We start from the raw sequence: 57,671 nt of genomic DNA on the forward strand, positions 1-57,671 counted from the left end.
ACTTACCTGATCGAAGGTCGCCCATGAGTAATTCCGCCGAACAGGGGACACTCCCCATTCAGTAGACGGAATCGGTTCAAGCCGTTATCTTGATTGAGTGAGCATGACACCCATGCGTCCCGTTTTTTTTGATTTTGGGCGTGTCAGGTTGGTCGTGCTAACAAAGGTGGTACCGCGAAGCTAACTCCTATTCGTCCTTTGAGAGGAATAGGGGTTTTTTTATTTTCACCCACCCATCCATACATAACCATTACAAGGAGGATGTATAGGTATGTCTGCTGACAACACCATCAACATCGACGAGCAGTTGCCGAAGAATTTTGATCCAAGCCAAGCGGAAGCCAAATGGTACCGCTACTGGATTGACAACCAATTTTTCAAAGCGGAGCGCGACCCACAGAAAACTCCGTTCACCATCGTGATCCCGCCACCGAACGTAACCGGTAAGCTCCACCTGGGCCACGCACTCGACACCACCCTGCAGGATATCATCACCCGTACCAAGCGGATGCAAGGCTACAGCACCTTGTTCCTGCCGGGGATGGACCACGCGGGGATCGCGACACAGGCCCGTGTAGAAGCGACACTGCGCGAAGAAGGCATCACCCGCCACGATCTCGGACGCGAGAAGTTCTTGGAAAAAGTCTGGGAATGGAAGCACATCTATGCCCAGCACATCCGTGAACAATGGGAAAAGCTCGGTCTTGCGCTGGATTACTCCCGTGAGCGTTTCACCATGGATGAGGGGCTTTCTGCAGCGGTACGCGAAGTATTCGTCCGCTGGTATGAAAAAGGCTTGATCTACCGCGGCAAGCGCATCATCAACTGGGACCCGGCTGCCCGCACAGCACTCTCCGACATCGAGGTTATCTACAAAGAGGTAAAAGGCGGCATGCACCACATGCGCTACCAGCTCGCAGACGGTACCGGTTCTATCGAAGTGGCGACCACCCGTCCAGAGACCATGCTCGGCGATACGGCGGTAGCGGTGCATCCAGAAGATGAACGCTACAAGCACCTGATCGGCAAAACCGTCATCGTCCCAATCGTCAACCGTGAGATCCCAATCGTCGGCGATGACTATGTAGACCCAGAATTCGGTTCCGGTGCGGTCAAAATCACGCCTGCACACGACCCGAACGACTTCGAAGTAGGTCTTCGTCACAACCTCGAACAGATCGTGGTCATGGACGAATCCGGTACAATGAACAAAAATGCAGGCCCTTACGCTGGTCTTGACCGTTTTGCCTGCCGCAAACAAATCATCGCTGACCTGCAAGAGCAGGGCGTGATGTTCAAAATCGAAGAGCATATCCACCAAGTAGGTCACTCCGAGCGTTCTGACGCAGTGGTTGAGCCATACCTCTCCACCCAATGGTTCGTGAACATGCAGCCGCTCGCAGACGCAGCGATTGCCAATGCACAGAGCGATGAGAGCGTACGCTTCGTTCCAGAGCGCTTCAAAAACACCTACCTGCGTTGGATTGAAAATATCCGCGACTGGTGCATCTCCCGCCAACTCTGGTGGGGTCACCGCATCCCGGCTTGGTACTGCCAAGACTGTGGTCATGTCAATGTAGCCCGCCACGATGTAACCGAGTGCTCCGAGTGCCACAGCCACAATCTGACGCAAGACAACGACGTACTCGACACCTGGTTCTCTTCCGGACTCTGGCCGTTCTCCACACTCAACTGGCCGAATGAAGAAGACCCAGACTTCAAATATTTCTACCCGACCAATGTACTGGTAACCGGCTATGACATCATCTTCTTCTGGGTGGCGCGCATGATCTTCAGCGGTCTGGATTTCACCGGTCAAAAGCCGTTCAACGACGTGCTGATCCACGGTATCATCCGCGACTCCGAAGGCCGTAAGATGTCCAAATCCCTCGGCAACGGGGTAGACCCGATGGAAGTGATCGAGAAGTACGGCGCTGACGCCCTCCGCTTCACGCTCGCGACTGGTAACTCTCCGGGGAATGACCAACGCTTCTATTGGGAAAAGGTGGAGAGCAACCGCAACTTCTCCAACAAGATCTGGAATGCTTCCCGTTTTGCCCTGATGAACCTCACCACTTATGAGGCACAAGGCGAAAATGCGCTCCGTGAACAAGTGGCGAACGGTTCGATCCAGCTCTCCACTCCGGACAAATGGATTCTGACCCGCCTGCAGGCTGCCATCACGGACGCGACCCGTCTGATGGATGCGTACGAATTCGGTGAAGCAGGACGTGTGCTCAACAACTTCTTCTGGGATGACCTGTGTGACTGGTACATCGAGATGGCGAAGCTTCCGCTCTACGGCAATGATGCTGATGCGAAGCATGCGACACAGACGGTTCTCGTACACGTACTCGATCAGGCTCTGCGCCTGTTGCACCCATTCATGCCGTTCATGACCGAAGAGATCTGGCACGCACTGCCAATCGCAGACAAAGGCCTATCCCTCACCATCGCAGCATGGCCAAAGGCAGACGAAGCCCTGAGCTTCCCAGAAGCAGACGCCGAAATGACGCTCTACATGGAAATCATCCGCAGCGTCCGCAACATTCGCGCCGAAGTAAACGTCCCTATGTCGAAGAAAATTGAGCTTTTGATCAAGCCGGGCAACGAAACCGCCCTCGAACAGCTCAATCGCGGCAAGGAATTCCTTGAGCGCTTCACCAACCCTGAGACACTCGTGATCGATACCAACCTCGCTACTCCAGAAAAAGCAATGTCCGCTGTCGTCACAGGTGCAGAGCTGTTCCTCCCGCTCGCAGGTCTGATCGACTTAGAGCAAGAGCGCAAACGTCTGGAAAAAGAGATCGACACGCTCGACAAAGAGGTAGAGCGCATCGAGAAGAAGCTGAACAACCCAGGCTTCATGGCAAAAGCGCCAGAGGCAGTTATCGCCGAAGAGAAAGCGAAGCTGGATGACTATGCGAGCAAACGCGAAAAAGTAAAAGCCCGCCTCGCAGACCTCTAAGGTTAATTCGGGCATGACGACGGATTCCCCGTCATAACTATGAGAAAGAATGGAGTCAAACGGGAATATGGCAGAGACAACGGTAACCTATGAAGAAGCATTGGATTGGTTGCACGGACTGTTGCGCTTCGGGCAAAATCCGGGACTTGAGCGTATGCAGTGGATGCTGGGTGAATTGGGGCATCCCGAGCGAACCCTTACTTTTATTCACGTGGCCGGGACGAATGGCAAAGGCTCGACCTGCGCCTATCTGACCACCACACTGATGGAGGCAGGCTATAGCGTCGGGACATTCACATCCCCCTATATCACCGATTTCCGTGAACGGATTCGCTACAATGACCAGATGATCCCACGGGAGGATTTGAGTCAGCTTGTCAGTGAAATCAGACCGTTGGTGGAGCGCTGCGCGGAAGAGTCAGGCGTAGGCTCCCCGACTGAGTTTGAAGTGATTACACTCTTGGCGATTTTGTATTTTGTCCGCACACGCCCGTCTGTGGTGGTGTGGGAGACTGGGCTTGGAGGACGGCTGGATTCGACCAATGTCGTCTTCCCGCTCGTCTCGGTCATCACGAATGTGGGGCTGGATCATACCGATGTGCTGGGCGACACCATCGCCCAGATCGCAGCGGAAAAAGCGGGCATCATCAAGTCTGGTACCCCTGTTGTCATCGGTGAGATGACAGAAGAGGCACGCAGTGTAATCGAACAGGCGGCCAAAGCCACCCGCAGTACCATCTATCAATATGGACGTGACTTTACCGCAACACCGCAGGGATCAGCCGGACCAGAAGGACAGAGCTTCACGTACCGCAGTGTGTTCAGACGTCATGATGCCGCATATGATGTAGGCATGTTGGGCGCACACCAGATTGTGAATGCGTCTGTTGCCATGATGGTGCTGGATGTCTTGCGTGAGTTCTACGCCTATTTTTATGAGGAAGAAGAGCTGGCGCGCGGGATGCGTAAGACCCGCTGGCTCGGACGTCTGGAGGTCGTGAACCAGAAGCCTTTGGTGATTCTTGATGGAGCACACAACACCGAGGGCATGGAGGCACTTGTCAAAAGCTTGCCGTCGCTCGTCGCAGGCCACTCCCGCGTTCACCTGTTTGTTGCGGCACTGGGTGACAAACCACTTTCCCGCATGGCATCGGTTTGGCAAAAGGCAGAAATAGATATACCGAACATCTATCTGACTAGCTTTGATTTTCCACGGGCTGCTTCGGCCGATACGCTATTTGATGCGTTTTGCGCGAGCGGTGTAGACTCCAATCGGCTTACCAAAGTAGAAGATTGGAGCTCGTTTGTGCGTGAATGGATCAGCAAAGAAGAGAACCAGGATGATGTGCTCATCATCTGCGGTTCGCTCTACTTTATTGCCCAGGTGCGCGCAGTATTTCCTATCCACTTACATGAGGCAGGTGAATAATGGTGGAACAGCTTCAGCACGTCCACTTTGTCGGGATTGGCGGATATGGCATGAGCGCCATCGCCCGTGTGCTCGTTGACCTGGGATATCGGGTTACGGGTTCCGACGTCGCCATGAATGATCTGGCAAAAAAACTGATTGAACGCGGCGCCACCGTCATGATCGGCCACGAAGCGAGTCAAATCGCAGGGGCCGATATCGTGGTGTACTCCACCAGCATTTCCAAGGAGAATCCGGAGATTGCAGCAGCAGAAGCCCAAGGGATTCCACTTTTGCATCGCTCCCAGATGCTGGCCAAAATTTTGAATGAACGCACAGGGGTGGCCGTCGCCGGCGCACACGGCAAGACGACCACCACCTCCATGCTTGCCCATATCTTAGAAGAATCCGGTGTAGACCCGACTTACATCATCGGCGGCGAGCTGGTGAATGCCGGGACCAATGCCAAGGCAGGTCAAGGTGATTTCGTCGTGGCGGAAGCAGACGAGTCCGACGGCTCCTTCCTGGAGTACTATCCGTCGTATGCGATTGTGACCAACATCGAGCCGGATCATCTGGAGCACTTCGACGGCGATTTTGAAAATCTCAAAAAAGCATATGTCGAGTTCCTCAGCCACCTCAAGCAAGACGGCAAGGCTGTTGTCTGCATCGATGACAGCGTGGTGCGCGAGCTTCTGCCGAAGATCGACCGCAGCCTCGTGACCTACGCGATCGACCCGGCTTATCAGGGAGAGGCTGACTTCAAAGCGACCGATATCGTCGAAGGCGACCGTGTCACCACCTACAAAGTGTGGCACAAGGATCAACCGCTGGGCGAAGTGAAGCTCCATGTCCCTGGTAAACACAATGTAGCGAACTCGCTGGCTGCCTTGATCGTCGGTCTGGAGGCAGGAGTCTCGTTTGACCGTTTGGCAGATGCACTTGGCACCTTCCGTGGGGCGAAGCGCCGTTTCCAAGTGATTGGCGAAGAGCGCGATGTCTTGGTTGTCGATGACTATGCACATCATCCGACCGAGATCATGGCGACGCTCAACGGTGCCCGTGCCTGCGGCCGCCGCGTCATTGCGATCTTCCAGCCACAGCGCTACACACGCACGTTCTTCCTGATGGATGAATTCAGCCGTGCGTTCGCCGAGGCAGATGAAGTGATCATCACCGACATCTATTCTCCAGCCGGGGAACAAAGAATCGAAGGTGTTAACTCCCAAGTCCTGGTGGAAAAAATCCGCCAGAACAGCCATGCCAAAGCCAGATACATCCCGACCAAAGAAGAGGTGCAGGAGACCGTCCTCACCGAGCTGAAGCCGGGTGACCTGGTGCTGACCATGGGTGCTGGTGACATCTGGAAATCTGCGTATTGGATTGTGGAAAAACTGGCGAAATCGTGCTAGTTTCGTCCCTATGAATAGGAAGAAACCCGCCTGAACGAATGGGCGGGTTTTTTTGTTTGGCTTTTAATTGCCAGCGGGAATATAATTGATATAACTACTAGAATCAACAACCTAGGCTGGGAAATGGAGTTGGTCAAATTTGCGGACACTTCGCAAATGGATAAGTTCGTTGCTGATGATACAACTGGTTTTGATGACCGTTTTACAAGGAAGCGGCTTTCGGCTGGGACAAGCCTTTGCAGACGGCGATGGAAGTACAGCAGTGGGGGGCGTCTTGGGTGATGAACCGCTGGCATTGACCCGTACCCTGTCCAAGAATTCGATCAAGCTGGGTCAAGAGACGACCACGATCACGTACACACTGACCCCGGTCGCACAGAAGGCGACTGCCGCACAACCGATAACAGGAATCCGTCCGATCTGGATGCCCAATGAGACGTATGTGGTTGGAGCGGTGTACCCTTTTACCGAGGATCGCAAAGACCATGGCAACCGTGGTGGGCTTACCCTCGAAGGCAACGGCGGCAACCGGGATTTTCACAGTGTAATTATGAACGGCTACCAACAGCCTGTAACAATAGGGGACATGCTCCTGACCAAACCGGGGAATGTCACCAAAGAAGTCAACGAGAGCCTGCTTGCGCTCTACCGCGCAGGGACCCGTGAGATCACGCTCCCGCTGGCTGACCCTGATGAAGTGGATAAAGGGCGGGACTACATCACCGCACTTGGGTTTGCCACATTTACCTTAACCTACGACAATGCCACAGCAACCGTGGTGGGAGTGTTCAAAGAGTACGCAAAAGGGCTGAACCTCAAGCTTACCGACTTCACCTTCACGGAGACGATTTCAGCAGACTTGGAGATCGTCAGCACGGATGCGATGAATTCCAACGCTCAGATTCGTCTCAATCAAGGCAAGATTACCGCAACTCTGCCACCGATCAGCTATACCCGCATCGGCGATACGTATCAGGCGAGTCCAGTCAGCTTCAGCGTGACGGTCAAGGCGAAGACCAAGGGCGAGCACAAGCTGCAGAATGCCACGCTACAATACCGTGACATCTACGGACAGGCTCAGACTGGCACTTTCAACAATTTGACCCTGAACGTTCAAATCCCATTGACAGGCGTGCAACTGGATCAAACCCAGCTGATCCTCTATCTGGATCATCCGGACCGCAGCCAAGGCAGGCTGCAAGCCACTGTATCTCCCGGAGATACGGACAACCCAGCTGTACGTTGGTCATCCCTTGACCCATCCATCGCACAGGTGGATCAAAACGGTATGGTCAAAGCGGTGAAACCAGGTGTCACCACGGTAAAAGTCGAAACGGCAGAAACCGATACGAACGGAAAACCATACACCGACACCTGTCAGGTAATCGTCACATCCCAACCACAAGTAAGCCTTGGAGCCCACAACGGCTGGAACGCGATGTATCCCGAACAGGCGACAATCACCATCGTCATGTCGTACCATGCATTCGAACCACCGTCTACTCTGTTGGTAAAAGTAAACGGTCAGCCCGTCCATGTAACAGACATCCGATTGACCTCCACCACCCCGTTGGACAACGGCAAGGTGGCACGGGCGTATCAATTCATCGTGGATGTCAATGCGGATACGTACGGCGGCCCATTCACCGGCAAGGTACCGCTCGAAGCACAGATCACCAACAAATACGGATACCCATCCGACGTGGTTAGAGAGCAGCTGATCGTCAATCCATTGTCCACGTTCCAAGCCACAGGCCGGCTCACCCAATCAGGCGAGAAGCCACTTGGCGCAATCACGGTTACACCACCTGCCGACCGATCCCGTCTCATACCAGACGTCCAATACGGTTGGATCTATCAGCCAGCAGATGGAAAGGTGAGTGATTCAACCCGATGGAACGTGTTCACTCCACCAAGTACAGGTGATATCCCCCTGAACCCATCAGGTGCAACAGTCATCTGGGTGGCGATGCTGCAGGATTTTAACGGGGACAGCAGATATACAGGTCAGAACGAGACCGTCGTCTATCGTGTCACGATCGGACAGACACTGCCGGACTTCAGATTGATCCAGCAAGAGACCTATGTCGATGAGGCGATCGTGCAGATTACCACGAACCCATCTACTGTCTCAACCCAAACCCAGTGGTCGTACTACTCCCCAGCGGAGCAAAAATGGATACCGATTACCCTGGGTGGGGCGGATAATCCGGGGAATTTTTCACAGGAGATTTTTGTGGTGCCGTTCCGAAAAGATGAAAACGGCAGATTGGTGCCAACCGAGGTGCAAGTCAAGGCGGTCACACCGGGGAGTGACTCATCTGGGACAACTGGTTCGGGCTCTGCTGGCGGTTCCGGCTCGACTGGAGCGGGTTCACCAGATGTCACCACAGTCAAAACCATCGTGATCCAACCGCCGACGACGGGTACAGGGAATGGAAATGGTTCTGGGAGCGCCAATCCGGGCACAGGTACTGCCAACACACCAGGCCCAGATGGTGACCTGCTGGATGATCCATACCTGTATGCCCGCCCGATCGGCAGCAGTCAGGAGAACCGCGCAAGCCAAGTCGTGATCGGCTTTGGTAACTTTAACACCGAGCGTGTCCGTGTCATCGCATCTGCTTATACGATCAGCAAGGTCGGTGCCGCGTCAGGTACCAGCAAACCGCTGACTCAAGCCATTTCACTGTCAACTGGTAAGTCCAACGTGCTGCTCAAATCCAGCACAGGTCAGTCTACCAACTACCGCATCAGCGTTTCCGCGACGATTGAGATTTACAATGTGAAGGGAGAAAAGCTGAGAACGAAGACATTGGTGGATGATACGATTGTGAGGGTGCAGGCGAAGAATACAATGGAATAGCGCAATAAGAAAAAACTGTAGGGATGATCAACCCCTACAGTTTTTTTGTTTCACGTACAGCAAGCCCCCCACCTAAAGTGAATACTGGCTTAACCTGTTTCATCATGCATAAATACCCATTATCTACCCAAATTAAGTAAAGAAGGAACCGTAGGACTGGGGGGATCATGATCATGCGCTTTTTCGATAAAAAATCGGCTGCCACTGACCAACCGCACAATCAGGCTGAGGAAGACCGTCCGATTCATCAGGCTTTGGCTCAAAATATCGAGGAAGTCAAACGATCATTTCCTGCTGCACCAGACTTGACCATTTTCCAGTTTGACACAGCTCCACATGGGACACCGGGTGCTCTCGTGTTCTTGGACGGTTTATCGGATAAGAACTCACTGAACAGCCACATTCTGCGCCCACTGATGTACGGCACCCAGGAAGTGCAGAAAGATATCTCGCTCCCCACGATCAGTGGGTGTCGAATCCTAACGACGTGGAGCGATGTGGAAAACGCTATTTTGCAGGGAGAAAGCCTATTGTTCCTTGACGGGCAGCAGGAGGTAACGGCCTACGATACAAAAGGCTGGCCTCAACGCGGCATCGAGGACCCACAACTGGAAAGCTCGCTAAAAGGCGGGCATCAAGGCTTTGTGGAAACCGGGATGCAAAATATTTCACTCATTCGCCGGTACATTCCCAACCTCAATCTACGAATCTCGGAACAAAAAATAGGGCGGCGCGGGAAAACGAACGTGTGGATTCTGTACCTGGAAGATATCGCCCATCCCGAAGTGCTTCAGGAACTGGAGACACGATTGAGTAAAGTCGATGTGGATGCGGTGATCAACACAGGGGAATTAGCTGAGTTCATTGAAGATAACCCGTTTTCTCCGTTTCCCCAGTTCATCATGACAGAGCGTCCAGACTCAGCGGCATCCCAATTGCTGGCAGGGCGTTTCGTTGTGATCGTCGACCGTTCACCCAGTGTCATCATCGCTCCAGCCACGTTCACCTCTTTTTTGCAAAGTGTGGATGACTACAGCACACGCTGGTTAGTCACATCCTTTATTCGTCTTCTTCGGTTTATCGCATTGTTCATTGCATTACTGTTACCTGCGACCTATATCGCGTTCATTTCTTATAATTATGAAGTGATACCGATTCAATTGTTCCTGTCGGTCGCTGAATCGAGGGCGCGGGTACCGTTTCCACCACTAATAGAAGCCTTGATGATGGAAATTATGATTGAAATGATGCGGGAGGCCGGAATCCGTCTTCCTGCACCAGTCGGACAGACGATCGGGATCGTCGGCGGCATCGTCGTCGGTCAGGCAGCTGTTCAAGCGGGGATTGTCAGCAACATCATGGTAATTGTGGTCGCATCGACTGCCATTGCCTCCTTCATTTTTCCCAGCTACGACATGGGTACGGCTGTCCGATTGTTACGTTTTCCGATGATGTTGATGGCTTCGCTGTTTGGGATTGTCGGAATCGTGATCGGATGCATGACCTTGGTGGGCCATCTGGTCGCTTTGGAGTCGCTCGGAACCCCTTACGGCAGTCCATTGGCGCCGCTGCGTCTGGTTGATATGAAAGATACGTTCGTTCGGTTGCCTTTATGGACCATGTTTAGGCGCCCGACCAGCACCAGACCGATCCAAAAAATCCGAATGCGTCGAGAACGCCCAAGAGGGGATCAACGATGAGAACGTATGCGATGAACGAAATCACCTTGATGCAGTATATTCTGCTGGTCCATGGAGCCCAAGTGGGAACCGGGATTCTCTCCCTTCCGAGGCAACTTGCGGAGACGAGCGGAACAGACGGATGGATGTGCATCATTATAGCCTGGGCGATCAATTGTTTGGCGGGTACGCTCATGCTGCTGTCGGCCAGGAAGTATCCCGACTTTACGATCATAGATTTATTCAACTACTTGTTTGGAAAATGGTTTGGGAAACTGCTGATCTTTCCGTTAATATGCTATTTCGGTTTTTTTGGAATTGATATTATGACGAATACGATGCTCTATATCAAAGCATGGTTTTTGCCGAAAACGCCGGAATATGTGATCATCCTGCTCTTTGCCATACCGAGCTTTCTTATCGTTCGCAATGGATTACGCATACAGGCCCGATATGTTGTCCTCTCCTTTTTTATGATGCTATGGATGCCGTTTTTTTTACTATTCTCTATGGATAGTTGGAATGTGCTTCATCTGCTCCCCTTGTTCAAGGAAGGGTGGGGACCCGTCATTCAGGGGGTACCGAAGACCATTTTTGCCTATACAGGAATAGAGGTCGTCTTTTTCATTTATCCATTTTTGCAAAAGAAGCAATATGCGATACACGGTTTTTTAATCGGAAATAGCTTGACGATGCTCTATTATTTGTACGTGACCCTCGTTTCCTTTTTGTTTTTCACTCCTGATGGAATTACATCGGTGAACCAACCGGTGTTGAGCTTGCTTAAGAATATCGAGTTTCGTTTTCTGGAGCGGTTCGACATGATTTTTCTGTCTCTTTATTTATTTGTGGTCTCCAAGTGCTGGATGATCTTCATCTACTGCACGGTTTACTCCACGAGCCGCTTGCTTAATAAACAGGATCACACCTCACACGCCGCTCTCTATTTTTTACTGGCGATTGCGGTTATCTATGTGGTGAAGCCGACATGGAATATCGCTGATGAATGGCAAACAACGCTAAGCTATCTCGGAACCGTTGTCTTGTATGTCCTGCCTGTCGGGTTGTATCTCTATATCCGCGGGTTTGAAAGGTTCCACAGGGTGAAAACCAGATGAGAAAAATACTGCCTCTCCTCTTATCACTGACATTGATATCGTTTACGACAGGGTGTATGGATCGGATTATTATCGAAGAGGTCTCTTTGGCCCTGCTCGTCGGCATCGATCTGGACGAAAAGAACAACTTAGTTCTTTCGATATCCAGCCCGGTTTTTAGTGAAGAAGCAAAAGTTAAGGAAGAGGTATACATCACCAAGGCGTATACCCTGCGGGAATCGAGAGAAGAAGTGGATAAAACGTTCCTTGCCTTAACGACTGGCGGGAAAACTCAGGCGGTCTTGATCGGAAAGCGCGTGATGGAGCATCAGGGCTGGTTTAAGCTGCTGGAGCCGTTTTTGCGGGACGCCAAAAACACGGTGAATGCGAGGATCGTGATGGTTGATGGAATTGCCCATCAAATCATTACGCTGCAACCAAAGGATAAACCTCGACTGTCACTGTACCTGGCCAAATTGATTGATAAAGACAACCTCCGCAATATGAACGTGAAAATAACACTGGAGGATCTGCGGCGGGACAACTATGAAAACGGAATTACCGCAAGCGTGACGGAACTGCGCAAAGATGGGAAAATCCTCGTTACCGGAACGGCGCTGCTAGATGAATTAGGAAGATACAAGCTCTCCATTGGTCCAGACGAGAACAAGCTGCTTCACATTTTGCAGAACAATATAAAAGGGGAGTTTTCGTTCACCTTTCGAGATGCGAATCGGCCAAAGGGGGAGATTTTCCCTGACGATGCATACAGTTTTTCCGCCGGTAGCATCTCGGTCAAGACGAAGACAGGCTATCAGGATGACAAGTTCACATTCGATATTGCTGTAGACATGAGAGTTGCTCTGACAGAACGATTTTTCCCACTCGATATCTTAAAAGAGGGAGACAAACTGGAGCGGGAGATGGAGCGGGAATTTGAAAAAAGGTTCAAGAAATTCATCGGCAAAATTCAAGCAGCGAAAATCGATCCAATCGGGCTTGGCATACACGCGCGTGCCTATCAATATGATCACTACAAGCCAGTTCAGAACAAATGGGGAGAAGCGTTATCAAAGGCTGATGTCAACGTGAAGGTGAAGACTGTCATTACTTCAATGGGAACGACAAAATAGAGCGAAAAAAAAAGAGACCGTCTGCCCAAAAGATTTTGGGGCAAAACGGTCTCTTACTCATACCTCACATCATACACATCCACATAAAACCGATCCCCCGCAGGCAATCCCGGTGTCTCATCCGCAAAAATCCCCCGGTCAAACTGAATCGTAAACCGTGAAACTGGATCATCCCCCGAAGCCAGCAGCTCTCGCTTCGTATCCAGCTCAAGAAAAGCTCCACCCGTGGCGATCCCCCCGGTAATCCGGTTGAATGAACGAATCGAATAAATCTCCATCGCCTGATCCGAATACAAAAACGCCTGCAAGGCGGGAATCTTCTGCCAATCGGTCCGATCCTTATTACGGCTTGTCAAGCTGATCGACCCAGATGCGATGATGGCGAGGTTTTTGTCAGACAGATTCTCAATCTCGCGGATCACTACATCGCCGTCCACATAGATTGTCCCGTTGATATGGATATCCCCGACGATATCGAGGTTTCCTTTGATATAAATCGTTCCGTTAAATGTGAATGGATCGCCCGAATCTGCATCTCCACCCGTCTGATCCTGATCAAACGAACCTTGGCGACCCATCTCTACCATCGCAACTGCTTCTCCATCGGCAGAGCGGTCAGGCCCGATGTAGATCTCATGCAGGCTGGATGGCAAGGCATTTCCCGTCAGGCGAGCAGTCAGGTTCACCGTATCGGTCAGCTCGGTGTAAGCGGAGCGGATGATAAGGCGGTTGGTTCCAGTAGGGATCGTCGGTGTGGGGATGAATCCCTCATTGCGTGCAGGGTCGGCTTGAGTCTCAAACTGGACGGCTTCGGTCTGACCGACGTGGATGGAGGTAGTGCGGCCAGAGGTCGTACCCGCATCCGTCTGCGCCAACCGGCTGCGTACAAACTGCCCAACCGATTGTCCATTCCCCAGCATCAACGTCTGGGCCGCATTCACCGTCCGCTGAACCAATGGCGTCTCGTAGCCGGGAATGTACGGCGTGAGAGGATTGGCGCTCAATACAAAGGCATTTTGATCGTCGCTGTATTCAGGCTTGTCTGTCCGGGCTGTGAAGTAACGCGCCTGTTCACTAATAGACAACGCAGTCAAGTACGGCTGATCCGTGTGCGTATCTTCTGCGTGTGGAGCCTGCACCGGCTGGTCGAACTGCTGCAAGCGGTACACCTGCCCATTATATGGAAGAAACACGGTTCCCTCCACATACGGATACGCTTCCGACCCGCTTCCATCTGTGTTCCAGCTTGGCTCCCTGTCGCTTCCCTGTGTCCACTCGCTGTAGCGGTACTGATCACTTACCACGATTTTTTGGGCGCTGACATTGCCGATGATATTGCTCCCACCGAACAGCCGCAGCTCACCCGCTGTATTGATGGCATGGTGAAAAGGAGCGGGAATCGTATTGACATACACCGTCGCATCCAGCTGCACCCGGCGGTTGATCCGTTCTGATAGCTCTGACTGCTTGGCAGGAATCCCGGTCACGGTCACTACCAATGGCAAAAGATACGGCTGGCTCTGACCAGAAGCACTCGTCTCAGAAGTGTACGGAATCCGCCGCCCAATCTGTGGATCATCTGCCACCCGATAGCTGATCGCAAAACGGCCCAACAGCTCACCGTCAGCCCCGCGCACATCGGTGATACGGGGAGAAGCATGGTCACCGGCCACTTGCTCCACTATCGCTTGGATGCCATCCTGACTGACATCTGGTTCGTCAATATCGGATGGGACGGGGCTGGACGGATCAAACGGGCTTGCCAGCTGTCCTTCCAAATGCTCGCGCAGGTAGGTCAATCCCATGTCAGCCAGCATTTTTCCCTGAATCTCATCGTCTGCAAAAGCCCGCTGCTTCGCGCTCTGCATCGTCATGTAGGCGATGGAGATCGACAGCATCAAAAACAATGCAAGGATAAACAGGGTGACGACGAGTGCAGCCCCCCGCTCATTTTGCAGATAACGTCCATATTGCATGTGCAGTTTCGGTCGCATGTGTCAATCACCCCTGTTGTCCGTGTGGCGGAATATTTATTTCGGTACGGATCAGCCGGATGTGCTCCAGACGTTCACCTGATTGATAGAGACGGTCCGCTTCAGCAGCAAGTTCGTACAGGTCGGTGAACTCGGTCGGATGACCCATCCGATCCAACTGATGGACGGAGTCGTCATCCTTGTGCGCCACCAGCAGATAAAGCACGGCACGGCGAGGAGATTGCACCTCAAAAAGTCCATGCAGGATGTATCCATCCTGCCGGGGAGGCTGACCGAGTCCCTTTTCACAAGGATCACAGGAGAAGGTATAGCTCGTCCGGGTCACTTGGGAGGTGGTACGTCCGGCGGAAAAAGTAAGCGACTTGTCGTACAGCCAGAGGCGTGTGCTGTAACGGGACGGGTCGAGTGGAGATGGAGCGGATGAATCGGATGACCCAGTCGGATCTGCCGAAGTAGTGCCGGATTCGCTCTCATCCGCGGATGAACCGATCAGCCCCGCCTGCTGGAACAACCGGACAAGCTTCTCCCGTTCAACAGGGTTCTGCTCCTGTTCAAGTTCAACGTAGGAGGCCTCTTGGATATGCCGCATCATTTCCCCGATCATAAAATCGGTTTCATTCCGCAGTGTCGTCTGCATAGAGGTCTTCGCGTACTGATCCAATCCATTGACATAGACGGATGACAGAGGGAGTAATACCGCGAGAAAAATAACGCAGGCTGCAAGCAGTTCAACCATGGTGTAACCGCGCTGGTTATGCAGAAGAGTGCGGTTTTTTTCATAGAGTCGGATGATGGCTGGTAGTCGGGTGGCTATTCGTGGGATTTTATTTTGCAGCCGTAACACGGTTTCTCTGATCCTGTTGCGCATTTAGCTCCCGCCTCCGATCCGGGCGATTTCGGGATTGGCTACCGCTGTACTCAGGCGGGCCAGCTCTTGGTTGGCATCGGAGTGGATGGTGACAGTGAGGAGGATCATCGGGTTGTTCTCCGTACCTGTGTTGGCTGTGGCGAATCGCTGAATGGTTACCGTCTGGCGGTAGGTGCGCTCATTGATCGTCACATCGGCTAGGGTGATGTCGTGGGAGCTGGTTGACGAAGCGAGCTCTTTTTGCAATTGGCGGTAAGCATCTGTGTCCTGCTTCCATTGCTCTGCCGTCTGACGTGCGAGGTTCATCGCGATCTGCTGCTCATCCTGTCCACTGGATTGCTCGAACGAACGGATCAAAAAATGACTCATGATCAAGAGCGCAATCGAGAGGATCAAGAGGGCGGCGACCACTTCTAAGAGGGACAGGCCTTTTTGGTTATGGATGAGGGTTCTGTATGTCAGCCGTGTCATGATGAGACCTCCGCATGTTCTGATTGTCTTATTGTACTGTACTTTATTACTCAATAAAATATTTGGATCAATGGCAATGGTTGGGGAATAAGTACGACTGTCAAACCTATGTACAATAAGGAAAAAGTAGGGAACTATTAAATTTTAGAGGATTTTGTTTAATTTTATCGAAACATATTCCGTTAAGTATTATATAGACCGATAACCAATGAAAAGGCGGTGATCCCTGATGCTGACTGGAACGACTGGATACTACATATTCTACTTCGGCCTGACATTGGTCGTTGGGTTGGCGGGACGCCGCTTGTTACGTATAAATCGGGGCGGGATTCGTGTCGCGTTCGGCCTGCATCTATTGCTTGGGGCCAGTGTGCCTGTCATGCTGCCGATGATCGGTGACGCAGGTGTCATCGTCTTGCTGGGTATCACGGCGTTATTCTCTGCTGGAATCGTGAAGCGGTGGGTATCACGGCAGAACGAACGGGAGGCAGAAAAGCGGGAAGCGGAGAGGTACGAGGCAAGCAAACGGAAAAAGCGCGTGCGAGCGGAGGTCATGGCAGCAATGGCTGAGGCGGCGGTTACTGCGGAGGTTGCTGCAGAGCCTGATACGGCCACCAAAACGGATGCTGTCACCAAAGCTGATCCGGTTTTCGAACCATCTTTCATGGATGAATCGTCTGGCGTCAATCATGCAGAGGACGTGCCGATGCCATCTTTTGAACGGATGAATCCAGAGGAAGAGACCACAGACCCGCATGAGCTCAACAGAACAGAACCAGACCAATCACCTGCGTGGGAGCTAATCGATCTTACCTCCGCAGAGAAAGCCCGTTTTGAACAAGAGAACGTATGGGATCAACCAGATCAGAACATCGATCATCCGAGGGAAGTGAAGCTAGATGACGAACCATTCGGATTTGAGATGAGCCACGAGGACCAGCCTCGTTTTCTCCCGCAAGAAGACATCCTGCTTGAAACTCATAAAGAAGAGGAAGCCAGCGAGCCGACGATTCTCTATGATTTTTCTATGGATGAAGATTTCGACCAAGAGCTGGTTGACCAGGATTTGATTAGCAGCCAGACTCCATCTAACAGCTCATCCGGCCTGGCGGAAGCGGGATTCTTTTACCCGACCGATATCGAGACATGGGCCAACACCACACCGGATGAACTGCCTGATGCTAAGCTCGCAGGATTTACTGATCAAGCATTCCTTGTAGAAGAAGTAGGGCAACAAGGGCAGAGGGAGCAACTAGAAGAACAGGTGAATAAGCCAACCTTGCCACAACACCAACACTCCGTATCTGAGCAGTCATCGGAAGAGTTGTCCGAACACCAACCGTCTGTCCGCCCATCAGCGAAAACAACCCCAGCCCCGCTCGACCTGCAAATCCCAGACGAATGGCGCCTGGTAGACGTAGAAGAGAAGAAGTAACCAACCCAATCCATAGACGAAAGGGGGGAATGTACCGTGTACGAACAATCCCACCAACCCACCCACATCGACGAAATCGCCCAACAACGCCCACTCAGTTTCACCCGTCTCTTTTTCTGGTTCGCCCTGCAGCTGCTCGTGATTACGGCGCTATCTCTTACACTGTCTGGCAGCTGGCGCGGTCAGCAGGAGCAGCTGCTTCATCCGTCACTGACGATTGCGGGACTTCCGTTTGGCAATCTTTCGCCAGAGGAAGCAGAGAAGCGATTGAACCGTCTGCTTGAGAAGGATTCTGCCGAGACTACGATCACGTTTCACGCAGATGAACAGCAGGTTGTGATGGAAAGGGAAAAATTGCATATACAAGTTGATGCCAAAGCGACCATCCAAGCAGCTGTCGAAGCAACAGATGGGGCGGTTGGCATCGCCAAGTGGTGGAATGAGTGGATGGGCCGTACACCACCGTTGAACATTCCCCTGGTCATTCACTATGACGAATCCGTGTTAACCAATCTCGTCGAAGAGTTGGCCGAAGAGATGAAACAGCCAGCCCGATCCGCGACAGCCAGCGTCACGGGGGAATCGATCTCGGTTCAACCGCATCAGACAGGCTACCGGGTGCAGGTGATGCAGACCACAGAGCTACTCAAAGAAAAACTGATCACTTCCTATCCGAGTCAGCCGCTTGAAGTGCCGGTGTCTGTCATCCGTGAAGAGCCGGATGTGAAGACGGAGGATTTTGGCGGGATTGATACGATGCTCGCCGAACAGGTCACACAGATTGATCCGAGCATCCGCCAGCGTTTACACAATGCAGTAGAGGCTGCCAAGCGGTTGGACGGTACGTTGATTGCGGCACAGAGCGAATTTTCTTTTTACGAAAAAACGGGGCCATACACGACAGGTGAGGGCTATGCTCCAGTCCGTCTGCTCGAAGACGATGAGATCCAAGACGGTCTCTCAGGCGGCGTGACACAGGTCGCCTCCAGCCTGTACACAGCGGCATTGCAAAGCCGTGCGTCCATTCTGGAGCGGCACAACAACAAGCGTCCGGTTACGTTTTTGCCAGAGGGATGGGAGGCGTTTGTCAATGGTGACGGATTTGACTTGCGCCTCTACAATCCAAGCAGCAAGCCGATCTACATCCATGCCGCTGTGACCCATAACCAACTGCGGGTTGCGATTTTCGGTGCCAGATCCGATCAGCCGAAGCTGACCCTGACGAATGGAGAGAAGCAGGTACTGGCACCTGACATCCTGCTGCGACCGGATCGGACATTAGCCGCCTTGCAGGAAAAAATGGTACAGGTTGGCAAGCCTGGTTTGCGGGTAAAGGTCTATGCCACACATCTGGCAGGAAACGGCACATGGGTCAAAACACTCGTCTCGGACAACTACTATCCACCCGTACACCAGATTGTCGCGGTAGGATCATCCAATGGACAAAATGAACTGGGAAGCACTGGCTACGGCGATTCGACCATCCAGCCGGGTACGACCGATCCGGGGCAGACGGGTGTTGATCTGGGGACAGGAGAGTGGCCGTCGACTGGATCAGCAGAATCCAACGGCTCGACCGCCCCTGACACCCAAGGGTCAACGGGATCACCCCATACCAATGGATCAACCGGCTCCACAGGGACATCCAATTCTACCACCAGCCCAGTATCCAGACCTTCTACCAACTCTGGTAATCCATCCACACCATCTAAAGGAACCCATCCGCCCATCGGTAGCCAAGATGACAGCGGCGTGATATTTCTGAACTAAACGAATCGAACCACAAGGGGAGAGGAGGCAACAACATGGCACTCAAAAGGCTAGGCGACATCCTCGTCGAGAGCGGGATCATCTCAGAGGAGCAGCTCCAAGAAGCCCTCGTCGAACAGAAAAAATCCAAACTCAAGCTCGGTGACCACTTGCTTCAGCGCGGCTATATCACCGAGCAGCAGTTGATCGAGATTCTGGAGTTCCAGCTGGGGATTCCGCACGTCAGTCTGTTCCGCTACAAGCTGGATGCATCGCTTGTCAGCATCGTGTCGGAGGAGCTGGCCCGCCGCCATGTGCTCATCCCCCTGAAAAAAGAGGGCAATAAGCTGACCGTCGCGATGGCTGACCCGCTTGATTATTTTGCCATCGATGAATTGCGGATGAGTACAGGCTTTCTCATCCATACCGTGATCGCCACCCGTGATGAGGTACAGCGGGCGATCAACCGCATGTACAGCATGCAAGGCTCGGTCAAGGAGCTGATGGAGGGCATCGGGGAAGCAGGCGATTTGGAGGAAGTGCGGGTCGCAGACGATGATTCTCCGATTGTCCGTCTGGTCAACGAGATGTTTGATCAGGCGGTACAGCTTCGTGCCAGTGATATCCACATTGACCCGCAGGATGACGGAATCCGTGTCCGGTACCGTATCGATGGTCTGGTACGTACCGAGCGTGTACTGCCGCGTCATATGATGAACATGCTGACGACCCGGCTCAAAATCATGGCCAACCTCAACATCGCTGAACGGCGCGCTCCCCAGGACGGCCGGATACAGATGACGGTGGCGTACCGCGAGATCGATGTGCGTCTGTCTACACTCCCGACCATCTATGGGGAGAAGATCGTCATGCGTCTGCTCGACCTGTCCAATGCCAAGGTGGAGCTGGATCAGCTGGGACTGACCCGACGCAATCACAGCACCTTTACCCAGACTATCTCCCGTCCCAATGGCATCGTGCTGGTCACGGGACCGACTGGGAGCGGTAAATCGACCACGCTTTACGCTGTGCTCAATCATCTCAACGATGAGAGCGTCAATATCATTACGGTAGAAGATCCGGTCGAGTACCAGCTGGACGGGATCAACCAAGTGCAGATCAACGAGCAGATCGGGATGGGCTTCTCCACGGCGCTCCGTTCCATCCTGCGTCAAGACCCGGATATCATCATGGTCGGGGAGATTCGTGACCAAGAGACGGCCGAGATCGCCATCCGTGCTGCTTTGACAGGCCACCTGGTGCTCACCACCCTGCATACCAATGATGCGGTCAGCTCTGTCACCCGGTTGGTCGACATGGGCATCCCGCCTTTTCTCATCTCATCCTCACTCAATGGTGTATTGGCCCAGCGGCTCGTCCGCCGCATCTGCAAGGACTGCCGCCACGAGGTACCCGCCACCGAACAGGAAAAAGAGCTGTTCGCCAAGCGGGGCATCAAGATCGAGACGCTGTACCGTGGACGAGGCTGCGGCAACTGTTCCCTAACAGGCTATCGCGGACGGCTCGCTGTCCATGAGGTGCTTTCGATGGATGATACGCTGCGCACGATGATGACCCAGAATCTACCAACCTCCGAATACAAAAAACATGCGATGAAAAACGGGATGATCCTCCTCTTCGACGATGGGCTACTCAAGGCCAAACAAGGACTGACCACGCTCGAAGAAATCTACCGCATCGCGATCGCCCAATAAGGACAGGCAGAAGGGGCAGACATATGACACAAGTCGATATTAACAAGTTACTCAAATACGCTTTTGACAAGCATGCATCCGATGTACACATTTCTGTGGCTGCCGCGCCGATTTTTCGCATCGACGGTGATCTCAAGCGGCTGGATGTCCCACCATTGACCCCGGCAGATACGGAAGCGATGGCGAGACAGATCATCCCTGAGCATTTGTACGAACGTTTTGAGGAAAAAGGGGAGTTGGACTTTTCCTACGGACTCACAGGGATCTCCCGTTTTCGGATCAATGCCTACCACCAGCGCGGTTGTATCGGGATCGTCGCCCGTGTGATTCCAACCAGCATCCCGCCGCTTGCCACGCTTCAGTTGCCTGATCTGATGCGTAGCTTTTGCCACAAGCCGCAGGGGCTGCTATTGGTCACAGGGCCGACGGGCAGCGGTAAATCTACGACACTGGCCGCGATGATCGATTACATCAACTGCAATATGCGTAAGCACATCATGACGCTGGAAGACCCGATCGAGTATCTCCACAAGCACCAGCTCTCGATTGTGAATCAGCGCGAGATTGGTCTTGATACCAAGGACTTCGCAAGCGGTCTTCGCTCCTCCCTGCGCCAAGACCCAGACGTGATCCTCGTAGGAGAGATGCGCGATCTGGAGACGATCCATACCGCGATTACGGCTGCGGAGACGGGGCATCTGGTTTTCGCTACACTCCATACCTCGGATGCACCACAGACGATTGATCGGATCATTGACGTTTTCCCGGGAAATCAACAGCCACAGATCCGCATGCAGCTTAGCTCCGTATTGCTCGGCATCTGCTCCCAGCGTCTTCTTCCAAAAGTAGGCGGCGGTCGTGTCGTCGCAACGGAAATCCTCGTCAACACCCCAGCGGTCGGCAACCTGATCCGCAGCGAAAAAGTACACCAAATCCGCAGCATCATGGAGACAGGCCGCGAACAGGGGATGCACACGCTGGAGATGTCAGTCAAGGAATGGCTGCAAAAGGGAATCATCACCCAAGATTCCGCCCGCGATTATCTTTCGGAGGGGGCGTTGAGCTAGATGCCTACCTTTACTTATGAAGCACTGGAACGAAGCGGAAGCCGTACCCGTGGCAAGATCACTGCCACGAACAAGGTAGTTGCTGTCAACGAGCTGAAGCAGCAGGGCTTGCTGGTATCGGCGATCAAGGAAGAGAAGCTCACTTTTTTGCACAAAGAAATCGTGCTGGGGCGTCCGGTCAAGCATAAGCATTTCACTGTGTTTCTCCGCCAGTTCGCTACCTTGATCCGTGCAGGCATCGGGCTGGTCGACTCGATCCGCATTCTGGCTAAGCAGAGCGAAAGTAAGAATCTCGGCAAGGCACTAAGTGAGATCGAAACCGACCTGCGCCGGGGGATTCAGCTTTCGGAAGCCTGCATCAAGCATCCCAAAATCTTTGATCCACTGTTCATCAGCATGATCAAGGCGGGCGAAGCGTCAGGTAACATGGAACTGATTCTCGACCGTCTGGCAGGCTTTTATGAAAGATCGCATTTCACCAGAGAAAAGGTGAAAGCGGCGATGACCTATCCGATCACTGTTGGTCTGATCGCGGTCGCGGTGACGATGTTTTTGCTTACCTATATCGTTCCGACGTTCGTCACGATGTTTGCTTCATTCCAAGCCGAGCTGCCGCTGATTACACGGATGGTGATGGCGGTGAGCAACAGCTTGGTGGATACCTGGTATCTTTATGTGCTGGGGATCGCGGCAATCGTTATTGGCTGGCGGATTACGGCCGACACACCAAAAGGACGCTATGCTATCGACTACGCGCTCTTGAAGTTCCCGATCTTCGGCAAGCTTCTGCAAAAAAGCGCGGTCGCTCGGATGACCCGTACCCTCTCGACTCTGTTTGCCAGTACGGTGCCGATTTTGCAGGCGCTCACGATTGTGGAGGGGGTGGTTGGTAACAAGGTGATGGGACAAGCCATTCACGATGCCCAAGACAGCCTGCGCCAAGGCCGCTCGCTCTCCGAACCGCTGAAAAAAACATGGGTCTTCCCGCCGCTCGTCTCCCACATGCTCTCCGTAGGGGAGGAAACCGGTTCGCTGGATCTGATGCTGACCAAGGTGGCTGACTTTTACGAAGCAGAGGTGGAGACAGCGGTCGATCAGATCAAGGCGCTGATTGAACCGATCATGATCGTGATCTTGGCTGTTCTGGTCGGGGTGATCGTCTTGGCGATCATGGTACCGATGTTTGAGATTTTCAGCAAAGTGCAATAAAAACCAACAAGTCAACTGTGCAATTACTCAATGGAGGATGGTAACAATGAAAAAAATGCTGCGTACAATGAAACGATTGGTGAAAAACCAACGAGGTCTGACTTTGATTGAATTACTTGCGGTTATTGTGATTTTAGGGATTATCGCAGCGATTGCGATTCCATCCATTGGGGGCATTATCAATAACTCACGAAAAGATGCACATATCGCCAACGCACGTATGCTGGTAGATGCTGCGCGACTGTATATTCTTGAACATAATGAAGTAAAAGCAGAAGACAAAATCACCTTGTCCCAACTGGAAAGTGCAGGCTTCATCTCTGACGGCATGAAGGTCCCTGGTGAAAACAGAAGCTATGATAAAACCGATACGTTCGTCATGGTCAAAGGGACGAAGCCTCAGTTCAAATACTATGTGAATCTGGCCCGTGCCAATGGCAATGCCTCTGACTACTTCTATACCATAACGACGGCACAGAATTCTCTCGTCGATATGACCGCAATCACCCGTGACCAAATTCAATTGCCGTAAGTTTCACGATCCACAGGGGCTCTTGCTTCGCTCTGAACCGAGAACCACGAATCATGATCGGGATCGTTCAGATGATTGTTGATCAGGGGTCCTGCCAGACTTCCTTCCTGTCCGCAGGTGAGGGAGTTTTTGGCTTTTGGTGGGACAGGCTTTGTGCCAGGTGAGACAGCCAGCAGCCCAAGCGTACCAGAGTAAGAGAAAAAAGGAGGAGCAGTGATGACTGCCATGGCTTTGTCTGACATCATCAACCTATCTGATCAATCCAGCCTGTCATCTCTGTTAATTATGGCGGGATTATTTCTGTACGGTCTGATTTTTGGCTCCTTCTTCAACGTCGTGGGTCTGCGTATCCCACTGCGGCAATCTATCATTCACCCGCCGTCGCATTGTCCAAAGTGCCAGAGACGGCTGCCTTGGTATGATTTGCTTCCTGTTATTTCCTATTTATATAGGAAGGGACGCTGTGGTTCGTGTCAGACGGTTATCTCAGCGATCTATCCGTTGGTTGAGCTGATGACAGGTATTTTGTTCGCCTGCACCTATGCGGTGTACGGCTGGTCAGCAGAGACTGTCTTGGGTCTGTTGTTTGTGTCCCTGCTGGTTATCATTACAGTGAGTGACATCGGGTATCAGCTCATCCCAGACCGTGTATTGCTTCCCTTCTTCGTGCTGTTTCTCGTCCTGCGCTTTTGGATTCATCCGTATCCCTACTGGGTTCATCTGATTGGCATGGTGGCAGGCTTCACTCTGTTTTTGCTGCTGGCGTGGGTCTCGCGGGGCGGGATGGGCGGGGGAGATATTAAGCTGGTCGCGGTGATTGGCTTATTTTTGGCTCCACCGTTGTTGATCACAGCTATCTTTTTGTCCAGCCTGATCGGGGTCAGCGGAGGTCTGACCTACCTGCTCTTCAAAGGAAAAGGAATTCGGACAGGCATCCCCTTTGGCCCTTTTCTGGCGCTGGGTTCGCTGATCGCTTATTTCTTCGGTGAGGGGATGTTGGAATGGTATTTTGGGGTGAGCTTCCCTGCCATCTTCTCCTAGGGGGCGTTTACCAGAGGGTTTAGGAATCGGTATGTCGAAACGGGTATCAACGGGATTACAAGAAAGGACCGAGACAGATGAGACTATCCTTGCCTTTTATGAAAAAAAAGCACCGGCTTGGGGCCACGATTGAAGATACGGGCATCCGTCTGGTCGAAGCACGCAAGCAAGGCTCCCGGTATGTCTTGGAGCAGACGGTCTTTATCCCATTTCCTCAAGGGAGTGTCAGCGGCGGCAAGATCATCAACAAAGAGGCCGTAGAGCTGGCTATCGCTCTGGCCAAAAAAGATCTGAACCTCAAAAGCAGGCAGGTGAACCTCGCTGTGCCGAGTTCTTTTGTCGTGGTACGCAGGCATGCGCTTCCACCCCTGCTGGCAAAGGATGCACGGGCCCTGATCGAGATTGAGCTGGACACGACGATCCATCTGCCATTTACGCGGCCTTATTTTGATATTCACAAGTTAGAAACGGGTGCAGCCATGACCCCCGCTCAAGCTCCGACGACGGAGGGAGAAGCAGAGGCAGCTGCCACCAGTCAAGACGAATACCTGATCGTCGCCGCACCGGGTGATGTGATCGATCAGTATGTGGAGCTGTTGCGCCTGCTGGATCTGAAGGTGGTGGCGGCTGATATCGAACCACTTGCTTTGTATCGATTGTTGGATTTGACAGACAAGCCCATGGCACAGGATATCATGTTCGTCCAACTGGAGCCGGGCTTTGCCAATGTCAGCATGTTTTCGCGGGATACCCCAGAGTTTTTGCGCAACATTCCGCTTGATCTGAATACGTATGCGCCAGATATCAGTTCTAGTGCCGACCTGTATGAGGCACTGGACGACGAGTATGTATTTCAGGCGTTTACCGCTGATCTGGTTCGCGAGCTGGAGCGGGTAATCAATTTCTATCAATTTACGTATAAAAACGATGGGACACGCATCAAAGCCATCTACCTGACTGGTGATTTTCCGTTTTTGGACAACATCCTTCAGCATCTGCGTGAGAGGATCAACAACGCAGAGCTGATGTTGTTTCCGACACAATCTTTGAGACACGCCTACCTCGAATCGACCGATTTGCAGGCGTACACGGTGGCGGCCGGTCTCTCGCTGAGGGGGTAAATCTTCCATGATCGATATCAACCTACTCCCGCGCAAAAAGAGGAGCGTCGGCAGCCGTACCTTTTGGATCATCGCGCTTGGCAGTGTCTGGCTTGGCTTCGCTGGCTTCACCGGACTGAGCTATTACCAGGAGTCCGATAGCCTGACACTACTGGAGACACAGACGAAGCAAAAAGAACAGCTGCTCCAAGCCCTCTCCGAAAACCCGGTTCAAGAGGATGAAGGTACGCTGGTTGATCAATATACCGTGGTCTCCAAGGGGCTGCACGAGCTATTCTATCCGATGCCATTGCTCCTCGACGTGCTCTCTCACAATCTGCCCAAGGAAGGCAAAATCAGAGGCATCTCGTACGAACTGAACGGTCGGGTACAGGTGAGAGGGGAGTTTGAGCAGTATTCCGATGTGGCGGCTTATCTGTACAATCTGGAGAATTCGCCATATGTGATGAAGGCACGGGTCAAACAGATTGTCGCAGTGAAGCCGAAGGTAGTGGGTGAAGGCGGTGTCACTGTGACGCTTCCTGCGGGGAGTGCAAGTACGCCAACATCGGCTGCCACGACTTCTCCGTCAGCCACCGCCCCAGCCCCAGCGAAATCCACTATAGGCAGCAAGCTCCTGCCGCGCCAGCAAGCCGAGTTCGAGCTGTTTCTCAACACGATCAATGGAACGGCCGCCAAGCCATAGCAGAGGAGGGTACCTATGAGGCAAAAAGAACGACCATATCTCCTGCTCATTTATGTCTTGCTCTTCGTGCTGGTGGCGGTATTCTATCTACTCTATTACCTGCCGCTCTCCGAAAAGCGGGAGCAAGCCGAATACCGTCTGGCTCAGCTGACGACAGCGATTGACCGTGCGGAGCAGAAGCGTGTCAGCAAACCGACAGAGTCCTCTGAGGCGCAGCTGGCGAAGCTGTCCGAAGCATTGCCGGTCAAGCCGTATACCCATCAGCTGATTTTGGATTTGGACAAGCTCAAGACCTTGAGCGCTGTATCGCTTGAGAATGTCACGTTTGACGAAGAGAAAAAGCAGTCGCTTCGCGCTTTTGTCGAGGAGCTGCAACTTAGCAGAAAAGAAGCGGGGATCGGGCAAAAGGAAGATGCGGGGGAACCATCGGAAGCAACCACGGGCAATCAGCCTGCTGCCGACCAGTCTGCGAGCCAGTCTTCATCAGACACCCAAGACCTTGCCGCCAAACTGGCCGCACTGCCCGACACACAGCTTACCAGCATCGGGATGACCCTGCGCCTGCGCGGGGACTATCAGCAACTCTATCAATTCATCACAGAGGTTCAGGAGCTATCCCGTTACCTGCGTGTGGATCAGATTATTTTTGACAGCTCGGATGATACGGATGGCAACGGTAACACCACCGCACAGACCGCCGTCCAGCCGGCCACGGCACAACCGACTGCTACTGCCACGAGTCAGCCGACAGTCACAGAGGCCACCACAGGGACGCCACAAGCATCCGGCGCACAACTTACCGTCACACTCAAGCTGACCAGCTACTATGTGCCACAGTACGCGACCCTGATCAAAAAACTGCCGCCTATCCTGCTGGAGAAACCATCCAACAAACAGAATCCTACTGAATTTGGCAATTCATAGTCATAACCTTCTCGTTTCTACGTAGACTACTAGTAATAGAGTTGCGAGAGCGAGGAGGTTATTTACGTGGAGGCGAATAGAAACAACCGGATTTCTATCAAATTGAACCCACAAGCACCACAGGCCCCGAAAGAGGCAAAACCCAAAAAAGAACAGCCATCCATCAAGAAAAGGGAAGAGGCCCACTCCGACTATCTTTTTATTGAGACCCAGCCCGATGAGACGATCGAGGAGAGCGGGAGCACGACACCACAAGTTACAGAGGATCCGTTCCTGATTCAACCAGACACGACCACAGCAGCAGATGAGGAGAACGACCTGACCGGTGAAAGCGAAGCGATGGAGCGGCTCAACCAGCTTCGTGGGCAATTACAGACAGAGCGGACGAGCGCCCCTTCGACCAGAGACTACATAGCGACCCGAGATCCCATGGTCAATGCTGAGCGTGAGCACGGCCGCGAATCCCTCTATGAAGACAAGACAGAAACGGAATCACACTATCTGCTCTATGACCTGATGGATGAGAGTGAGGATTCAGACCAAAAGCATGGACTCGGCTCTATCGTCCACGACTGGTTCCAGCGCTTCACAAGCAACAACAGCACACTATCCCGCAATCCGCTCTTGCGTACGCTCGTTTCGATGTTTGGCGCGGTGACGCTTGGTCTGATCTTTGGTTTTATTGTCCTGACCGTGTTCATGCAGGAAAACAGTGCGCCCAAGTCACAGGAAGTGGCTGCTGTGACCGCTCCGGCTGACGGACAACCCGCAGGAGACGCAGCAGTTGCCACCGAACCTGCCCCCGGTCAGCCTGCCGATCCTAACATCTCAGAGACAGGCGGGGCAGGGGAGGGTGAGCGGGTGCCTGTCGCCGTCGAGCTTCCCGAGCAGAGCTTTTTCATGGTGCAAGCCGGGGTGTTCAGTGACGGCGAAGCAGCCCAGACCGCCATCCAGCCGCTCGATTCCCAAGGCTTCCCGCATTTTATGTATGAGATGACCGACGGCAAAAAGCATCTGTTCATCGCCGCCGCCTCCTCCCGCGATCAGATCCTTGGTATGGCTTCCTTTTACAAAGAAAAGCAGATGGAAGTGTTTGTAAAAGAAGTGAAGATGGCCGCAGAACGCACCAATCTTGAGCTGACCCAAGCCCCGACCCTCAACGTCGGCACCGCTGCCAACCAAGGCCCGCTCTATGAATTTTTTCAAAGCGGTGCCAATCTGTCCAAAGAGCTAACCACCTGGTCGAGCCAAGTGATCAACAATCCAGCTGAGACCAAAGCGATGCCCAAGGAGCAGCTGGACAAACTCACCTCCCTGCACCGTCAATTCCTGGAGCAGAGCCGTCTGATCCAGCCGCTTTTGCCAAAGGAAGCCCAGCCTCACGCCACCGAGATGATCAACTCCCTGAACAAAGCGGTTACCACCGTCAAGGAGCTCAAAAGCAACAACGCCGTCTCCTATGCATGGCAGGTGCAGAAAGGTATATTAACCTACCTTGAACATTATGCTGCGTGGGTAAAACCAACCGCGTAAACCGATTCCCTTGTGCAAGCTTTCTTGCACAGGGGTCTGTCTTTTTGTAGGATAGATTTACAAAGTTGTTTCAGATATTGTAGATACCTCCCACGTTTGTTACACTTACATTTGGTTAAAAAATGATTGCTCTGATATAAAACGATCTGGTAAGCAGAAGGAAGAGGAGAATGACGGGGAGAGAAATACTGATTTTGGTGGCTATTTTGATCACCGGCGCGCTGTTTGGGAGTATTCTGGGCACGATCTTGAGTCCGTGGATGCCGTTTCTAGGCATTTCCAAGACGGTATCGTGGAATCCCTCAGCGGATTTGGATATTTTGAAGTATGATTTGCATTTTCAGGTAAAACTAAATCTAGCCAGCATTGGGGGATTAGCCCTCGCAGTTTGGATTCACCGTAAAATCAGATAGGGTGGGGAGTAGTTATGAACGCAACCGTTCCAATCATTTTGGCCTCTTCTTCCCCTCGGCGCAGAGAGCTTTTGCATAATCTGGGTCTCGAATTCACGGTTCAATCAAGTGACGTGGATGAGACGACAGCGCCGGGACTTAGTCCGCAGGAGATTGTCGAGTCTCTGTCCATCCGCAAAGCCCAGGCGACTGCAGTCGGAGTGGATACAGGGCTTGTGATCGGCTCAGATACAATCGTTGTGCTAGATCAGAAGGTGTTAGGCAAGCCCGCAGATGAGGATGACGCCTTTGGCATGCTTTCATCTTTGCAGGGCCGTGAGCATACCGTTTACAGTGGAGTGGCGATTGTGGATGCCGCCACAGGCAAGAGCGAGGTGTCCCATTCGTCGACCAAGGTGAAGATCAGGGCGATGACAGATGCCGAGATCCGCTCCTACATCGCAACCAAGGAACCGATGGATAAAGCAGGCTCCTATGCGATACAGGGGTTTGGTGCGACCATCGTTGAGGGGATCGTGGGCGATTATTTCACGGTCGTCGGTCTGCCTCTCGGTTTAACGGCACAGCTATTATCCCGTTTTGGCATCACTCTTTTTTAGACAGGTGGGTTTCTTCTAAGGTTTGCTTCTCCGTCCACCTATATTGGAGATCCGGCAGGAGGCGAACCACATGCAGTTGGAGACAATTTCCTGTAACAAAACGTCGAAAAAAAACGTCCCTTTATATGAGCGTCCGCGAGAGCGGCTTCTCCGGCAGGGAGCGGAACCGCTGCTTGATGCGGAACTCTTGGCGATTTTGCTTCGGACGGGCTTGGAAAATGAATCATCCTTTGATCTAGCACAGCGCTTGCTCGCCTCTTTTGGCGACCTGCGAAATTTGTCGCAAGCCACGCACGAGGAACTGACACAGGTAAAAGGAATCGGACCAGTCAAAGCGATTGAGCTGCATGCCGCTTTTGAACTGGGGAGAAGGCTTGTCAAGCACAGCCGCAAAGAGCGTCCGGTCATCCGTCTGCCCCGTGATGTGGCTGACTTGATGGCGCCTGATCTGGCCCATCTGACACAGGAGCATTTTGTCTGCCTGTTTCTCAACACCAAAAATCAAGTGATCGGCAAACAAACCATTTTTGTCGGCAGCCTGGATGCCTCCATCGTGCATCCACGCGAAGTATTCAAAGAAGCCATCAAACGCAGCAGTGCTTCTATCATTTGCTTACATAACCACCCGAGCGGAGACCCTGCGCCCAGCCGCGAAGACGTAGCTGTAACCAAAACGTTGTATGAGGTTGGCGAACTGATCGGGATTTCCTTATTGGATCATGTGATCATCGGTGATGGTCGCTATGTGAGTTTAAAAGAGCAAGGATACTTATAAAAAAATCGTACGTTGGAATTGAAGATACGGAAGGAGATTTCATACTATGTTTGGTGGTTTTTCACGTGACATGGGGATTGACTTAGGCACCGCCAACACGCTTGTCTATGTCAAAGGAAAAGGAATTGTGGTGCGCGAGCCGTCTGTTGTGGCGATCCGCACTGATACTAATACAATCGAAGCGGTGGGGAACGCTGCGAAAAGCATGATTGGACGTACCCCTGGCAATATCGTGGCAGTCCGTCCGATGAAAGACGGGGTCATTGCTGACTTCGAGACGACGGCTACCATGATGCGTTACTTTATCCGTCAAGCACAAAAGAACCAAGGTCTGTTCAGCCGCCGCCCAAGCGTTATGGTCTGTGTGCCGTCCGGTATCACGGCCGTTGAGAAGCGTGCCGTAGAAGACGCGACCAAGCAGGCAGGTGCCAAAGAAGCATATACCATCGAAGAGCCGTTTGCCGCTGCCATCGGTGCTGACCTGCCTGTATGGGAGCCGACCGGAAGTATGGTCGTCGATATCGGCGGAGGTACCACTGAGGTTGCGATCATCTCACTCGGCGGGATTGTTACCAGCCGTTCCATCCGGGTGGCGGGCGATGAGATGGACGAAGCGATTATCCAGTACATCAAGCGCCGCTATAATCTGATGATCGGGGAACGCACGTCTGAGACGCTCAAGATGGAGATTGGCTCTGCGATGACACCAGAACAGGAAGAGACAGTCGATATCCGTGGCCGTGACCTTGTGTCAGGTCTGCCTAAGACGATTTCTGTTACTGGAACGGAGATTGCAGAAGCACTCTCCGAGACTGTGATGTCCATCATCGAAGCTGTGAAGATCACACTGGAGAAGAGCCCTCCTGAGCTTGCCGCAGATATCATGGACCGAGGCATCGTGCTTACAGGCGGTGGTGCACTCCTGCGCAATCTGGACAGACTTTTGGCCAAGGAAACCGGTATGCCGGTACACGTCGCGGAAAACGCGCTGGACTGCGTAGCGATCGGGACAGGACGGGCGCTTGAGAACCTCCACCTGTTCAAATCCAAGCACGGCATAACTTCCTCGAAATCCAAACGAATCCGATAAGTAAGCAGAGTAGATAAGTAGGTGAAGGAGAGTTATGTCGTTCTTCGGAAATAAACGACTGATTATCGTCCTTGTCGGGTTGGTCATTCTCATCTCTGTGATGGGGTTCACCGCGCGAGAGCGTGCCAACCTGACATGGCCGGAAAAGCTATTGAAAGACACCGTCAGCTTGGTGCAGGGCTTTTTTTACCGCCCTGCTCAGGCTTTTTCCGGTTTTTTAGAAGGGGTCAACGATGCGTACAATGTGTACGAAGAAAACCGCATTCTAAAAGCCAATCTCGATCAGTACGCACAAGTCTCCGCACAGCTCAAGCAGCTGGAGGTGGAGAACCAGAACTTGCGTGCAGCCCTGCAGACCAAAAACAGCCTGACCGACTATCAGGTGCGCGTCGCTGAAGTGGTCTCCCGCAATGCTGACCAATGGAACGATGTCGTAATTATCGACAAGGGTGCCAAGCATGGCATCAAAAAAGACATGGCAGTCTATACAGCCACAGGCTTGATTGGCCGCGTCCAAAGCGTTGCCAACCTGTCGGCTACCGTAGAGCTGCTCTCCAGCATGGAGCGGCACAACCGCGTATCCGCAATCATTTTGTCTAAGCAGATTGTCAATAACCAGACGACCTATCGTCAGATCAACGGGATCGTCGAAGATTATGACCCGCGCGACCGCCTTTTGATCATGCGCAAGATACCGCTCGATCAAAAGTTTGTTCCGGGCGAACAAGTAGTTACTTCAGGGCTTGGCGGTGTGATTCCGCGCGGCCTGCTGATTGGTCATGTCGTACGCGTGGAGCCGGGTGATTACGGTTTGACGCAGACGGCTTACCTGCAGCCTGCTGCTGACTTTACTCAGATCAACCAGGTGTTGGTTGTGGAGCGTAAGTATGTGACCACACCGACCGGGGAACTGGTTCCATCTACCGAACTTAACGAACAGGGGCAGCTTTTGCCATCTGGTTCTACTGCAAGCACTCAATCCGGCTCTTCCAATCAGACTGCCTCCGCTTTAGCCGGAGGTGGTCAATAGATGTCCCGAGTCGTTTTAAGCCTGACCTTGCTCTTGTTATTTTTTCTCGAAAGCACTGTCCTGCCGTTCTTTTCGCCAAGCTCGTGGGGTCTGTCATTTCTGACGGTCCCCCGCTTTGCACTTGTGGGAACGATTTTCGTCGCCCTGTTTATCGGACGGCGCGAGGGTCTGCTCTATGGGATGATTCTCGGATTGCTCCATGATGTGATGTATGGCAAAGTGATCGGCGTATTTGCCTTGTCGATGATGGTTGCAAGCTACTTCTCCGGCCTTGTTTTTCTTTTGTTCCACCGCAGTATTGCCGTTGTTGCAAGTACCGTGATTTTGGTACTGTTTGGTCATGAGTGGCTTTTGTACAGTTTATTCCGCTTGTTTTACACCAGCCCTGTTGATGTACAATGGGTATTGACCAAGAGGATTTTGCCGAGCGTAGCGTTAAACTTTGTATTTGCCTTACTGGTTTATCTGCCGTTCTCCAAGCTGTGTACAGCGGTCAAAGAAAACAAAGAGACGCAGGGTGAATAGACACGGCCCCCACTTAAGCGTCCCGACCACAAAGGAGGAGAGAACATGGGGGAGCATGAAAAAGAGCAGTCGCACATTCCCGTCAGACTGAACGTTTTGTTTTTCATCGTGTTTATGTTTTTTGCCGCGATTATTCTGCGCCTTGCCTACGTCCAACTCGTGGAAGGCGAACAATATAAGCATGACCTTGAAAAATACAGCACGCGCGAACTGCCGATTCCTGCACCGCGCGGCCGCATCCTCGACACCAACGGTCAGGTGCTGGTCTCCAACAAACCAGTCTACACCGTTACCTATGTAGAGGAGCAGAACCAAGACATCGATGAAGAGCAGGTGGCAGATAAGCTTGCCAATGTGCTGATAATGGATGACGAGAAAACAGGCACAGACAAAGACCTGCTGAAAAAGGCAATTGAACTGCAGGCCAGCTTGCCAGTCTCGTTCAAACCGGATGAAACCAACAAGCTGATCAGCATGATTACGCCAAAACTGAACGCCTTGCCGCCGGTTACAAGCGTCTCGACGCTCCAAGACCGCGACCTGATCCGTACAGCCCTTTACATGGGGATGCGAGTCCGTTCACCGTTCAGTGACGGAGACCGCGAGACCGTCCGCAAAAAGGTCAGCGATCATGTCACCAAAGCAGGCAAAGCAGCAACCGTTAACACACAAAATGCATCTGACGCCGAGCTGCTGCATTATGTAATTCAATCCAATATCGATTATTCCATCAAGCTTGATGAAGACGAACGCGAAAGCCTCGAGAAAGAGGTCAAAGCACAGATTGCCACACTGCCAGATGCCAATGGACTAAAAGAAAAGTCCGACATGGATCTACTACGCTACGCCAATCTGTTCGATCTCACGGTGGCGCTTCCGCTGACCGACCAACAGCGTCAGTTCCAATGGCGCAAGATGGCGATCTTAGGCAATATGCGTTCCTATGGCGTGCCACGCTTCATCCCGCGCCGTATCAAGGAAAATGTCTCTTATAACGAAGTAGCCAAGATCGATGAACGCCGCAGCGAATATCCGGGGATCAATGTCATCGTTGAACCGATCCGTCAGATTCGCCGTGACCCAGACGGTAGTGGTTTTGCCACTCATATCTTGGGCTATATCAACCCGATCAGCCCGGAACAGCGTGATGAGTATGTCGCACAAGGCTACAGCTTCACCGACCGTGTCGGCGTGGCAGGCTTGGAGCGCTACTATGAACGCGAGCTGCGTGGGAAAGACGGGGTCTACGAAGTTCACGTCAACAAAGACTCCGAAACCGTTGAAAAGCAGGAAAAACGCCCGGCTGAACCGGGGAACGATCTGGTTCTCTCCCTCGACTGGCGCTTCCAAAGCAAAGTAGAGGACATCCTCAAAACCAACCTCGCCAAAATGAGAACCAAGGCTGGAGATCTCAATGTGGCCCACGCCGTTGTCATGAACCCTAATACAGGAGAAGTTCTGGCGATGGCAAGCTCACCTGACTACGATCTCAATCTTCACTACAACCGCAAAGAGTTCAACAAGGTATATGACACCATGATTGCCCCAAGTGCCGAGAATAAGATGATCCGAGGAGCTTATGCACCGGGTTCGACCGCCAAGATGCTGTCGGTGATGCTCTCTCTGCAAAAAGGGCTGGTTACCCCTAACGAAACAATCTATGACCCCGGCTACTACATCGTCGGTAACGTCAAAAAACGCAACTGGAAGCTGAGCGGACACGGTAATGTCAATGCCCGCCGCGCTCTCCAGGTATCGAATAACACCTACATGTACGCGATGGCGATGCGTCTGGTCAACAGTGATAACAAGAGCTACATGACCAAATTCTCGGTCATCGACTACTACAACGCCCAGTTTGGCCTCGGCGTGAAGACAGGAATCGACCTGCCAAGCGAGCTGACCGGTTGGGAATCCCAGTACTCCTACATGGGGAACCTGGCGGACGCCTTTATCGGTCAGTACGATTCCTTCACTCCGATGCAGATTGCCCAGTATGTATCTACCATCGCCAATGGCGGCTACCGTCTGCGTCCGCATCTGGTCAAAGAAATCCGCCGCGGCACAGTAGACCCTAAGCGTCCTGGTGAGACACTTACCGTAGTCAAACCAGAAGTGCTCAACACCGTAGACATCGATCCGAAGTGGATCAAAGTGGCGCAGGAAGGTATGCGCATGGTAACGGGCCCAGGTGGTACGGCAGCCAGCACATTCAGCGGTCTGCCATTCACTGTCGCAGCCAAAACAGGTACGGCCCAAACCGGACGCGGCGCAGACAACTCGCTGATCGTCGGATACGCCCCTTACGAGAAACCGGAAATCGTGTTTGTCGTCATCGTACCGGGAGGGGGACATGGTTCGGACTCCTCTGGTCCGATCGCCCGTCAGGTTCTGGAGGCGTACCACTCCCTGTATCCATTGAACAAGTAGCATTGATATCAGATCAGTCGTCAGGCGCGGAATAACGGAGTCATCCGACAACATCCGCGCCTGATTGACAGATTCACCAAATTTTCATCTGTCAAAGAGCAGGATTTTTTTCATAACGTGGCGAAAGGTAACGGTCGAGGTGAAACATCTCCATGATGACAAAGAGTAAGGTGACGATCAAAGGAACCAAGGATGGACTCGTGTTCTTCTTGGATGACACATGTTCCTTTGATGAGTTGGTAACCGATCTAAAGGAGAAGATCGAGAACAGCCACCAAAAGATATTAAGCGGCCCGCTTGTCCGGGTTTCGCTCAAACTTGGGAAACGCTTCTGTACTCCTGAACAGCAGGATGAGCTCACAAAAATTATCCGTCAAAAAGGCAACCTCGTCATTCATACGATTGATGCGGATGTGATTTCCAAAGAAGAAGCTTTGGCAGAACTATTAAAATCGAGTTTACAAATACAGACGCAGACCGTTCGTTCGGGTCAAGTGCTCGAATACGAAGGCGATCTCTTGCTCCTTGGCGATGTGAATCCCGGAGGAACTGTGAAGTCCACCGGCAGTATTTATGTGCTGGGGGCTTTGCGCGGAGCAGCCCATGCAGGCATCCAAGGTGACAAACAGGCGATTATCGCTTCATCTATGATGCGTCCGACACAGCTACGGATTGCGGAGATTATCAGCCGTCCAAGCGATGAGTGGACCGAGCTGAAGGGTTCGACGGAATTTGCCTATTTGGAAGAGGATCAAATGGTTGTGGCCAAGATGAATTTTCTTCATCGTGTTCGTCCTGAGGCAAGTCGGAAGAAAACGTAAGTGTGTTTGAAAAAGGAGAGGAAGTAAGTTGGGGATCGCAATTGTAGTTACTTCTGGTAAAGGCGGTGTGGGTAAAACCACAACATCCGCTAATATCGGATCGGCGCTGGCTTTGAACGGAAAAACGGTATGTATGGTCGACACGGATATCGGTTTGCGTAACCTTGACGTGATCATGGGTCTTGAAAACCGTATCATTTATGACCTGATCGATGTGGCAGAAGGCAGTTGCCGACTCCAGCAGGCCCTGATCAAAGACAAACGATTCGATGGATTATCACTTTTGCCGGCAGCGCAAACCAAAGACAAAACCGCTATTTCTCCTGAGCAGATGGACGAAATCATCACTCAGCTCAAACGTGAATTTGACTACGTGATCATCGACTGCCCAGCTGGGATCGAGCAAGGCTTCCGCAATGCCGTTGCTGGAGCAGACCAAGCGATTGTGGTCACCACTCCGGAAAAAGCAGCGGTCCGCGACGCAGACCGCATCATCGGCCTTCTCGAACGGGAAAAAGTGGGGATGCCAAAACTCATCATTAACCGCGTGCGCTCCCACATGGTCAAAGCTGGGGACATGCTGGATGTAGAAGATATTCTGGATCTCTTAGCCATTGACTTAATCGGCGTAGTGCCTGATGATGAATTCGTGATCAAATCCGCCAACGCAGGTGAACCCGCTGTCATGAACCACGAATCCAAAGCATCTCTGGCCTATCGCAATATTGCCCGCCGACTGCTCGGTGAATCGGTTCCACTGATGCCACTCGAAGATAAAAAAGGTGGCATGATGAGCAAATTCCGTTCTTTTTTTGGTCTTAAATAATAGCCGTTCGATAGATATAAAAAACAGGGGACGACTCCTGTTTCTTTTTTTGGAGGGTGAGAAATGGATTTAGAGAAACGACACATCAAGCAGCTGGACTGGCCGATTCTGCTGATCCTTGTTGGCTTGGGAGTATTCAGCTATCTCGGAATCAGCGGGTCAGCTGCTGGAGTGGAGATTGCCGGGAAACAGGTGATGTGGTACATCGTTGGCTTCGGTATCCTTTTGGTCTCACTCCTGTTTGATTACCGCCTGTACCGGGGACTTGCCTACATCCTCTATGGCATCGGTATCGTGCTGTTGCTCGGTGTCTTTTTTACCAAACCGATCAACAACGCAACCAGCTGGTACGACCTCGGCCCGATTCTGTTCCAACCTTCCGAAATCATGAAATTATTCACGATTTTGACTGTTGCACACTATATGGCCAAACTGGATGAAAAACCAGAAGCTAAGTTTCGGAAATTCCATCAGCTGTTGCCAGTGTGCCTCTTGATCGGCGGACCACTGTTACTGATCCTCAAGCAGCCTGACCTTGGTACATCGCTCGTATTTACCGGTATCCTTGCAACGATGCTGACGGTCGGTGGTATCCGTTTGCGCCATGTGCTTGGATTGGGGGCTGTGATTTCCGCGTTTTTCGGATTGATGACCTTTTTGTATCATTATCATCAAAGCATTTTCTTTAAAATCATCAAAGAGTATCAATGGGAACGGATTGTCTTCTGGATGGATCCCTATCAAGCACCGATGGACGAGGGCTTTCAGTTGATTCAATCAATCATCGCGATTGGTTCCGGACAGTTGACTGGTAAAGGAATTCACACAGCGACCCAGGCTAGTCTCAAATGGGTTCCGGTCGGCGAGAGTGACTTTATCTTTACGGTCATCGCGGAGATGATGGGCTTTATCGGCTCAGGTATGCTGATGATTCTTTTCTTTTTCTTGGTCTATCGGATGATTCGGATTGCCATGGAAACCAAAGATCCATTTGGTTCTTATGTAGTCAGCGGTGTAGTTGGGATGCTGACCTTTCAAATTTTTGAAAACATCGGAATGACGATTCAATTAATGCCGATCACGGGTATTCCGCTGCCGTTCATCAGCTACGGGGGCAGCTCGCTGCTCACCAACTTCCTCATTATCGGCATCGTGCTCAACATCGGAATGAGAAACCAAAGTCTGCGCTTTGATTAAAAGACGCGTGACAACATAGGAAAAGTATGTTATCATCTAGGTAAGTTAACATTATTTTTACCAGAGTATTTGATGGATTGGATGATACTGCCGTACTTGAAGGAGATACGTCACCATGTGATCAAATCTCCTTTAAGTACGGTTTTTTACAATACATAAAAGGCTCGGTAAAACAGTTAGCGGATAATGAGAGATCGATGATCTTTAGGAGGTTTTTTCACATGCAACAAGGTATCGTAAAATGGTTCAATGCAGAAAAAGGTTTTGGCTTCATCTCCGTTGAGGGTGGCGAAGATGTATTCGTACACTACAGCGCAATCCAAACCGAGGGTTTCAAAACTCTTGAAGAAGGTCAAAAAGTAGAATTCGAAATCGTTCAAGGTACTCGTGGCCCACAAGCTGCTAACGTTTCTAAACTCTAATTAAGAGTTTACAACTTAACCTTGATAAAAGGCAGTCTCTCTTCGGAGGGGCTGCCTTTTTTGCTATAGATGGTGGAGGGGTGTAGTGGAGGGAGAGACCGAGCTGGGTTTCGAGTGTAAGCCCTCTTAAAGCCCCGCAAAGGGTCGTTACTGTCCGCTTCAAAAACCTCAAAAGTGGAAGGCGGGTCAAAAAATTTCGATGAAGCATAAACAAACGAAGGGGTTTGCCCCTATGCGGACTCGAAGAGGCCATTCCACTTTTGAGGTTTTCTCCGCTGGGTAGGGCTCCAAATGGGCATTCACTCGAAACCCAGCCCGGTCTCTCGCACTACAGGGAGAAAAGAAATGATTTAGAAAGCGGAGACTGTAAAGAAAAAGATCCGCAAACAAAGATCGTATACAAACACAAACCAGCTTCCCAAAAAGCTCTGTAATCCGATTCAATCGCTCATCATCTAACAAACTAATTGACCCATCAATCTTCTCATCTACTCACACTCCCGCTCCAGAACCCTCTCTCTTGTCCTTTGCCCCGAATCTTTCCTCCCCGAATCCTCCCACACAATATCCCATTCCCGCCACCAACGATGACTGCCTTGAGAGAGGAGATGGAGGCCGGGACGTGCCTTTTAGAACCCTCACCCAGCGGAGAATGTTCTACTGGGACATTCTCCATCGAATATGCTTCCGGGGCAAACTTCAATCATCCCCGAGTAAACCTTTTTTGCCCCTGCTCCCAGTAGAACATACGCAGCGGACATCCCTCTCTTCTCCGAAGAGGGTTCTACTACGGCACATCCCGGTCTCCATCTCCTCTCTCACCCCCGCCACGTCATATTCCCCCCAGACAAGCATAGACATATACTACATAGCATGTCTCAAAGGGGTGGATACCGTGTTTAATGAAATTGACCGCATCAGAGAGCGACGGCGTGAGCGCAAAGAGCAGATCATTTTGCAGACAAGAGACAGTTTTCCGCCATTTATGGACGAGTTGCACGACCCCATTGAAGATCGGTATACACCGGCAACGTATGATGATTTTTTCCGTTCTGGTAAAAAACAGCAACCAGTCCGCCCGCCGCAGGAAGTGCTGGGCATTCAGGTCTTTTTCTCATTGGTGCTCGTTGGGGTGGCCTATGTCATGTTCCAGACCCAAGTAGCCGTTCCCGAACCATGGAAGCAGACGGCCCGTGACGTACTGACCCGAGACTTCAATTTTCAAGGGGTAGCAGACTGGTACGAAGCCAGATTTGGTACGGCCCCGACGGTATTACCTGTGTTGTCTGAGAAAAAGACGACCGTACCAGCTACCACGGTGGCACCTGTCCCCGAAAAATGGCAGACCCCGGCTGAATGGAAGCTGGTCAAAGCCTACGACCCGCAAAGTGCGAAGATGGTAGTAGACACCGGACTACAGGGACAGGTGATCACGGGAGAAGACGGCTGGGTGATTGCAGTGGAGGAAAAGCCTGGATTTGGCTTGACCGTGGTTGTCCAGTATGCGAGTGGACGGGAGATCTGGTTTGGCAATCTGGAGTCGACCAACCGCCAAGCCAATGACTGGCTCAAGCAGGGGGACACGATCGGTTTGGCCAAGGTTTTCCAAGAGAATGCCCGCTATCTGTTTCTTGCGATGAAGCAGAATGGCAAACCTCAGAACCCGGCGGACGTGGTAGCCCTTGATTGAACGTTGGACCGGGGGTATCAGCATAAGGATTCACCTCCTCTTTTGGGCCGTGATCGGGCTATCGGTGGCCGCGGGATATTTCATTGAGACGCTGACACTGTTCGTCATCGTGATCATCCACGAGCTTGGGCACGTCGCCGCCGCACGGGAGCTGGGATGGCGGGTGACAGAGGTGCAGCTGCTGCCATTTGGCGGAGTAGCGACGATGGAAGAGACCTCGTTTGACCCGCTGGATGAAGTCGTCGTGGCACTGGCCGGTCCGTTTATGAATATCCTGATGATCTTTTTCTCCCTCGTGTTCTGGAAGCTGGGGATCTGGTCCTTGGAGTGGACACAGTTTTTTATGAAAAGCAACATCATGATCGCTGGATTCAACCTGCTCCCGATCTGGCCGCTGGACGGGGGACGGATTGTACAGGCGGTTTTGTGTCTGATTCTTCCGTTTCGCCAAGCTGTTCTGGCATCTTTTCTGGCCAGCAGTATGTTGGCTGCGACCATGCTTGGCATCGGCATTTATTTTCTTCATCTTAATATCATCGCGGTGGCTAGCTACCTGATTGTCACCAACGGGCAAGCCTATCTGCGGTTCCCGTTTCAATTCATCCGCTTTCTCGTCAAAAAATACACCCACCCACCCAATCTGGATAAAATGCGTTCGATCACTATCCCGCCCGATTCGACGATCCTGCAGGCGGCCGAGCGGATTCACAAGGCGGATTATCACCTGTTTTACATCCGCGGTCATGGAGGTGGAATGCTGCCGGAGGAAGAGCTGTTGCAAGCCCTGCTGTACAAACAAAAACCAGACTGGCCTGTTTTGCACCTGCTCTGAAATTTGGGTCGGTGCTTTTTTTGTTGTACAATAGGAGGGATGTGCATACACCCCCGAGGAGGAAAACGGTTTTGAAGCAGATCGTAGTCAATGTAGAACCCAACCAAACCCGCGTGGCGGTGCAAGAAGATGGCAGACTGGCTGAGCTGTACGTCGAGTCAGGTACTGGTGAAGACATCGTGGGCAACATCTACCGTGCCCGCGTCGTCAATGTAATCCCGAGCATGCAGGCGGCTTTCGTCGATATCGGGCAGGAAAAAAACGCATTTCTCTACATAGATGAAGCACTCCCAGCGTCCTACAAACAGACCGCCAAAGGACAGGAGAAGCCAAGCATCCGCGAGCTCGTACAAGTGGGCGAGGAGCGATTGGTGCAGGTCAGCAAAGAAGGCTTCGGCACCAAAGCTCCACGTGTCACCACCCAGATCAGTCTGCCTGGACGGATTCTCGTCTATATGCCGACCGACCCGCATGTCACCGTCTCCCGCAAGATTGAGAATCCCAAGGAACGCTCCCGGCTGGTGGAGATCACCAAGGGCCTTTTGCAAGGAGAGGAAGGGGCGATTATCCGCACCCAGGCAGAAGGGGTGGACGAAGCCCGGATCGCCGCAGAGCTTGCCTACCTGCGCTCCCGCTGGCAAAAGGCACTGGAGATGAGCAAGGGACAAAAGCTACCCGTCCTCATTCACCAAGACGCTGACATCGTCACCCGCGTGATCCGCGACACCTTCAACGAGCAGGTAAGCGAACTGGTGATTGATTCCCAGCCTGTTTTGCAGCAGGTCAGACAGACGGTAGAGGCACTCTATCCCAAGCTGGTCAGCCGTGTCCGGTTTTACCAGGGCAAGCCGCCGATTTTTGACGCATACGAGGTAGAGCGTGAGATCGACAAGGCACTCCGCCGTCAGGTACCGCTCCCAAGCGGAGGCTCGCTGATATTCGATCAGACCGAGGCGCTTACCGTCATCGACGTCAATACAGGCAAATTCACCGGCAAAGGAGGCACCCAGCTCGAAGAAACCGTCACCGACGCCAATCTCGAAGCGGCCAGCGAGATCGCCCGCCAGCTGCGTCTGCGTGACATCGGAGGCATCATCCTGATCGATTTCATCGACATGCGCTCCGTGGTCAACAAGGAACGGGTCATTCTGAAGCTGAAGGAAGAGTTGGCCCATGACAAAACCACCACCTTTGTGCTCGGTATGACTCAGCTCGGTCTGGTCGAGATGACCCGCAAAAAAATGCGGCAGAATCTCACAGACTCGCTCACCAGAACCTGTCCAACCTGCCAAGGCAAAGGCAAAATCCTTTCCCAAACCGAAGTACTCAGCCGCTTGGAACGGGAAATCCGTGCTCTGGCGAAGAATGGTGACGTCGAACAGGTCGCATTGGAGCTTCATCCAGAGATGGCACAGGGGATGCAGGCAGACGGGCATCAGCAACGGATCGAGAAGGACTTCCACATCACGCTGACGATCCGCGAGCAATCCACCATGTCTCCTGACGATTACCGGATTGCGTACGCCGGTACAGCGAGATAGCCTATTCAAAAGATTATTCGATCTAATCTCTTGATTTATCTTTTGGGCTATGTTAATCTATTCTTTGTTCATACAGCTATGCTTGTACCTCAAGCATACTGTAACCGCGCGAGGCAGGTTATAAGTCGGCTGGTCCGCACCTGTAATAGGCGAGTCTGAGTATAGAAGGAGGTGCAATTTCATGTACGCTATTATCGTAACTGGTGGCAAACAATACAAAGTGGAAGAGGGTTCTACTCTCTACATCGAAAAATTGGTTGCTAACGAAGGTGACACTGTTACTTTCGACCAAGTACTGCTCGTTTCTAAAGACGGTAAAGTAACCGCAGGTGCTCCAACCGTTGCAGGTGCTTCTGTAACTGCAAAAGTTGAAAAACACGGTAAAGGTGAAAAAATCATCGTGTTCAAGTACAAAGCGAAGAAAAACTACCGTAAGAAGCAAGGTCACCGTCAGCCGTTCACCAAAGTTGTTGTTGAAAAAATCAACGGTTAATTGGTGATTTATGATTGACGTTAAGGTGACGCGCGACGAAGCGCATGAGATTGTGGAGATTACGCTGACAGGCCATGCTGGTGCGGGTAAGCTGGGCGAGGACATTGTCTGCGCTGCGGTTTCTGCAGTAAGCTTTGGTAACCTGAATGCGGTACATCTCCTGCTCGGTACAGTTCCTGATGTTCAGACACTCCCGCAAGAGGGCGGGTTTCTCCGCTGGAGCTTGCATCCGTTAGAAGATGCTTCCCTTCATGAGAAACAACAATTGCTTGCTGAAAGCATGATCATCGCCCTCGTGGCGATTGCTCAACAGTACGGTAAATATATTCGGGTATCTGATAATAAATGGTAAGGAGGTGCCTTTACATGTTGTTCACAATGGATCTTCAATACTTCGCTTCCAAGAAGGGTGTAGGTTCTACCAAGAACGGTCGCGACTCCATCGCGAAGCGCCTCGGTACGAAACGTGCTGACGGTCAGTTCGTTAAAGCTGGTAACATTCTCGTTCGCCAACGCGGTACGAAAATCTACCCAGGTCTTAACGTAGGGATCGGTGGCGACGACACTCTGTTCGCAAAAGCTGACGGTGTAGTTCGTTTCAAACGTCTTGGTCGTGACCGCAAACAAGTGGTTATCGAGCCAGTAACAGTTGAAGCGTAATAGACCGACTGAAGAAAACCCGGCTATCATCGCTGGGTTTTCTTTTTTCATATTAACACCTTGTGTTACAATGGCAATGGTAAAGAGAAAAATCGAGATGTCGGGTGGGAAACGATGAAGGAAGAGCTGAAGCTATTTACAGAACAAGCCGGTCTGCTTCTTCAAGTGCTGAATCAACAACGACACGACTGGTTGAATCATTTTCAGGTGTTACTGGCGAATATTCAACTGGGGCGCACAGAGGATGCCCAGGCCTATATGAAGCGTGTGATAGACGAGGCTCATCAGGAGAGTTTGTTAACCCGCATCAATAGTCCCTTGCTTTCTGTTTTTTTTCTTACGTTCAATGCGTTACATAATGATCTGCATATGGAAGTGGAAGTTCAACATCCGGTTGACTTGTCACGAATCTCCGCCGGGCAGGACGAATTCGTTTCGGTGACGACGGAGTGCATACATCTTTTACATACACATTTGGACCCAGATTTCTCCGATGTGCCAAGTGTTTTGGTGTCATTGCACAGCATAGACGGGGCGATCCACATCCGCTTCGATTTTGTGGGCAAATTACGTGAATCTATAGCAACCGAAGTGGAAAACCTTATCACGAGAGCGAAAATATCGGGGGCACATGTCGCCGAGCAGATAGAGTCAGAAAATGAATGGGTATTGGAATTAGCATTTCCGTGCACATAATGGGGTGACATAATCGTGTTTATCGATCAAGCGAGAATTTATGTGAAAGCAGGGGACGGCGGTAATGGCGCTGTCTCTTTCCGTCGGGAGAAGTATGTGCCTGCAGGCGGTCCAGCCGGTGGGGACGGAGGAAAAGGCGGCGACCTTGTGTTTGTCGTGGACGAAGGACTTAACACGCTGGTTGATTTCCGCTATCAGCGCCACTTTAAAGCGCCTCGCGGTGAAAATGGCCGCAACAAGGCACAGCACGGCGCTGGTTCAGAAGATATGATCGTACGTGTTCCTCCAGGGACCGTTGTCTATGATGAGGATACGGGAGAAGTCGTCGCTGACCTCGTGGAAAACCATCAACGTGCCATAATCTGTAAAGGTGGACGCGGTGGGCGCGGTAACATGCGTTTTGCCACATCAGCTAATCCGGCTCCGTACATCTCTGAGAACGGTGAACCGGGTCAGGAGCGCAATGTGCGTCTGGAGCTGAAGCTGATTGCAGACGTTGGTCTGGTCGGCTACCCAAGCGTCGGGAAGTCCACACTGTTGTCGAGTGTGACAGGTGCCCGTCCGAAGATTGCCGAATACCACTTCACCACCTTGGCGCCTAACCTGGGCGTAGTGGATTTGGGTGAAGACAGCTTCGTACTGGCTGACCTGCCGGGTCTGATCGAAGGGGCACATGAAGGTGTCGGTCTGGGTCATCAGTTCCTGCGTCACGTAGAGCGCACCCGTCTGATCATCCATGTCATTGATATGGCCGCTTCTGAGGGACGTGATCCGTATCAGGATTACGTCACGATCAATGAAGAGCTGAAACTGTACAATATCCGCTTGGAAGATCGACCACAAATCATTGCGGCGAATAAAATGGATATACCAGAAGCAGAAGAGAACTTACAGAAATTCAAAGAGCAAGTGCCGGGTGTTGAGATTTACCCGATCTCCGGTTTTACCCGTCAAGGGGTACAAGAATTGATGCGGGCAGCTGCTAACAAGCTTGCGACCATTCCTAAGCACCATGTGGTGGAAGAAGTGGCAGAAGTGGAAGAACGCGTGGTATTTAAGGCCGAGCCAGAACCGATCCCATTCGAGATCAAACGCGAAAATGAAGTTTTTGTCGTTGCAGGTGAAAAAATAGAGAAGCTGGTACGTATGACCAACCTTAACAGTGATGACTCGATCCGTCGTTTCTCCCGTCTGATGCGCACCATGGGTGTGGATCAGGCGCTTCGTGACCGCGGTTGTAAAGATGGGGATACGGTTCGCATTGGTCATTTTGAATTTGATTTCACTGAATAAGGGTACAATCAAAAGAGAAAAGTAGAGAAAAACGGACGGAGAGAAGAGAGGTTTTCTTTGTGGGGAATTTGTCATTACGTCCATTGCTGGAAGCAGGCAAACTGCGAGTGGGGGAGAAGCTTCTTTTTTCGAGTTCCAAAAGTATTGGCGGGCAGATGGAGGGCACGATTCAACATGTAAAGCCCAATTATTTGATCCTTGCATGTACACGTACCGACAAGACGCCAACTCTGATCGGCTCGATTGCGATGATTCAGCTGCAGGCGGAGAATTATACCGCACAGCTTGAACTGGAAGTGATTCAGGAGCAGACGGTCTGGCCGATATCTCTTTTGGGAATGCTCCCGATCAGTCTCAAAATGAACTACAAAAAAGATCTGCCCCTCATCAAACCGGACTATATCATCAACATTCCGTACAAGCGGATGGGAGCCAAACCCAATGAGGAAAAAGGGGAAGGGGTTGTCTTGGAGTTTTCTCCGCAGACCTTCGTCATTGGTACTGATGGGTATTTGGCCAAAGGGGAGTTTGTCAAGATTTCTTTTGTAGTTCCTAAGACCAAGAAGGAAGTTTCAGCTATGTCTAAGGTCGTAGAGAAGAATTTTGAGAACGGTACCGCTGTGGTTACGTTGCAAATCACAGCAATTGATGAGCAGCAAGCGAAGCACATACAGGAGTACTACGACAAGGTAGGCTCAAAATCATGACTAAAAACCCTCTGCTAAATGTGACTTTAGTAGAGGGTTTTTTGGTATTTTTTCTCTTACAATTAAGCATATCGACACGTTTTTGTATGGATAATAACGGGAAACAGATTATGTAGCAAATTTTACTATTGAGAGGAGTCAGAAACACATGAAAAAATGGTTGTCGCTGCTCCTTGTCTGTTCGCTGATGTTCAGTATGGTTTCCATCGCATCTGCGAAAACACAAGGACACGCTCAAAAAACGACCCAAGTTGCTGAAAAAGCAAAACCGCCTAAGAAGGTAAAAGCAACAGGGACGATCTCTAACGTCGATGTAGAAGAAAATATGATCGAAATTGATGTTCGTGGTACAACCGTATCAATGGGTGTCTACGCACAAACCAAGATCCAAGTAACCAAGCTGAAAAAGCCTACGCTTGCTGATATCTATCCGGGTGAAACCGCAAAAGTGGAATACACCCAAGATGGCGATAACAACAAAGCGACCTCGATCATGGTGGTCCGTACCAGCCAACCTGTAAAGGGCACCGTGGAAGAGATCGACACCGCCAAGAAAACCCTCAAGGTGGGCGGCAAAACAGTGAAAACAACAAGCACCACCAAGGTTCACTATGATGACGAAAACATCACGTTTGAAGAAATCAAACAAGGTGACAAAGTCGTTGTAGTCGGTACGAACAGCGGGTCTTCCTTTACCGCTCGTGTAATCAACATTGTTGAGCGCGAAGGTGAAGATGGTGATACAGGTGAGGAAACTCCGTTGAAAGCGGTTATCACCAGCATCGATGCTGAAGCAAAAACCATCACATTAGGCGAGCATATCGTGAAAGTTGTGGAAGAAACAACAATCACGCAAGGTGAAAAAACCCTTACTTTTGAAGATTTGAAAGAAAACATGTCTGTAGAAGTGGCGTACAAAAAAGTGGAAGAAGAACTGGTTGCCGTCTCCATCAAAGTGGCAACTGAAACCGAACCACCGCAAACCACTGAACTCAAAGGTAAAGTAGAATCCGTTGATGCGACAGCCAAAACATTTGTCGTTACCGGTAAAACAGTGAAGGTTACGGAAACCACTGTGATCAAAGGTGAAGAAGACAAAACTGTTGCGTTCGACGCGATTACCGTTGATGCAACTGTTACAGCGATCGGTACCATCGAAAACGAAGTACTCGTAGCAACCTCTGTCAAAGTGGAGGGTGCTGTAACACCACCACCTGGCGACGGTGGCACCCAAGAAGGTGAACTTGCGGGAGATATTACAGCAATTAACCTCACAGCCAATACCCTCACCATCGGTGGCAAAACCGTATCCATCACCGATAAAACCGAAATCAAAGGTGAAAAAGACAAAAAGCTGAAGCTCAAAGATGTGAAACAAGGCATGAAAGCCGAAGCAAAAGGTAAATGGAAAAACGGAGTTCTTGTTGCTGAGAAAATCAAAGTAACAGGAAAAGGCAAAGGGAAATAAGCAATACTTGTCTAATTTCCATTTTAAAGCAGCCCTATCGCGAAAGCGGGGGCTGTTTTTTTTATTATAGCGAGATGATCGGGGTAGGATATTAATCATAGTTGGAGGGGCAAGGGAATTGATTTTTTAAAGTTCTTGTCTGTAATGAGTATCCGGTATGGCTGGAGGAGAGCAGGCGGCTTTCAAGCGGAGAGCCTCTTTTAAAACCCTCTCAGCGGAAGAAAAAACAACGGCGTGCATAACTTCTCCGAATATACCCAGGGGCAACCCCTTCGCTTGAAATGGCTTCTTCGAACCTTTTGCCCCGAGCTTAGCCATTGGTTTTTCTGAAGCGGACATACCCAATCCCCCTTGCAGGTTTTAAAGAAGGCGGGTCCGCTTGAAAGCCGCCTGCTCTCCCATCCGACCCTGAACACAACTCTACAACACACAAAAAAAACTGAGGCCCACACTACAAGCCCCAGCTCCCTACCAAACTAACATTTGTCACCGTTTTTCTCAGGTGTACGGTCCATCAGCGTGCCTTGTTGATCCATTTTTTGACCGAACTGATCCAGATCGCTCGGTTTTGCGGCAGCTCCGCTTCCACCACGGAATGCTTTATTAGAATCATTGCGTCCTGACATGTTGTCACCTCTTTTCAAAAGGGATCAGAAATAGGGTTACCTTATGGAAGCGTTATCATGTAACAGCTATTTGTGTTTTCTTGGATCGGTTTCGTTATTTTTGTAAAAGTTTTGGGAGAAGGGTTGCTATTGCTATTAACGTTCGATATAATGTCCTCTAAGAGTAAACAGATGTTTTCTTCAGGAGGACACATGAGCAGAAAAGAAGAAAAGTTCTACCTGATTCGTGCCGATATCCTGCCTGAGTCTATCGCTAAAACCATTGAGGCTAAAAAGCTGTTGGAATCAGGTGAAGTCGACACGGTCAACGATGCAGTGGACAGTGTAGGTCTTTCCCGTAGTGCGTTTTATAAGTATAAGGACGCCATTTTCCCATTCAACGCGATGATGAGCGAGGAGATCATGACGGTTTCCTTTACGCTTGACCACCGTTCCGGTGTACTGTCGCGGGTACTGCAGTTTGTTGCAGAGAATGGAGGAAACGTCCTGACGATTAACCAGACGATTCCGTTGCAAGGCATTGCAAACGTGGCGATGTCGGTTGATATGGTCCACATGCAGATGTCAGGTACTGAATTTTTAGATGTTTTGCAAGAATTAAAAGGCGTGCGTAAGGCGATGATCGTCGGACGTGGCTAGTTTTTTTACATAAAGGGGGATATGAGGAGATGGAGAAGCAAGTAGTACGAGTAGGACTTATGGGTTTGGGAACTGTAGGCACAGGTGTTGTACGCCTGGTGAAGGAACACCAAGAGGACCTGTTTAACCAAACAGGGCTTGGCATCGAGATTCATAAGATCTTGGTACAGAACAAAACGAAACCGCGTGGCATTTCTGACACGTATGAAGACATTGCCGGTATCATCACCGACGAACCGGACGACCTTTTGAAGAATCCAGAGGTAGATGTCATCGTTGAGGTGATGGGCGGTATCAATCCGACCAAGGAATACTTGCTGACCGCACTGGAGCAAGGAAAAAATGTCGTGACTGCGAACAAAGACCTGATGGCCCTGCACGGCGGTGAAATCCTGCGCAAAGCGACAGAAAATAGTTGTGACGTGTTTTATGAAGCGAGCGTCGCAGGCGGTATTCCAATCCTGCGTGCACTGGTAGAAGGCTTCTCTTCTGACCGCATCACCAAAATGATGGGGATCGTCAACGGAACCACCAACTACATCCTGACCAAGATGAGCCAAGAGGGTGCTGATTATGCAGATGTCTTAAAAGAAGCACAGGCACTCGGCTATGCGGAGACAGATCCGACCTCTGACGTAGAAGGTTTGGATGCGGCCCGTAAAATGGCGATTCTCTCCACACTCGGCTTCCGTATGCCGATGAATCTGGATGAGGTCAATGTGAAGGGGATCAGCAGTGTATCCAAAGAGGATATCGCCTACGGCAAAAAGCTGGGCTATGAAGTGAAGCTTCTGGGGATTGCCCGCTGTGATGACGGGGAAGTGGAAGTGAGCGTACAGCCGACCATGGTGCACAAATCTCACGCCCTTTCGTCCATCAACGGCGTATTTAACGCAGTATATGTATACGGTGAAGCTGTAGGTGAAACCATGTTCTACGGTCCGGGTGCTGGTGAATTGCCGACCGCAACCGCTGTTGTATCTGACCTGGTCACCACCGTGAAAAATATGAAGCTGGGTGTCAGCGGCCGTGGTATGGTAGCTCCTTACAAAGAGAAGCGACTCAAGCCGGACAGCAAGAAGTACTCCAAAATCTTCCTGCGCTTGATCGCAGCAGATAAACGCGGCGTACTGGCACAGATCACCCAATTGATGGCTGATAAAAACATTAGCTTGGATCAAGTATTGCAACAGCCGTTTGGCACAAGTGGTCAAGCAGAGATCATCATGGTTACCCATCTCGCGGCGAAGAGCGATGTGGACGAAGTAATGATGCTGTTGCGTGATCTCGACATTATTCATGAAATCAAGAGTTGTTACCGAGTAGAGGGAGGAGAATAAAAAATGAGGAACCACGGTATTATCGCGCGCTATCGAGACTTTTTGCCTGTTACGGAGAAAACTCCACTTCTGACTCTGCATGAGGGGGAGACCCCGTTGATTCATGCCCCACGCCTGTCTGAGCAGCTGGGTGTGAACCTTTATTTCAAATATGAGGGGCTCAATCCAACCGGTTCGTTCAAAGACCGTGGAATGGTGATGGCTGTCGCCAAAGCAGTCGAGGAAGGCAGCACCACGATCATGTGCGCTTCGACAGGTAACACCTCTGCCGCTGCTGCTGCATATGCGGCCCGTGCCGGACTGCGCTGTATCGTATTGATCCCGAACGGCAACATCGCGCTGGGCAAACTGGCACAGGCGATTGTCTACGGAGCAGAAGTGATTTCGATTGACGGCAATTTTGACGATGCTCTGACGATTGTGCGCGAGATTACCGAAAAGGAACCGATCACTCTCGTTAACTCCGTGAATCCATACCGGATTGAGGGGCAGAAGACCTCCTCTTTTGAGATCTGTGACGTACTGGGCCAGGCTCCGGATATCTTGGCCATCCCAGTCGGTAACGCAGGGAATATCACAGCCTATTGGAAGGGCTTCAAAGAATACAAGCAAGCCGGCAAAATCGACAAGCTGCCGAAAATGTACGGCTTCCAAGCATCTGGTGCAGCGCCACTGGTGCGTGGCGAGACCGTCAAAGACCCAGAAACCATCGCAACGGCGATCCGGATCGGTAACCCTGCAAGCAAAGAGGGCGCGCTTAATGCCCTGAGCGAATCAGCCGGACATATCGATGAGGTGACCGACGAAGAGATCCTCGCGGCATACCAGCTGCTTGCAGCAAGTGAAGGGATTTTCTGTGAGCCGGCTTCTGCCGCATCGCTTGCAGGTGTCATCAAGCTGCGCCGTCAAGGAAAGCTGGCTGACGGTCTGACCATCGCCTGCGTCCTTACCGGTAATGGTCTCAAAGATCCTAACATTGCCATCAAAGCAGCTGGAATCGAGCCACGCCAAGTACCTGCTTCCCGTGAAGCTGTACTGTCGGTGATCCGCGAAGGCAAAGTGGGTGTCTAGTCATGAACCAGCGAACCGTACGTGTCAAAGTGCCTGCGAGCACGGCGAATCTCGGACCGGGTTTTGATGCGGTTGGGATGGCATTTCAGCTCTATACAACGATTGAGATGCGCTTGGCTTCTGAGACAAAGCTGGTCCTGCATGGAGAAGAGCTTGCACAGGTTCCAACCGATAAAACCAACCTGCTCTATGAAGTCGCAGCACTCTTGTTTCAGCGGGCGGGACTGACTCCGCCAGAGTTGTATATGGAGGTATCTACTGATGTGCCGATGACCCGTGGCCTGGGAAGCAGTGCTGCAGCGATTGTCGGTGCGCTGGTAGCGGCGAACACACTGGCAGATGAGCCATTCACCCGTGATGAACTTTTTGCCATGGCAAGTAATCTGGAGGGGCATCCTGATAATGTGGGTGCGTCCCTCTTCGGTGGGGTTGTAGTCGCCACCATGCCTGAGTCGGAGGAAAAGCCGGTTCCTTATGTTCGTTTTGACTCACCAAAAGGCTTGCAGACACTGGTGATCATCCCGGATTTTTGGTTGCCGACAGAAGAAGCCCGTCAGGTTCTCCCGGAGATGTATCCGCGTAAAGACCTGGTGTATAATGTCGGACGCAGCAGTCTGCTTGTAGCGGCACTTGCCCAAGGCCGTCTTGATCTACTGGCAGAAGCGATGAAAGATCGCCTGCACCAGCCGTACCGCAGTAAACTGATCCCAGGTCTGTCCGAGATTCTCGCGGAAGCGACTCAGCACGGTGCCATCGGGGCAGCGCTGAGCGGAGCAGGACCGACGATTTTGTGCTTTTATCAATCCGACGAACAACATGCCACGTTGCTTGACTTTGTCGGCCGCGTGATGAATCAGCACGGCATCAGCTATCGTGCCTTAGTGTTGCCAGTTGATGAGACAGGTGTTACCATAGAGATCATCTAAAAGAGAGAGATACAGAATTCAACATGGATAGGAGTCAATATAGATATGGGAAAAACCCTTGCTTTTCTCGGTCCAAGAGGCACGTTTACGGAGGAAGCGGCCCGTTCTTTCCCGATTGCCGAGGAGGTACAGAGACAGCCCCTGGCGAGTGTCATCGACGTGTTGCAGGCAGTGGCCAGCGGTCGGGTGGACTTAGGGGTTGTGCCGCTGGAAAACTCCATCGAGGGCTCTGTCAATGCAACACTGGACTGGCTGATTCACCAAGAGGACGACTTGCCGATTCTTGCAGAGCTTGCCTTGCCGATCACTCAGCATCTGCTGGTGGCAAAACGGCCTGAACCATTGCCGCTTGGGCGGATTACCAAGGTGCTGTCTCATCCCCATGCGATCGCTCAGTGTCATCATTTTCTTCAGAAGCATCTTCCTGAAGTGGAGATTGAGTACACCAACAGCACCGCAATGGCGGCCAAAATGGTGAGCGAAGCACCCGACCAGCCTTGGGCAGCCATCGGGACGAAGCTGAATACGGAGCTGTATCCGTTAGTACTGGCCGAAGAAAGCATTCAAGATTTCTCGAACAACTACACCAAATTCATTCTTGTCGGCAAGGAGTCTGTCCCATTGCCTGTGAGTGAGCAGGAGAAGACAACGGTGCTGGTTACGTTGCCTGAGGATTTTCCAGGGGCGCTTTATCAGGCACTGGCTGCTTTTGCATGGCGCAAGATCAACTTGTCGCGGATTGAATCTCGTCCAACGAAAAAAGGACTCGGAAGCTACCACTTCATCCTCGACATTGAGCAGAAGGTCGATGATGTCCTGTTGCCGGGAGCTTTTGCAGAGATCGAGGCGCTGGGTTGTCAGATCAGACAGCTTGGCAGTTACCCGTTCTTTTTGCACCGTTCATAAAAGAAATATACCGATTTGTCGAAAAAGCATTGACGAGGGTTATCCCTCGTCTTATAATCTTCTACATATTCTGAATACTTGTGCTAGTGGGAACCTTGGAGGGAAGAAACCATATGAGCCAGAAAATCTATTTGAATGGTCAATTTGTAGACAAAGAAAACGCAAAAGTTTCTGTGTATGATCATGGATTCTTATATGGAGACGGTATTTTTGAAGGAATTCGTGTCTACGATGGCAATGTATTTAAACTTCAGGAGCATATCGAGCGTCTGTACGAATCCGCACTGTCGATCATGCTTCATATCCCGATGACCATTGAAGAGATGATGGAAGCTACATGTGAAACCGTACGTCAAAATCAACTCCGCGACGCTTATATCCGTCTCGTCATCTCCCGTGGTGACGGTAATCTGGGTCTGGACCCGCGCAGTTGTAAAGCACCAAATATCGTAATCATCGTGGAGCAGCTGCAATTGTTCCCGGCTGAACTTTATCAAACTGGGATGCGCATCGTGACCGTGCCAACCCGCCGCAATAAGCCAGATGCACTCAACCCAAAAATCAAGTCTCTGAACTACCTGAACAACGTAATGGTTCGCATGGAAGCAACCGCTGCCGGTGTATCCGAAGCGCTCATGCTGAACAGTGAAGGATATGTGTGTGAAGGCTCCGGCGATAACATTTTCCTCGTGAAAAAAGGTGTTCTCTACACTCCGCCAGCTTACCTCGGCGCTCTGCAAGGCATCACCCGCGATTCCATCATGGAAATCGCGGAGCGTAAGGGCTATGTGATCAAAGAACAGCCATTTACCCGCCATGATGTGTACGTCGCAGACGAAGTCTTCCTGACCGGTACGGCTGCTGAAGTCATCCCTGTCATCGAAGTGGACGGTCGCCCGATCAAGGATGGCAAACCAGGCCCTGTCACCCATGACCTCCTCGACGAATTCCGCAAGTTCGTGAAGGAAGACGGCGTGAAGGTGTACGCGGAATAGGAAGCAAGCTGGATCAGATTTGAGAAGCTTTTTTGGATAGGAAACAGAAAAAGAAAAGATTGAATGACTATGTACGTAGTTGTTTGAAGGGAAGCATCCTGTCTTTTGTGGACAGGGTGCTTTTTTTATTTGATTTCTTTTATTTTATCTTTCAACAAAAGCTGGTGGAGATGAGGCGGAGGCAGGGGAGTTTACCTCCTTTAAAAATCTGCTCAGCGGAGGGAAAATAACGGGCGGGTTTAGCTTCCTTGAATCTGCTAAGGGGAAACCACTTCGTACGATTAGGCTTCTTCGAACCCTTTTGCCCCGAAGGAGACCGTTATTTTTGACAGCATCCATGCAGATTTTTAACAGAGGTAAAATAACATGCCTCCGCCTCATCTCCTATCTCCGACCAGACCTTTTATTTAGACCCCAGCCCATAGGAGCAAAATGCCTATGGGTGCATACCATGTAGGGACGTTAAGCAAGATGCAAGAGGGGAGAGTCTTTACGTGAAGATCCATACCGTTCAAAAAGGCGATACCATGTGGAAGATCGCGAAAAAATATGGTGTTGACTTTCAAGCACTTCTCCGTGCAAACACCCAGTTGAAGAATCCTGATAAGATTATGCCGGGGATGAAGATTAAGGTCCCGACAAATCAGTCATCTGTTCGTCCGCAAACCCAGGCTGCTGAAGATTTTGTCGTTCCTTCACCAAAGGAGCAGCAATTGCCGATCTTTGAGCAACGTCCTATTAAGGAACAACCGATTCAACCACCGATTCCGGAGCCGATTGGAGGTCTGCCTAGCGAGGAATCTCCAGCTCCAACCCCAGTCCCTGCACCCCAAGCAGAAGTACCACCGGCACCGGTAATGCCTGAAGTGGTTTCACCTGAGATGGAAGAGTCTCCAATACCTGCTCCGGCACCACGTCCAGCTCCCACACCTATGCCAGCACCGCAAGCCCGTCCGTATGTCCCGCCTGTACAGCAGCAACCGATGATGCAACGTCCTTTGAATCCACAGCCGCTCCCACCGATGATGCCACAGCCTTATATGCCGCCACAAATGATGTATCCCATGCAACCTTGCCCACCGATGATGCGGCAACCGATGAGACAGCAGCCGATCCCACAACAGCCAATGGTTCGACCGCCGATGACCCAGCAGCCGATGGTCCGTCCACCAATGGTACAGCAGCCCCTTCCACAACAACCGATGCAGCAGCCTACGATTCGCATCCAGATTCAAGAACACATGATGGAGCAACGCCCGATGCATGCACAGCCGTTCCTGCCGCATGTACCGCCACTCTGTCCACCAGCACCGGCGAATCCACTTGTCCGCCCAATGCCTAATATGGCCCCAGGCTATGATTCCTGCGACGATGCTTCTTCTTATTCTTCCTATAGCAGAGAGTACGACAGCAGTTCACAAGAGAGCAGAGACTACCGTTACCCAAGTCACCACGATCATTCTCACTATGATCACAGCTCTTCGTATTACTATGGACCGTCTCACCACCATGGACACCATCCTCATGGCCACATGCCGTACATCCCGATGCACCGGGAGTCTTCGGTGGACGACAGCAGCTATCACGGTTATCATCCATACGGTGGATATCACCCGCACCACCCACATCACCACCACCCCCATATGCACAGCCACATGTACCCTTCCTATCAAGCCATGCCTCCAGCGCCGGAGCGCGATGTATGGCCGAGTTGGGAAAAGGGACACCATGAGTCATCTTCCTCCAATTGACGAGGCTTAAATGGATCAAACATTCCAGCGGTCCCTGGAAAGAGCGTTTCGCTGTCATATTTACGGGGTGAAACAAAAACGAACGGTCTATCTCGTGCGGACCAACCGTGGTCTGTGGGTAGTGAAAGGCTACAAGGAGCTAGACAAAGCAAACTGGGTGACCCATCTGGCTCAAGCTCTCAGGCAACAAGGGTTCTATCAGACGGTCGAGTACGTCCCGACCGAGACCAATGAGCTGGTATATCCATACGGCAACCGTTTTTTCACTGTCATGAAAGCGATTGATGGACGCGAAGCCAACTATGCTCACTCCTATGACATGAAAAAATCCATCACCACTCTTGGCAAATTCCATCAGGCGGCACAAGGGTTTCATACGATGCCAACGATTCTGGGACAGAAGCCACCGCTGATGGACAAATGGGAGCGGAGATTGGAAACATTCAAACGCATCTCAGAAAAGATTAATACCCGTGGGCCACAAAACCGTCTCGAACAAATCATCTTGAGCATGAACAAAGAGATTAAACGGGATGGGGAAGAGGCCGTAACCGCTATGAAGATCCTCCCGATCAGCGAAGAAATGAGTAAGGCCGCTACTTACGGTACATTGGCCCACCGAGATGTAGCCAGCCATAACTTTATGCTGACAGAGCCGGGAACCTGTTTCCTGATCGACCTGGATACGGTGGACCAAGACATGCAGCTCGTCGATCTCGTCCAGTTTATGAGCCGCATGCTGTTCCTGCATGGCTACAGTTTTGCCGCTTTCCAAGATGCTCTGGATTCTTACCAAAAAGTAAATCCGCTTACCGATACACAAATTACCATGCTGTATACCATGCTCCGTTATCCAGACAACGCCCTTCGTGAAATCACCGGCATCTATGCCAAACATCCCGGCTACCGCGCCCGAGGCGTCATCCAACTACTCACCATGGAACGCACCGTTCGCCGCCAACGCCGAAAAATGCTTGGCCTGGATGAAGAGTCCCTGCAGTC

At 51.5% G+C, this 57,671-nt stretch carries 53 protein-coding genes and 2 other annotated features (2 of these 55 cut by a window edge); of the genes, 47 read left to right on the top strand and 6 right to left on the bottom strand.

The features are described from left to right. Window positions 1-202: a binding site (T-box leader), on the top strand (it extends 77 nt beyond the left edge of the window). A 69-nt stretch (window positions 203-271) separates the two neighbouring features. The 7 genes from FGI41_RS11295 to FGI41_RS11325 all read left to right on the top strand — a co-directional run bounded on the left by FGI41_RS11295 (window position 272) and on the right by FGI41_RS11325 (window position 12,563). Then, window positions 272-2,968, top strand: a complete 2,697-nt coding sequence (locus tag FGI41_RS11295; RefSeq protein WP_139490254.1) for a valine--tRNA ligase — start codon at window positions 272-274, stop codon at window positions 2,966-2,968. A gap of 67 nt (window positions 2,969-3,035) precedes the next feature. Beyond that, the gene (locus FGI41_RS11300; protein WP_139490255.1) at window positions 3,036-4,397 is read left to right on the top strand and encodes a bifunctional folylpolyglutamate synthase/dihydrofolate synthase; all 1,362 of its coding nucleotides are present in this window, start codon (window positions 3,036-3,038) and stop codon (window positions 4,395-4,397) included. Window positions 4,398-4,399: 2 nt separating this feature from the next. Next, entirely contained in the window at window positions 4,400-5,788 is a 1,389-nt protein-coding gene (gene murC / locus FGI41_RS11305) for a UDP-N-acetylmuramate--L-alanine ligase (RefSeq protein WP_139490500.1), read from the top strand. A 175-nt stretch (window positions 5,789-5,963) separates the two neighbouring features. Then, complete coding sequence (locus tag FGI41_RS11310; protein ID WP_139490256.1) at window positions 5,964-8,654, top strand: Ig-like domain-containing protein; 2,691 nt, start codon at window positions 5,964-5,966, stop codon at window positions 8,652-8,654. 173 nt (window positions 8,655-8,827) lie between these two features. Continuing rightward, entirely contained in the window at window positions 8,828-10,354 is a 1,527-nt protein-coding gene (locus FGI41_RS11315) for a spore germination protein (RefSeq protein WP_139490257.1), read from the top strand. After that, window positions 10,351-11,451, top strand: coding sequence for a GerAB/ArcD/ProY family transporter (locus tag FGI41_RS11320; protein ID WP_139490258.1), 1,101 nt, complete (start codon window positions 10,351-10,353; stop codon window positions 11,449-11,451). Before FGI41_RS11315 ends, FGI41_RS11320 begins: the two co-directional genes overlap by 4 nt. Continuing rightward, a complete protein-coding gene (locus FGI41_RS11325; protein WP_139490259.1) occupies window positions 11,448-12,563 on the top strand; it encodes a Ger(x)C family spore germination protein in 1,116 nt (371 codons plus the stop codon). The genes FGI41_RS11320 and FGI41_RS11325 overlap by 4 nt, the downstream gene beginning before the upstream one ends. Window positions 12,564-12,616: 53 nt before the next feature. On the opposite strand, the gene FGI41_RS11330 is transcribed toward FGI41_RS11325, so the two are convergent. From FGI41_RS11330 to FGI41_RS11340, 3 genes are read right to left on the bottom strand one after another with little or no spacing between them, the layout of a single operon-like run. Next, entirely contained in the window at window positions 12,617-14,557 is a 1,941-nt protein-coding gene (locus FGI41_RS11330) for a pilus assembly PilX N-terminal domain-containing protein (RefSeq protein WP_139490260.1), read from the bottom strand. Between the two features lie 7 nt (window positions 14,558-14,564). Further along, window positions 14,565-15,425 carry a PilW family protein gene (locus FGI41_RS11335; protein WP_139490261.1) on the bottom strand — a complete coding sequence of 287 codons (861 nt, stop codon included), beginning with the start codon at window positions 15,423-15,425 and terminating at the stop codon, window positions 14,565-14,567. Next, window positions 15,426-15,896 (bottom strand): prepilin-type N-terminal cleavage/methylation domain-containing protein, encoded by a 471-nt coding sequence (locus tag FGI41_RS11340; RefSeq protein WP_139490262.1) that lies wholly within the window; start codon window positions 15,894-15,896, stop codon window positions 15,426-15,428. It abuts the gene before it with no gap. 229 nt (window positions 15,897-16,125) lie between these two features. On the opposite strand from FGI41_RS11340, the gene FGI41_RS11345 reads away from it, so the two are divergent. The 6 genes from FGI41_RS11345 to FGI41_RS11370 are packed head-to-tail and all read left to right on the top strand — an operon-like array spanning window position 16,126 to window position 23,603. Beyond that, window positions 16,126-17,331, top strand: coding sequence for a hypothetical protein (locus FGI41_RS11345; protein ID WP_139490263.1), 1,206 nt, complete (start codon window positions 16,126-16,128; stop codon window positions 17,329-17,331). A gap of 36 nt (window positions 17,332-17,367) precedes the next feature. Further along, a complete protein-coding gene (locus FGI41_RS11350; RefSeq protein ID WP_139490264.1) occupies window positions 17,368-19,101 on the top strand; it encodes a VanW family protein in 1,734 nt (577 codons plus the stop codon). 35 nt (window positions 19,102-19,136) lie between these two features. After that, window positions 19,137-20,795 carry a GspE/PulE family protein gene (locus FGI41_RS11355; RefSeq protein ID WP_139490265.1) on the top strand — a complete coding sequence of 553 codons (1,659 nt, stop codon included), beginning with the start codon at window positions 19,137-19,139 and terminating at the stop codon, window positions 20,793-20,795. Between the two features lie 23 nt (window positions 20,796-20,818). Beyond that, complete coding sequence (locus FGI41_RS11360; protein ID WP_139490266.1) at window positions 20,819-21,862, top strand: type IV pilus twitching motility protein PilT; 1,044 nt, start codon at window positions 20,819-20,821, stop codon at window positions 21,860-21,862. After that, entirely contained in the window at window positions 21,863-23,071 is a 1,209-nt protein-coding gene (locus tag FGI41_RS11365) for a type II secretion system F family protein (RefSeq protein WP_139490267.1), read from the top strand. Between the two features lie 46 nt (window positions 23,072-23,117). After that, the gene (locus FGI41_RS11370) at window positions 23,118-23,603 is read left to right on the top strand and encodes a prepilin-type N-terminal cleavage/methylation domain-containing protein (protein WP_255298434.1); all 486 of its coding nucleotides are present in this window, start codon (window positions 23,118-23,120) and stop codon (window positions 23,601-23,603) included. On the opposite strand, the gene FGI41_RS24935 is transcribed toward FGI41_RS11370, so the two are convergent. Continuing rightward, a complete protein-coding gene (locus tag FGI41_RS24935) occupies window positions 23,591-23,830 on the bottom strand; it encodes a hypothetical protein (RefSeq protein ID WP_176560237.1) in 240 nt (79 codons plus the stop codon). The two genes, FGI41_RS11370 and FGI41_RS24935, sit on opposite strands and share 13 nt — an antisense overlap. On the opposite strand from FGI41_RS24935, the gene FGI41_RS11375 reads away from it, so the two are divergent. From FGI41_RS11375 to FGI41_RS11500, 26 genes are all read left to right on the top strand, one after another. Then, on the top strand, window positions 23,820-24,644 hold the full coding sequence (locus FGI41_RS11375) for a prepilin peptidase (RefSeq protein WP_368656691.1): 825 nt from the start codon (window positions 23,820-23,822) through the stop codon (window positions 24,642-24,644). The genes FGI41_RS24935 and FGI41_RS11375 overlap by 11 nt on opposite strands. A gap of 77 nt (window positions 24,645-24,721) precedes the next feature. Continuing rightward, entirely contained in the window at window positions 24,722-25,765 is a 1,044-nt protein-coding gene (gene pilM, locus FGI41_RS11380; protein WP_139490268.1) for a type IV pilus biogenesis protein PilM, read from the top strand. A 7-nt stretch (window positions 25,766-25,772) separates the two neighbouring features. Then, a complete protein-coding gene (locus tag FGI41_RS11385) occupies window positions 25,773-26,450 on the top strand; it encodes a PilN domain-containing protein (protein ID WP_139490269.1) in 678 nt (225 codons plus the stop codon). 15 nt (window positions 26,451-26,465) lie between these two features. Further along, a complete protein-coding gene (locus tag FGI41_RS11390) occupies window positions 26,466-27,374 on the top strand; it encodes a hypothetical protein (RefSeq protein WP_139490270.1) in 909 nt (302 codons plus the stop codon). A gap of 66 nt (window positions 27,375-27,440) precedes the next feature. After that, window positions 27,441-28,907 (top strand): hypothetical protein, encoded by a 1,467-nt coding sequence (locus FGI41_RS11395; protein ID WP_139490271.1) that lies wholly within the window; start codon window positions 27,441-27,443, stop codon window positions 28,905-28,907. A gap of 170 nt (window positions 28,908-29,077) precedes the next feature. After that, window positions 29,078-29,320 (top strand): DUF4321 domain-containing protein, encoded by a 243-nt coding sequence (locus FGI41_RS11400; RefSeq protein ID WP_139490272.1) that lies wholly within the window; start codon window positions 29,078-29,080, stop codon window positions 29,318-29,320. 14 nt (window positions 29,321-29,334) lie between these two features. Further along, window positions 29,335-29,919, top strand: coding sequence for a Maf family protein (locus FGI41_RS11405; RefSeq protein WP_139490273.1), 585 nt, complete (start codon window positions 29,335-29,337; stop codon window positions 29,917-29,919). A gap of 70 nt (window positions 29,920-29,989) precedes the next feature. After that, window positions 29,990-30,694: a RadC family protein gene (gene radC / locus FGI41_RS11410; protein WP_176560238.1), complete on the top strand. Its 705-nt coding sequence runs from the start codon at window positions 29,990-29,992 to the stop codon at window positions 30,692-30,694. Window positions 30,695-30,740: 46 nt separating this feature from the next. Then, window positions 30,741-31,784 carry a rod shape-determining protein gene (locus tag FGI41_RS11415; protein WP_139490274.1) on the top strand — a complete coding sequence of 348 codons (1,044 nt, stop codon included), beginning with the start codon at window positions 30,741-30,743 and terminating at the stop codon, window positions 31,782-31,784. Between the two features lie 34 nt (window positions 31,785-31,818). Continuing rightward, on the top strand, window positions 31,819-32,814 hold the full coding sequence (gene mreC, locus FGI41_RS11420; RefSeq protein ID WP_139490275.1) for a rod shape-determining protein MreC: 996 nt from the start codon (window positions 31,819-31,821) through the stop codon (window positions 32,812-32,814). Further along, complete coding sequence (gene mreD / locus FGI41_RS11425) at window positions 32,815-33,339, top strand: rod shape-determining protein MreD (protein ID WP_139490276.1); 525 nt, start codon at window positions 32,815-32,817, stop codon at window positions 33,337-33,339. 45 nt (window positions 33,340-33,384) lie between these two features. Further along, window positions 33,385-35,769 (top strand): peptidoglycan D,D-transpeptidase FtsI family protein, encoded by a 2,385-nt coding sequence (locus FGI41_RS11430; RefSeq protein WP_139490277.1) that lies wholly within the window; start codon window positions 33,385-33,387, stop codon window positions 35,767-35,769. Between the two features lie 152 nt (window positions 35,770-35,921). Beyond that, entirely contained in the window at window positions 35,922-36,590 is a 669-nt protein-coding gene (gene minC, locus FGI41_RS11435; protein ID WP_139490278.1) for a septum site-determining protein MinC, read from the top strand. Between the two features lie 28 nt (window positions 36,591-36,618). Next, the gene (gene minD / locus FGI41_RS11440) at window positions 36,619-37,416 is read left to right on the top strand and encodes a septum site-determining protein MinD (protein WP_139490279.1); all 798 of its coding nucleotides are present in this window, start codon (window positions 36,619-36,621) and stop codon (window positions 37,414-37,416) included. A 63-nt stretch (window positions 37,417-37,479) separates the two neighbouring features. Next, the gene (gene rodA / locus FGI41_RS11445; RefSeq protein WP_139490280.1) at window positions 37,480-38,613 is read left to right on the top strand and encodes a rod shape-determining protein RodA; all 1,134 of its coding nucleotides are present in this window, start codon (window positions 37,480-37,482) and stop codon (window positions 38,611-38,613) included. Window positions 38,614-38,834: 221 nt separating this feature from the next. After that, a complete protein-coding gene (locus tag FGI41_RS11450) occupies window positions 38,835-39,035 on the top strand; it encodes a cold-shock protein (RefSeq protein ID WP_139490281.1) in 201 nt (66 codons plus the stop codon). Between the two features lie 895 nt (window positions 39,036-39,930). Then, window positions 39,931-40,725: a M23 family metallopeptidase gene (locus tag FGI41_RS11455; protein ID WP_176560239.1), complete on the top strand. Its 795-nt coding sequence runs from the start codon at window positions 39,931-39,933 to the stop codon at window positions 40,723-40,725. Then, window positions 40,718-41,557 carry a M50 family metallopeptidase gene (locus FGI41_RS11460; RefSeq protein WP_139490283.1) on the top strand — a complete coding sequence of 280 codons (840 nt, stop codon included), beginning with the start codon at window positions 40,718-40,720 and terminating at the stop codon, window positions 41,555-41,557. Before FGI41_RS11455 ends, FGI41_RS11460 begins: the two co-directional genes overlap by 8 nt. Before the next feature lie 71 nt (window positions 41,558-41,628). Then, window positions 41,629-43,098: an Rne/Rng family ribonuclease gene (locus FGI41_RS11465; protein WP_176560240.1), complete on the top strand. Its 1,470-nt coding sequence runs from the start codon at window positions 41,629-41,631 to the stop codon at window positions 43,096-43,098. A 92-nt stretch (window positions 43,099-43,190) separates the two neighbouring features. Further along, window positions 43,191-43,265 (top strand) — a sequence feature (ribosomal protein L21 leader region). 14 nt (window positions 43,266-43,279) lie between these two features. Then, window positions 43,280-43,591: a 50S ribosomal protein L21 gene (gene rplU / locus FGI41_RS11470; protein WP_139490285.1), complete on the top strand. Its 312-nt coding sequence runs from the start codon at window positions 43,280-43,282 to the stop codon at window positions 43,589-43,591. A 10-nt stretch (window positions 43,592-43,601) separates the two neighbouring features. Beyond that, window positions 43,602-43,943 (top strand): ribosomal-processing cysteine protease Prp, encoded by a 342-nt coding sequence (locus FGI41_RS11475; RefSeq protein ID WP_139490286.1) that lies wholly within the window; start codon window positions 43,602-43,604, stop codon window positions 43,941-43,943. 17 nt (window positions 43,944-43,960) lie between these two features. Continuing rightward, the gene (gene rpmA / locus FGI41_RS11480) at window positions 43,961-44,251 is read left to right on the top strand and encodes a 50S ribosomal protein L27 (protein WP_176560257.1); all 291 of its coding nucleotides are present in this window, start codon (window positions 43,961-43,963) and stop codon (window positions 44,249-44,251) included. A 114-nt stretch (window positions 44,252-44,365) separates the two neighbouring features. Then, window positions 44,366-44,947 (top strand): Spo0B domain-containing protein, encoded by a 582-nt coding sequence (locus FGI41_RS11485; protein ID WP_139490288.1) that lies wholly within the window; start codon window positions 44,366-44,368, stop codon window positions 44,945-44,947. Between the two features lie 15 nt (window positions 44,948-44,962). Then, the gene (obgE, locus tag FGI41_RS11490) at window positions 44,963-46,240 is read left to right on the top strand and encodes a GTPase ObgE (protein WP_139490289.1); all 1,278 of its coding nucleotides are present in this window, start codon (window positions 44,963-44,965) and stop codon (window positions 46,238-46,240) included. A gap of 59 nt (window positions 46,241-46,299) precedes the next feature. After that, on the top strand, window positions 46,300-46,947 hold the full coding sequence (locus FGI41_RS11495) for a PilZ domain-containing protein (RefSeq protein WP_139490290.1): 648 nt from the start codon (window positions 46,300-46,302) through the stop codon (window positions 46,945-46,947). A 148-nt stretch (window positions 46,948-47,095) separates the two neighbouring features. Then, window positions 47,096-48,415 (top strand): DUF5666 domain-containing protein, encoded by a 1,320-nt coding sequence (locus tag FGI41_RS11500; protein ID WP_139490291.1) that lies wholly within the window; start codon window positions 47,096-47,098, stop codon window positions 48,413-48,415. Between the two features lie 126 nt (window positions 48,416-48,541). On the opposite strand, the gene FGI41_RS11505 is transcribed toward FGI41_RS11500, so the two are convergent. Beyond that, a complete protein-coding gene (locus tag FGI41_RS11505) occupies window positions 48,542-48,754 on the bottom strand; it encodes a hypothetical protein (RefSeq protein WP_139490292.1) in 213 nt (70 codons plus the stop codon). A gap of 137 nt (window positions 48,755-48,891) precedes the next feature. Beyond that, complete coding sequence (locus FGI41_RS24940) at window positions 48,892-49,041, bottom strand: hypothetical protein (protein ID WP_176560241.1); 150 nt, start codon at window positions 49,039-49,041, stop codon at window positions 48,892-48,894. A 192-nt stretch (window positions 49,042-49,233) separates the two neighbouring features. Between FGI41_RS24940 and FGI41_RS11510 the strand changes: the two genes are divergently transcribed. The 8 genes from FGI41_RS11510 to FGI41_RS11545 all read left to right on the top strand — a co-directional run. Continuing rightward, on the top strand, window positions 49,234-49,680 hold the full coding sequence (locus FGI41_RS11510) for an ACT domain-containing protein (RefSeq protein WP_139490293.1): 447 nt from the start codon (window positions 49,234-49,236) through the stop codon (window positions 49,678-49,680). Between the two features lie 29 nt (window positions 49,681-49,709). Next, the gene (locus FGI41_RS11515; RefSeq protein ID WP_139490294.1) at window positions 49,710-51,020 is read left to right on the top strand and encodes a homoserine dehydrogenase; all 1,311 of its coding nucleotides are present in this window, start codon (window positions 49,710-49,712) and stop codon (window positions 51,018-51,020) included. Window positions 51,021-51,023: 3 nt separating this feature from the next. Then, complete coding sequence (gene thrC / locus FGI41_RS11520; protein WP_139490295.1) at window positions 51,024-52,091, top strand: threonine synthase; 1,068 nt, start codon at window positions 51,024-51,026, stop codon at window positions 52,089-52,091. Window positions 52,092-52,093: 2 nt separating this feature from the next. Next, window positions 52,094-53,017, top strand: a complete 924-nt coding sequence (gene thrB, locus FGI41_RS11525) for a homoserine kinase (RefSeq protein WP_139490296.1) — start codon at window positions 52,094-52,096, stop codon at window positions 53,015-53,017. 45 nt (window positions 53,018-53,062) lie between these two features. Next, a complete protein-coding gene (pheA, locus tag FGI41_RS11530) occupies window positions 53,063-53,923 on the top strand; it encodes a prephenate dehydratase (protein WP_139490297.1) in 861 nt (286 codons plus the stop codon). A gap of 113 nt (window positions 53,924-54,036) precedes the next feature. Beyond that, window positions 54,037-54,918 (top strand): branched-chain-amino-acid transaminase, encoded by an 882-nt coding sequence (gene ilvE / locus FGI41_RS11535; protein ID WP_139490298.1) that lies wholly within the window; start codon window positions 54,037-54,039, stop codon window positions 54,916-54,918. Between the two features lie 494 nt (window positions 54,919-55,412). Then, entirely contained in the window at window positions 55,413-56,669 is a 1,257-nt protein-coding gene (gene safA / locus FGI41_RS25625) for a SafA/ExsA family spore coat assembly protein (RefSeq protein WP_139490299.1), read from the top strand. 10 nt (window positions 56,670-56,679) lie between these two features. Next, window positions 56,680-57,671, top strand: the 5' portion of a protein-coding gene (locus tag FGI41_RS11545) for a YutH/CotS family kinase-like spore coat protein (RefSeq protein WP_139490300.1). The gene runs 28 nt beyond the window's last position; only the first 992 of its 1,020 coding nucleotides appear in the window; it begins with the start codon at window positions 56,680-56,682; its stop codon lies off the right edge, out of view.

It is taken from the genome of Brevibacillus dissolubilis (genome assembly GCF_006170445.1).
Classification (GTDB): Bacteria; Bacillota; Bacilli; order Brevibacillales; family Brevibacillaceae; genus Brevibacillus_B; species Brevibacillus_B dissolubilis.

Coding starts and splice junctions, on each gene's coding strand:
- FGI41_RS11295 (WP_139490254.1), top strand. CDS start 272: ATGTCTGCTGACAACACCATCAACATCGACGAGCAGTTGCCGAAGAAT.
- FGI41_RS11300 (WP_139490255.1), top strand. CDS start 3,036: ATGGCAGAGACAACGGTAACCTATGAAGAAGCATTGGATTGGTTGCAC.
- FGI41_RS11310 (WP_139490256.1), top strand. CDS start 5,964: ATGATACAACTGGTTTTGATGACCGTTTTACAAGGAAGCGGCTTTCGG.
- FGI41_RS11315 (WP_139490257.1), top strand. CDS start 8,828: ATGCGCTTTTTCGATAAAAAATCGGCTGCCACTGACCAACCGCACAAT.
- FGI41_RS11320 (WP_139490258.1), top strand. CDS start 10,351: ATGAGAACGTATGCGATGAACGAAATCACCTTGATGCAGTATATTCTG.
- FGI41_RS11325 (WP_139490259.1), top strand. CDS start 11,448: ATGAGAAAAATACTGCCTCTCCTCTTATCACTGACATTGATATCGTTT.
- FGI41_RS11330 (WP_139490260.1), bottom strand. CDS start 14,557: ATGCGACCGAAACTGCACATGCAATATGGACGTTATCTGCAAAATGAG.
- FGI41_RS11335 (WP_139490261.1), bottom strand. CDS start 15,425: ATGCGCAACAGGATCAGAGAAACCGTGTTACGGCTGCAAAATAAAATC.
- FGI41_RS11340 (WP_139490262.1), bottom strand. CDS start 15,896: ATGACACGGCTGACATACAGAACCCTCATCCATAACCAAAAAGGCCTG.
- FGI41_RS11345 (WP_139490263.1), top strand. CDS start 16,126: ATGCTGACTGGAACGACTGGATACTACATATTCTACTTCGGCCTGACA.
- FGI41_RS11355 (WP_139490265.1), top strand. CDS start 19,137: ATGGCACTCAAAAGGCTAGGCGACATCCTCGTCGAGAGCGGGATCATC.
- FGI41_RS11360 (WP_139490266.1), top strand. CDS start 20,819: ATGACACAAGTCGATATTAACAAGTTACTCAAATACGCTTTTGACAAG.
- FGI41_RS11365 (WP_139490267.1), top strand. CDS start 21,863: ATGCCTACCTTTACTTATGAAGCACTGGAACGAAGCGGAAGCCGTACC.
- FGI41_RS11370 (WP_255298434.1), top strand. CDS start 23,118: ATGAAAAAAATGCTGCGTACAATGAAACGATTGGTGAAAAACCAACGA.
- FGI41_RS11375 (WP_368656691.1), top strand. CDS start 23,820: ATGACTGCCATGGCTTTGTCTGACATCATCAACCTATCTGATCAATCC.
- FGI41_RS24935 (WP_176560237.1), bottom strand. CDS start 23,830: ATGGCAGTCATCACTGCTCCTCCTTTTTTCTCTTACTCTGGTACGCTT.
- pilM (WP_139490268.1), top strand. CDS start 24,722: ATGAGACTATCCTTGCCTTTTATGAAAAAAAAGCACCGGCTTGGGGCC.
- FGI41_RS11385 (WP_139490269.1), top strand. CDS start 25,773: ATGATCGATATCAACCTACTCCCGCGCAAAAAGAGGAGCGTCGGCAGC.
- FGI41_RS11390 (WP_139490270.1), top strand. CDS start 26,466: ATGAGGCAAAAAGAACGACCATATCTCCTGCTCATTTATGTCTTGCTC.
- FGI41_RS11400 (WP_139490272.1), top strand. CDS start 29,078: ATGACGGGGAGAGAAATACTGATTTTGGTGGCTATTTTGATCACCGGC.
- FGI41_RS11405 (WP_139490273.1), top strand. CDS start 29,335: ATGAACGCAACCGTTCCAATCATTTTGGCCTCTTCTTCCCCTCGGCGC.
- radC (WP_176560238.1), top strand. CDS start 29,990: ATGCAGTTGGAGACAATTTCCTGTAACAAAACGTCGAAAAAAAACGTC.
- FGI41_RS11415 (WP_139490274.1), top strand. CDS start 30,741: ATGTTTGGTGGTTTTTCACGTGACATGGGGATTGACTTAGGCACCGCC.
- mreC (WP_139490275.1), top strand. CDS start 31,819: ATGTCGTTCTTCGGAAATAAACGACTGATTATCGTCCTTGTCGGGTTG.
- mreD (WP_139490276.1), top strand. CDS start 32,815: ATGTCCCGAGTCGTTTTAAGCCTGACCTTGCTCTTGTTATTTTTTCTC.
- FGI41_RS11430 (WP_139490277.1), top strand. CDS start 33,385: ATGGGGGAGCATGAAAAAGAGCAGTCGCACATTCCCGTCAGACTGAAC.
- minC (WP_139490278.1), top strand. CDS start 35,922: ATGATGACAAAGAGTAAGGTGACGATCAAAGGAACCAAGGATGGACTC.
- rodA (WP_139490280.1), top strand. CDS start 37,480: ATGGATTTAGAGAAACGACACATCAAGCAGCTGGACTGGCCGATTCTG.
- FGI41_RS11450 (WP_139490281.1), top strand. CDS start 38,835: ATGCAACAAGGTATCGTAAAATGGTTCAATGCAGAAAAAGGTTTTGGC.
- rplU (WP_139490285.1), top strand. CDS start 43,280: ATGTACGCTATTATCGTAACTGGTGGCAAACAATACAAAGTGGAAGAG.
- FGI41_RS11475 (WP_139490286.1), top strand. CDS start 43,602: ATGATTGACGTTAAGGTGACGCGCGACGAAGCGCATGAGATTGTGGAG.
- FGI41_RS11485 (WP_139490288.1), top strand. CDS start 44,366: ATGAAGGAAGAGCTGAAGCTATTTACAGAACAAGCCGGTCTGCTTCTT.
- FGI41_RS11500 (WP_139490291.1), top strand. CDS start 47,096: ATGAAAAAATGGTTGTCGCTGCTCCTTGTCTGTTCGCTGATGTTCAGT.
- FGI41_RS11505 (WP_139490292.1), bottom strand. CDS start 48,754: ATGTCCGCTTCAGAAAAACCAATGGCTAAGCTCGGGGCAAAAGGTTCG.
- FGI41_RS24940 (WP_176560241.1), bottom strand. CDS start 49,041: ATGTCAGGACGCAATGATTCTAATAAAGCATTCCGTGGTGGAAGCGGA.
- FGI41_RS11510 (WP_139490293.1), top strand. CDS start 49,234: ATGAGCAGAAAAGAAGAAAAGTTCTACCTGATTCGTGCCGATATCCTG.
- FGI41_RS11515 (WP_139490294.1), top strand. CDS start 49,710: ATGGAGAAGCAAGTAGTACGAGTAGGACTTATGGGTTTGGGAACTGTA.
- thrC (WP_139490295.1), top strand. CDS start 51,024: ATGAGGAACCACGGTATTATCGCGCGCTATCGAGACTTTTTGCCTGTT.
- thrB (WP_139490296.1), top strand. CDS start 52,094: ATGAACCAGCGAACCGTACGTGTCAAAGTGCCTGCGAGCACGGCGAAT.
- pheA (WP_139490297.1), top strand. CDS start 53,063: ATGGGAAAAACCCTTGCTTTTCTCGGTCCAAGAGGCACGTTTACGGAG.
- ilvE (WP_139490298.1), top strand. CDS start 54,037: ATGAGCCAGAAAATCTATTTGAATGGTCAATTTGTAGACAAAGAAAAC.